Source organism: Armatimonadota bacterium (assembly GCA_022563855.1).
Lineage (GTDB): Bacteria > Armatimonadota > Fimbriimonadia > Fimbriimonadales > Fimbriimonadaceae > JADFMN01.
This window is the reverse complement of the sequence record JADFMN010000007.1, coordinates 1-56388: the sequence shown is the minus strand read 5'-3', so window position 1 is coordinate 56388 and position 56388 is coordinate 1. Positions and strand designations below refer to the sequence as shown.

Annotated in this window: 60 protein-coding genes and 1 riboswitch (1 of these 61 only partly in view); of the genes, 31 read left to right on the top strand and 29 right to left on the bottom strand. The window is 60.2% G+C overall.

From position 1 onward, the window contains the following. On the top strand, positions 1 to 86 hold the end of the coding sequence (locus tag IH944_09790; protein MCH7904843.1) for a hypothetical protein. It extends 1312 nt beyond the left edge of the window; the window shows 86 of its 1398 coding nt (coding positions 1313-1398); the start codon falls outside the window, past its left edge; it ends in the stop codon at positions 84 to 86. Here IH944_09790 and IH944_09785 read toward each other — a convergent pair. The 3 genes from IH944_09785 to IH944_09775 form a co-directional block, all read right to left on the bottom strand. Beyond that, a complete protein-coding gene (locus tag IH944_09785) occupies positions 83 to 553 on the bottom strand; it encodes a hypothetical protein (GenBank protein ID MCH7904842.1) in 471 nt (156 codons plus the stop codon). The genes IH944_09790 and IH944_09785 overlap by 4 nt on opposite strands. A gap of 229 nt (positions 554 to 782) precedes the next feature. Further along, positions 783 to 1940, bottom strand: coding sequence for a homogentisate 1,2-dioxygenase (locus IH944_09780; GenBank protein MCH7904841.1), 1158 nt, complete (start codon positions 1938 to 1940; stop codon positions 783 to 785). A gap of 254 nt (positions 1941 to 2194) precedes the next feature. Further along, positions 2195 to 4546 (bottom strand): N-6 DNA methylase, encoded by a 2352-nt coding sequence (locus IH944_09775; GenBank protein ID MCH7904840.1) that lies wholly within the window; start codon positions 4544 to 4546, stop codon positions 2195 to 2197. Positions 4547 to 4796: 250 nt separating this feature from the next. Here IH944_09775 and IH944_09770 point away from each other — a divergent pair, with 250 nt between their 5' ends. From IH944_09770 to IH944_09760, 3 genes are all read left to right on the top strand, one after another. Beyond that, positions 4797 to 6794: a S9 family peptidase gene (locus tag IH944_09770; protein MCH7904839.1), complete on the top strand. Its 1998-nt coding sequence runs from the start codon at positions 4797 to 4799 to the stop codon at positions 6792 to 6794. Positions 6795 to 6867: 73 nt separating this feature from the next. Then, a complete protein-coding gene (locus tag IH944_09765) occupies positions 6868 to 7698 on the top strand; it encodes a HEAT repeat domain-containing protein (GenBank protein MCH7904838.1) in 831 nt (276 codons plus the stop codon). A 47-nt stretch (positions 7699 to 7745) separates the two neighbouring features. After that, positions 7746 to 7826: riboswitch (cyclic di-GMP riboswitch) on the top strand. A gap of 30 nt (positions 7827 to 7856) precedes the next feature. Beyond that, positions 7857 to 8123, top strand: coding sequence for a flagellar biosynthesis anti-sigma factor FlgM (locus IH944_09760; protein MCH7904837.1), 267 nt, complete (start codon positions 7857 to 7859; stop codon positions 8121 to 8123). Here the strand turns inward: IH944_09760 and IH944_09755 are convergent. From IH944_09755 to motA, 3 genes are all read right to left on the bottom strand, one after another. Beyond that, entirely contained in the window at positions 8120 to 8470 is a 351-nt protein-coding gene (locus IH944_09755) for a hypothetical protein (protein ID MCH7904836.1), read from the bottom strand. The genes IH944_09760 and IH944_09755 overlap by 4 nt on opposite strands. A gap of 95 nt (positions 8471 to 8565) precedes the next feature. Further along, on the bottom strand, positions 8566 to 9435 hold the full coding sequence (locus IH944_09750; GenBank protein MCH7904835.1) for an OmpA family protein: 870 nt from the start codon (positions 9433 to 9435) through the stop codon (positions 8566 to 8568). Positions 9436 to 9449: 14 nt separating this feature from the next. Beyond that, positions 9450 to 10307, bottom strand: coding sequence for a flagellar motor stator protein MotA (gene motA / locus IH944_09745; protein MCH7904834.1), 858 nt, complete (start codon positions 10305 to 10307; stop codon positions 9450 to 9452). A 90-nt stretch (positions 10308 to 10397) separates the two neighbouring features. Here motA and mutL point away from each other — a divergent pair, with 90 nt between their 5' ends. Next, positions 10398 to 12167, top strand: a complete 1770-nt coding sequence (mutL, locus tag IH944_09740) for a DNA mismatch repair endonuclease MutL (protein MCH7904833.1) — start codon at positions 10398 to 10400, stop codon at positions 12165 to 12167. Then, positions 12164 to 12649, top strand: a complete 486-nt coding sequence (gene ruvC, locus IH944_09735) for a crossover junction endodeoxyribonuclease RuvC (GenBank protein ID MCH7904832.1) — start codon at positions 12164 to 12166, stop codon at positions 12647 to 12649. The genes mutL and ruvC overlap by 4 nt, the downstream gene beginning before the upstream one ends. Here the strand turns inward: ruvC and IH944_09730 are convergent. Further along, positions 12617 to 13552 carry a DNA-processing protein DprA gene (locus IH944_09730; GenBank protein MCH7904831.1) on the bottom strand — a complete coding sequence of 312 codons (936 nt, stop codon included), beginning with the start codon at positions 13550 to 13552 and terminating at the stop codon, positions 12617 to 12619. The two genes, ruvC and IH944_09730, sit on opposite strands and share 33 nt — an antisense overlap. A 194-nt stretch (positions 13553 to 13746) precedes the next feature. Between IH944_09730 and IH944_09725 the strand changes: the two genes are divergently transcribed. Continuing rightward, on the top strand, positions 13747 to 14055 hold the full coding sequence (locus IH944_09725) for a hypothetical protein (GenBank protein ID MCH7904830.1): 309 nt from the start codon (positions 13747 to 13749) through the stop codon (positions 14053 to 14055). 102 nt (positions 14056 to 14157) lie between these two features. Here IH944_09725 and IH944_09720 read toward each other — a convergent pair whose 3' ends face one another. After that, positions 14158 to 15285 carry a hypothetical protein gene (locus IH944_09720; GenBank protein MCH7904829.1) on the bottom strand — a complete coding sequence of 376 codons (1128 nt, stop codon included), beginning with the start codon at positions 15283 to 15285 and terminating at the stop codon, positions 14158 to 14160. A gap of 113 nt (positions 15286 to 15398) precedes the next feature. On the opposite strand from IH944_09720, the gene tdh reads away from it, so the two are divergent. Then, positions 15399 to 16430, top strand: coding sequence for an L-threonine 3-dehydrogenase (tdh, locus tag IH944_09715; GenBank protein MCH7904828.1), 1032 nt, complete (start codon positions 15399 to 15401; stop codon positions 16428 to 16430). 160 nt (positions 16431 to 16590) lie between these two features. Here the strand turns inward: tdh and IH944_09710 are convergent, their stop codons facing one another. Beyond that, positions 16591 to 17064: a transposase gene (locus IH944_09710; protein ID MCH7904827.1), complete on the bottom strand. Its 474-nt coding sequence runs from the start codon at positions 17062 to 17064 to the stop codon at positions 16591 to 16593. Between the two features lie 210 nt (positions 17065 to 17274). On the opposite strand from IH944_09710, the gene IH944_09705 reads away from it, so the two are divergent. The 7 genes from IH944_09705 to IH944_09675 all read left to right on the top strand — a co-directional run bounded on the left by IH944_09705 (position 17275) and on the right by IH944_09675 (position 25474). Beyond that, positions 17275 to 19107, top strand: a complete 1833-nt coding sequence (locus tag IH944_09705) for a tetratricopeptide repeat protein (GenBank protein MCH7904826.1) — start codon at positions 17275 to 17277, stop codon at positions 19105 to 19107. Between the two features lie 150 nt (positions 19108 to 19257). Further along, positions 19258 to 20463 (top strand): type II secretion system F family protein, encoded by a 1206-nt coding sequence (locus tag IH944_09700; GenBank protein MCH7904825.1) that lies wholly within the window; start codon positions 19258 to 19260, stop codon positions 20461 to 20463. 118 nt (positions 20464 to 20581) lie between these two features. Then, positions 20582 to 21871, top strand: a complete 1290-nt coding sequence (locus IH944_09695; GenBank protein ID MCH7904824.1) for a sigma-70 family RNA polymerase sigma factor — start codon at positions 20582 to 20584, stop codon at positions 21869 to 21871. A gap of 56 nt (positions 21872 to 21927) precedes the next feature. Further along, a complete protein-coding gene (locus tag IH944_09690) occupies positions 21928 to 23199 on the top strand; it encodes a dihydrofolate reductase family protein (protein MCH7904823.1) in 1272 nt (423 codons plus the stop codon). A gap of 46 nt (positions 23200 to 23245) precedes the next feature. After that, a complete protein-coding gene (locus IH944_09685; GenBank protein ID MCH7904822.1) occupies positions 23246 to 24376 on the top strand; it encodes an ABC transporter permease in 1131 nt (376 codons plus the stop codon). Beyond that, complete coding sequence (locus tag IH944_09680) at positions 24373 to 25020, top strand: ABC transporter ATP-binding protein (GenBank protein MCH7904821.1); 648 nt, start codon at positions 24373 to 24375, stop codon at positions 25018 to 25020. The genes IH944_09685 and IH944_09680 overlap by 4 nt, the downstream gene beginning before the upstream one ends. 106 nt (positions 25021 to 25126) lie before the next feature. After that, on the top strand, positions 25127 to 25474 hold the full coding sequence (locus tag IH944_09675; GenBank protein ID MCH7904820.1) for a hypothetical protein: 348 nt from the start codon (positions 25127 to 25129) through the stop codon (positions 25472 to 25474). Here IH944_09675 and IH944_09670 read toward each other — a convergent pair. The 7 genes from IH944_09670 to IH944_09640 form a co-directional block, all read right to left on the bottom strand. After that, entirely contained in the window at positions 25471 to 26562 is a 1092-nt protein-coding gene (locus IH944_09670) for a SurA N-terminal domain-containing protein (GenBank protein ID MCH7904819.1), read from the bottom strand. The genes IH944_09675 and IH944_09670 overlap by 4 nt on opposite strands. A 114-nt stretch (positions 26563 to 26676) precedes the next feature. Continuing rightward, entirely contained in the window at positions 26677 to 26922 is a 246-nt protein-coding gene (locus IH944_09665; GenBank protein ID MCH7904818.1) for a hypothetical protein, read from the bottom strand. A gap of 9 nt (positions 26923 to 26931) precedes the next feature. Further along, positions 26932 to 27714, bottom strand: a complete 783-nt coding sequence (locus IH944_09660) for a FliA/WhiG family RNA polymerase sigma factor (GenBank protein ID MCH7904817.1) — start codon at positions 27712 to 27714, stop codon at positions 26932 to 26934. 12 nt (positions 27715 to 27726) lie between these two features. Beyond that, a complete protein-coding gene (locus IH944_09655) occupies positions 27727 to 27996 on the bottom strand; it encodes a hypothetical protein (GenBank protein ID MCH7904816.1) in 270 nt (89 codons plus the stop codon). Positions 27997 to 28114: 118 nt separating this feature from the next. After that, entirely contained in the window at positions 28115 to 28828 is a 714-nt protein-coding gene (locus tag IH944_09650; protein ID MCH7904815.1) for an MBL fold metallo-hydrolase, read from the bottom strand. Between the two features lie 47 nt (positions 28829 to 28875). Then, on the bottom strand, positions 28876 to 29484 hold the full coding sequence (locus IH944_09645) for a hypothetical protein (protein ID MCH7904814.1): 609 nt from the start codon (positions 29482 to 29484) through the stop codon (positions 28876 to 28878). A 44-nt stretch (positions 29485 to 29528) separates the two neighbouring features. Beyond that, positions 29529 to 31301, bottom strand: coding sequence for an Rne/Rng family ribonuclease (locus IH944_09640; protein ID MCH7904813.1), 1773 nt, complete (start codon positions 31299 to 31301; stop codon positions 29529 to 29531). Positions 31302 to 31636: 335 nt separating this feature from the next. Here IH944_09640 and IH944_09635 point away from each other — a divergent pair, with 335 nt between their 5' ends. From IH944_09635 to IH944_09625, 3 genes are all read left to right on the top strand, one after another. Further along, entirely contained in the window at positions 31637 to 33331 is a 1695-nt protein-coding gene (locus tag IH944_09635) for a DUF4382 domain-containing protein (protein MCH7904812.1), read from the top strand. 92 nt (positions 33332 to 33423) lie between these two features. Then, the gene (locus tag IH944_09630; GenBank protein MCH7904811.1) at positions 33424 to 33729 is read left to right on the top strand and encodes a zinc ribbon domain-containing protein; all 306 of its coding nucleotides are present in this window, start codon (positions 33424 to 33426) and stop codon (positions 33727 to 33729) included. After that, positions 33726 to 34325, top strand: coding sequence for a thymidine kinase (locus IH944_09625; GenBank protein ID MCH7904810.1), 600 nt, complete (start codon positions 33726 to 33728; stop codon positions 34323 to 34325). The genes IH944_09630 and IH944_09625 overlap by 4 nt, the downstream gene beginning before the upstream one ends. A 3-nt stretch (positions 34326 to 34328) precedes the next feature. Here IH944_09625 and IH944_09620 read toward each other — a convergent pair whose 3' ends face one another. Next, a complete protein-coding gene (locus IH944_09620) occupies positions 34329 to 35033 on the bottom strand; it encodes a hypothetical protein (protein MCH7904809.1) in 705 nt (234 codons plus the stop codon). 160 nt (positions 35034 to 35193) lie between these two features. On the opposite strand from IH944_09620, the gene IH944_09615 reads away from it, so the two are divergent. The 5 genes from IH944_09615 (at position 35194) to IH944_09595 (ending at position 39611) form a co-directional block, all read left to right on the top strand. Then, the gene (locus IH944_09615; GenBank protein MCH7904808.1) at positions 35194 to 35898 is read left to right on the top strand and encodes an HAD-IA family hydrolase; all 705 of its coding nucleotides are present in this window, start codon (positions 35194 to 35196) and stop codon (positions 35896 to 35898) included. After that, complete coding sequence (gene queA, locus IH944_09610) at positions 35895 to 36902, top strand: tRNA preQ1(34) S-adenosylmethionine ribosyltransferase-isomerase QueA (protein MCH7904807.1); 1008 nt, start codon at positions 35895 to 35897, stop codon at positions 36900 to 36902. The genes IH944_09615 and queA overlap by 4 nt, the downstream gene beginning before the upstream one ends. Positions 36903 to 37183: 281 nt before the next feature. Continuing rightward, positions 37184 to 37483 (top strand): helix-turn-helix domain-containing protein, encoded by a 300-nt coding sequence (locus IH944_09605; protein MCH7904806.1) that lies wholly within the window; start codon positions 37184 to 37186, stop codon positions 37481 to 37483. Between the two features lie 3 nt (positions 37484 to 37486). Continuing rightward, a complete protein-coding gene (locus IH944_09600; GenBank protein MCH7904805.1) occupies positions 37487 to 38671 on the top strand; it encodes a glycosyltransferase in 1185 nt (394 codons plus the stop codon). Continuing rightward, the gene (locus IH944_09595; GenBank protein MCH7904804.1) at positions 38661 to 39611 is read left to right on the top strand and encodes a hypothetical protein; all 951 of its coding nucleotides are present in this window, start codon (positions 38661 to 38663) and stop codon (positions 39609 to 39611) included. The genes IH944_09600 and IH944_09595 overlap by 11 nt, the downstream gene beginning before the upstream one ends. Here the strand turns inward: IH944_09595 and IH944_09590 are convergent. The 6 genes from IH944_09590 to IH944_09565 all read right to left on the bottom strand — a co-directional run bounded on the left by IH944_09590 (position 39529) and on the right by IH944_09565 (position 44621). Continuing rightward, a complete protein-coding gene (locus IH944_09590) occupies positions 39529 to 40422 on the bottom strand; it encodes a hydroxymethylglutaryl-CoA lyase (GenBank protein ID MCH7904803.1) in 894 nt (297 codons plus the stop codon). The two genes, IH944_09595 and IH944_09590, sit on opposite strands and share 83 nt — an antisense overlap. Before the next feature lie 90 nt (positions 40423 to 40512). Continuing rightward, entirely contained in the window at positions 40513 to 41112 is a 600-nt protein-coding gene (locus IH944_09585; protein MCH7904802.1) for a PEP-CTERM sorting domain-containing protein, read from the bottom strand. 379 nt (positions 41113 to 41491) lie between these two features. After that, positions 41492 to 42091 carry a PEP-CTERM sorting domain-containing protein gene (locus IH944_09580; protein MCH7904801.1) on the bottom strand — a complete coding sequence of 200 codons (600 nt, stop codon included), beginning with the start codon at positions 42089 to 42091 and terminating at the stop codon, positions 41492 to 41494. Between the two features lie 228 nt (positions 42092 to 42319). Continuing rightward, positions 42320 to 42751: a hypothetical protein gene (locus tag IH944_09575; GenBank protein ID MCH7904800.1), complete on the bottom strand. Its 432-nt coding sequence runs from the start codon at positions 42749 to 42751 to the stop codon at positions 42320 to 42322. Next, entirely contained in the window at positions 42748 to 43458 is a 711-nt protein-coding gene (locus IH944_09570) for a gamma-glutamyl-gamma-aminobutyrate hydrolase family protein (GenBank protein ID MCH7904799.1), read from the bottom strand. The genes IH944_09575 and IH944_09570 overlap by 4 nt, the downstream gene beginning before the upstream one ends. A 2-nt stretch (positions 43459 to 43460) precedes the next feature. Beyond that, entirely contained in the window at positions 43461 to 44621 is a 1161-nt protein-coding gene (locus tag IH944_09565; GenBank protein ID MCH7904798.1) for a 2-oxo acid dehydrogenase subunit E2, read from the bottom strand. Positions 44622 to 44829: 208 nt separating this feature from the next. Between IH944_09565 and rplK the strand changes: the two genes are divergently transcribed. The 3 genes from rplK (at position 44830) to IH944_09550 (ending at position 46656) form a co-directional block, all read left to right on the top strand. Beyond that, positions 44830 to 45258, top strand: coding sequence for a 50S ribosomal protein L11 (gene rplK / locus IH944_09560; protein MCH7904797.1), 429 nt, complete (start codon positions 44830 to 44832; stop codon positions 45256 to 45258). A 101-nt stretch (positions 45259 to 45359) separates the two neighbouring features. After that, on the top strand, positions 45360 to 45956 hold the full coding sequence (locus tag IH944_09555; GenBank protein ID MCH7904796.1) for a 5'-nucleotidase C-terminal domain-containing protein: 597 nt from the start codon (positions 45360 to 45362) through the stop codon (positions 45954 to 45956). A gap of 10 nt (positions 45957 to 45966) precedes the next feature. Beyond that, entirely contained in the window at positions 45967 to 46656 is a 690-nt protein-coding gene (locus IH944_09550; protein MCH7904795.1) for a hypothetical protein, read from the top strand. A 355-nt stretch (positions 46657 to 47011) separates the two neighbouring features. Here IH944_09550 and galT read toward each other — a convergent pair whose 3' ends face one another. Both galT and ychF read right to left on the bottom strand, forming a co-directional pair. After that, positions 47012 to 47989, bottom strand: a complete 978-nt coding sequence (gene galT, locus IH944_09545) for a galactose-1-phosphate uridylyltransferase (protein MCH7904794.1) — start codon at positions 47987 to 47989, stop codon at positions 47012 to 47014. A gap of 21 nt (positions 47990 to 48010) precedes the next feature. Continuing rightward, a complete protein-coding gene (gene ychF, locus IH944_09540; GenBank protein ID MCH7904793.1) occupies positions 48011 to 49069 on the bottom strand; it encodes a redox-regulated ATPase YchF in 1059 nt (352 codons plus the stop codon). Between the two features lie 191 nt (positions 49070 to 49260). Here ychF and IH944_09535 point away from each other — a divergent pair, with 191 nt between their 5' ends. The 4 genes from IH944_09535 to IH944_09520 all read left to right on the top strand — a co-directional run bounded on the left by IH944_09535 (position 49261) and on the right by IH944_09520 (position 52439). Beyond that, positions 49261 to 50064, top strand: coding sequence for an ABC transporter permease (locus tag IH944_09535; GenBank protein MCH7904792.1), 804 nt, complete (start codon positions 49261 to 49263; stop codon positions 50062 to 50064). 29 nt (positions 50065 to 50093) lie between these two features. Next, the gene (locus IH944_09530; GenBank protein MCH7904791.1) at positions 50094 to 51047 is read left to right on the top strand and encodes a hypothetical protein; all 954 of its coding nucleotides are present in this window, start codon (positions 50094 to 50096) and stop codon (positions 51045 to 51047) included. A 67-nt stretch (positions 51048 to 51114) separates the two neighbouring features. Continuing rightward, the gene (locus IH944_09525; GenBank protein MCH7904790.1) at positions 51115 to 52077 is read left to right on the top strand and encodes a WD40 repeat domain-containing protein; all 963 of its coding nucleotides are present in this window, start codon (positions 51115 to 51117) and stop codon (positions 52075 to 52077) included. An 86-nt stretch (positions 52078 to 52163) separates the two neighbouring features. Then, entirely contained in the window at positions 52164 to 52439 is a 276-nt protein-coding gene (locus tag IH944_09520) for a DUF4342 domain-containing protein (protein MCH7904789.1), read from the top strand. On the opposite strand, the gene IH944_09515 is transcribed toward IH944_09520, so the two are convergent. The 4 genes from IH944_09515 to IH944_09500 all read right to left on the bottom strand — a co-directional run bounded on the left by IH944_09515 (position 52436) and on the right by IH944_09500 (position 55849). Beyond that, on the bottom strand, positions 52436 to 52981 hold the full coding sequence (locus IH944_09515; protein ID MCH7904788.1) for a hypothetical protein: 546 nt from the start codon (positions 52979 to 52981) through the stop codon (positions 52436 to 52438). The genes IH944_09520 and IH944_09515 overlap by 4 nt on opposite strands. Further along, complete coding sequence (locus IH944_09510) at positions 52982 to 53326, bottom strand: winged helix-turn-helix transcriptional regulator (protein ID MCH7904787.1); 345 nt, start codon at positions 53324 to 53326, stop codon at positions 52982 to 52984. 194 nt (positions 53327 to 53520) lie between these two features. Then, positions 53521 to 53856 carry a winged helix-turn-helix transcriptional regulator gene (locus IH944_09505; GenBank protein ID MCH7904786.1) on the bottom strand — a complete coding sequence of 112 codons (336 nt, stop codon included), beginning with the start codon at positions 53854 to 53856 and terminating at the stop codon, positions 53521 to 53523. 118 nt (positions 53857 to 53974) lie between these two features. Then, on the bottom strand, positions 53975 to 55849 hold the full coding sequence (locus IH944_09500; GenBank protein ID MCH7904785.1) for a hypothetical protein: 1875 nt from the start codon (positions 55847 to 55849) through the stop codon (positions 53975 to 53977). A 72-nt stretch (positions 55850 to 55921) separates the two neighbouring features. On the opposite strand from IH944_09500, the gene IH944_09495 reads away from it, so the two are divergent. Continuing rightward, positions 55922 to 56388, top strand: a 467-nt coding sequence (locus IH944_09495; protein ID MCH7904784.1) for a 30S ribosomal protein S12 methylthiotransferase RimO, incomplete at its 3' end; no start/stop codon positions are given.

Genomic DNA, 56388 nt, shown 5'->3' with positions numbered 1-56388 from the left:
CTATGTCCGCGCTCAGCCAGCCCGCACGGCTCGACATCACGCTCAGTCGCGGGGACAACCCACGCGACAGGCGGGGCGGCGGCTAACCGCCCATCGAGCGCTTGTGCCACAGCTCCAGAGCCGGCTGGATCTCCTCGTCGAAGAGCGTAAAGCTGGGATCATGCTGCAGTTCGAGTAGGAACTTCGCGACAACGCCCGCCTGTTCGGGCGTAAACAGCAAGCATGTGGTCTTATAGAACGTGTCGAAGCTGGCCAGCGGACATAGCGCGTACATCGAGTACGTCGCGCACTCACCGTCCGGTTGGCGGAGTGCGGCGCACATGAACGCCGGCAGGAAGTAGGTGAACGCCGGGACCGTCATCGAGGCGATGTTCTTGGCGTTCCGCTCCAGCGCGTCGCTCGGCACCATGCTCCACGGCTTCTCCGACAGGACGCCGTTCATCGCTTCTGAATCCGGGTTCACCTCGCGTCCGAGATCGCTGACGATTTCAGCGGGCGGATCGTCGAGGCGGAAAGCCATCAGCGACATGTCGCGGAACTCGTTCGCGTCCATGGGGGGATTATGCCCCTTTTGGAGGCGTCGCCTAGTGGTCGCCTCTTCGGTGCGTCGCCAAGTGGTCGTCTGCTTCGCGTCGCCTTTATGGTGCGTCGCCAAGTAGTCGCCAAGTGGTCGCCTGATCGTCACCCGGTTTGACTTTCACTCGACCGGACGACGGCAAAGCCAGACGACAGCGCAGCGGACGACAGCAAAGCGGGCGACAGCGCAGCAGGCCGACGCCCCCCTAGTGCGTCTTCCAGCTCTCCCAGTAGCTCGGGTCCTCGATCTTGAGCGACTCCTCGGTCATCCAGAGCGGCTTGAAGGTGTCGAGCATGACGACGAGCTCCTCGGTGCGGGTCTGGCCGATCGCCTTCTCGACCATGCCGGGCTGGGGGCCGTGGGGGATGCCGAGCGGGTGGACGGTGATCGAGCCCTCCTCGATGTCTTTGCGCGCCTTGTACTTGGTGTTGACGTAGTACATGACCTCGTCGCTGTCAACGTTCGAGTGGTAGTACGGCACGACGACCGCCTCGGGGTGGGTGTCGAGCGCCCGCGGGCAGAAGGAGCAGATGACGAAGTTGTGTCCGTGGAACGTCTGGTGGGTCGGCGGCGGCATATGGATCGTGCCGGTGATCGGCTGGAAGTCGTGGATGGAGAACGCCATCGGGTAGACGTAGCCGTCCCAGCCGACGATGTCGAACGGGTGGAAGGGGTGGGTGTAGAGCGTGTACCTCTGTCTTGCTTTGACCAAGACCTCGAAGTCGCCCTTCTCGTCGAAGGTCTTCAGCTCGTGCGGCGGCCGGAAGTCGCGCTCGGTGAACGGCGCGTGCTCTAGCAGTTGGCCGTACTCGTTGCGGTAGCGGCGCGGGACGGTGACCGGGCCGTGGCTCTCGATCGAGATCATCCGCACCGGGAGCTTGTCGAAGCGCAGGCGGTAGATCGTGCCGCGTGGGATGACCAGGTAGTCGCCCTCGCGGATCTCGACGTCGCCGTACATCGACTCGAGCGTGCCGCTGCCGTCGTGGATGAACAGCACCTCGTCCATCTCGGCGTTCTTGTAGTACCGCTCCATCTGCTCGGCGACGTTGACGTGGTTCCAGATCACGTCGCTGTTGCCCATGAGCGGGACTCGCCCCGTGACGGCGTCCCCGTGCGGCTCGATCCCCGAGGTCTTGAGGTGGCGGTGGCGCAGCGGCTCGGCCTTCAGGTAGTTCGGCTCGCAGGGGCCCTTGTCCTCCCACGCTTTGCACTCCGTCGGGAGGTTGATGTGGTACATCGTGCTCAGCGGGCCGTCGAAGCCTCGGGTGCTGAACATCTGCTCGGCGTAGAGCGAGCCGTCGGGCTGACGGAACTGTATGTGCTTCTTGCGCGGGAGCTTCCCGAGTCGGACGTATCGGTACATGGGTCTGTGGCTCGCCCGTATTGTACTGGGTCGCGCAGAACGGCCAGGAGAAAACGGCTTCCCCCGCGACTTCCCCAAACTGATCACCATGTCTGACGACGTGAAGGCCAAGAGGGAGCAGAGCAGGCCAAAGCTGGGGCTGGAGACAACTCCCGCCCCTCCTGCACTGGTTGTACGTGCCAGCGCAGGAGGGGGGGGGGGCGCCATGCCCAAGATTAGTGTTTTCGAGAGTTCTTGTCCCAGCCACCCGAGCGCTATCTTTGAATAACACCATAGGCTAGGTCTCGGGCATCTTTCTCCATGTCCCTTGCAGCTTCTCTTGCCTTGACGATTTTCGCTTCTAGGTTATTCATCTTCTTTATGAATTTACGCTGCTCTGGCAGCGACGGCAGCGGAATGCGTATGGTCTTCAGGATGCTCTTGTTGAGTGTCAAGCCTTTTGCGGCTGGTTGCATATATGCCCGTAGGTCAATTGAAGGGAGGATGTGATACAAATACTCGGGCAGAACCCGCTTGTCCTTCGGAATGAGACCTACAATGGCCTCATTGGTGTACAAGTCGCACCCTGAGATCGCGACTTTCCCTATCGTAAGTTTGAAGCTAAGAAGGACGGTACCGGTGGGTAACTTCTTCACGCTAGATTCCTCGATGCCTAAATCTGTTATGCGCTTTTCTGTTTTCATCACGTAGCGCGACTTCATATCTTTGATCTTTGCCCAAGGATGCTCTCCACCATAATAGGCTTTCACCTTGGTGGAAGGTGTCGCACCTAACATCAGCGTACAGAGGCCTTCCTCGCCCCCCAAAGGAACCCAGTCGGCACGATCCTCTTTTGGCCGATACGAACTGTAGGAGAGTTTGTAATTCGACTTCTTGATGGTCTCGATCGGGACCGAGAAAGACCGGTCACTATCTGGCTTCTCGCTCCATATGCTACGGAGCTCTACCAAGTGGTTTGGTCCGGGGATGGGCGGTCTTCCATTTTTGCTCGAAGTCTTTTCGTAGCCATCCTCGTCAACATCGTAGAACCATACTGACTTAGTGGACTTTCCCTTTTTGAAAATCAGAATGCTAGTCGGTTGTCCGGTGTAAGGACGAAAGACGAAGTTATGCAGGGCAATGACCGCTTCGAGTTCGCATGTCTCGGTAAGTATGCGACGTACACGGACGTATTGTGCGGTGTCAGCGAACAGTAGTCCTTCGGGCACGACGACACCGACACGCCCGCCCTTCGCGCAGGCGTCGATGACGTGTTTGAGGAATACGGGATTGCCATCCTCCGTCTTGAGGCCATACTGACCAGCAAAGTCTGTTTTTTGCGAGAACGGAAAATTCGTGAGAACCACGTTATACTCGCCCTTGACGGGATCCTCGAGGGTGTCGCATTGCACGATGTTGGTGTGCCCGTCGCCCGCTAGGATCATGTTCATTTTCGCGATACTGGCCGTTCCTGTCAGCTCTCGCCCATAAATTGTCTTCTTTTGAAGGAAGTGGCGTGTCTCCGGCGTGTGCTTGACCTTCTGGGCAATATGATGGAAGGCCTCAATGAGGAAGCCACCCGTGCCGCAACATGGATCGTACACGGTCTCCTTGTATTTGGGGTCGACAAGTTCGACGATCAAGCGGACGATGTGGCGCGGGGTGAAGTACTCGCCCAGGTCATTGCCGACGGTGATGGAGTGCTTGAGGAAATACTCGAACGCGTCGCCCTTGACGTCAGACGCGGCATCAAGCAGAGATAGCGTTGAGAGTCGCTTGACGATATTCTCTAAGGTAGTGCCGCTTGCAATCTGAAGACGATCCTGAAAGACATCGCCACTATGGTTGTACTTGCCCACCAAGCGCGGCAAGACTGTGTCATTCAAGTAATCGAGCATCTCATCGCCCGGCTTCTTCGCGAATGAAGCCCAGCAGTACTTCTTCTCTAGTCTCCGTTTCTCCCCCTTTGCTTCTCGCTCATCCTCGATCTCGCTGATGAGTTTCAAGAAGAGGAGGTTCGAGAACTCGCTAAACCTCTCGAGGCCTTCCCGCAGCCCCTCCTTGCGGAGCAGATCATTGGCCTGTGCGAAAATGCGAATGAGTTCCTGCTTCGTCTGAATGTTCTTTGGCGGAGTCGCAAGAGTCGGCCCGTCGTTCGCGAAGCGCAGGAGCAACGACTCGGGCAATAAGTCAGTTATCGGCTCCTCGTCAAGATAGAGCGAAGATCCTGAGCGGCGGTCGAACGACTCGACGATGCCGCCGTCTGCAGCGAAGATGATATTTACATCGAGCGGTTCAGCGTACTCCTCGCTCGCCTTCTTAATCGCGGCGTCAAGAGTTTCCCCTGGTCGCTTTGCTTCTATGATTGCGATCGCACGATCCGTACCGGACTCATACAGCACGTAATCGGGCTCTTTTCCCTTGAGAGCCTTCTTTTGCGCTGTCGTTTTCGGTCGCTCGGTGAAGACATTGCACGCCTTCTTGTCTTCATCACACTCCCAACCGAGATTTGAAAGAATCAAATCAATCTTCTTTCTTGTTGCGGTCTCCTTATGGGCCGTGCGTCGGCTCACCGATGAAGTTGTCGCTGCTCTCCTGACTCTTCCAGTCTTGCGACTCTTAGCCATGACTCATTCTAACCCAAGTGTACGAAGTAGCTCCAGCCTCGGCCCAAATGATTAGGTGGGAGCACGAAAAAGGTTTCGTTCCTGACTGTCGCCTGTAGGCCGTCTCGCGCTTCGCTGAGTGACCAGGAACGAGCGTCAGAAACGCGTGTCAGGCACGAGCGACAGGAACCAGAGTCAGCGAAGCCAGCGTCAGGAACAAGCGTCAGCCCCGTGCGACGTATACTCCCCTCCGACAGCCCGGAGTACACAGATGAAAACTATTATTGGATCCTTAACGGTCGTGCTGATCCTGACGGCGGGCACGGCCTTCGCCCAAGACGGCCTGCTGACGATGGACACCTACATGGAGATGGAGTCGATCCGAAGCCCGAACATCTCACCGGACGGCGAACTCATCCTTTTCACGCGAGGGTACGTGGACAAGATGGCCGACCGCTCGCGCAGCAACCTTTGGATGGTGGACGTCGACGGAGAGAGGGTGAGGGAGCTGACGCACGGCGACTGGAGAGACTCCAGCCCGGTATGGTCGCCGGACGGCGCCCAGATCGCGTTCATCTCCGACCGCGACGGCACGAGCCAGCTTCACGTGATGTGGATGGACACGCGCGAGGTCGCGCAACTGACGCACTTAGAGCGCGCGCCGAGCTCGATAAAGTGGTCGCCGGACGGCAAGCGGATCGCGTTCACGTCGTTCGTGCCGGACACGGAGTCGCCGTTGCCGGTCAAGCTGCCGAAGAGGCCCAAAGGGGCGCAGTGGGCGGCGCCGGCTATCATCGTAGACCGGCTCGCCTGGCAGCGCGACGGCAGCGGCTACCGTCGGCCCGGCTTCACGCACGTCTACACGATCGGCGCGATCCTGGGCGGCACTCCGCGCAAGATCACGAGCGGCGACTACAACCACGGCGACCCGCAGTGGTCCGCCGACGGCGAGACGATCTACATATCCGGGATCCTCAAGCCCGAGGCCGAGTACCTGCGCGGCGACAGCGAGATCTACGCGATCGACCTTGCTAGCCTGGAAGTCACCCCGCTGACCGACCGCAACGGCCCCGACCGCGGGCAGCGCATTTCTCCCGACGGTCGTTGGATCGCCTACACCGGCTACGACGACGAGAACTTCACGAGCACGCTCTCGCACCTCTACATGATGGATCGGCGCGGCAGGGGCAAGAAGACCCTCGCGGGCGACCTGCCGAACTCGCCAGGGAGCGTCACTTGGGCGGATGACAGCTCGGGCGTGTACTTCACGATGGCTGCGGCTGGCAGCACTCAAATCCACTTCGCCTCCATCTCGGGCGACGTGCGCCAAGTGACTGAGGGGGTCCACAGGCTGAGCGGGCTCTCGATCTCGAAGGGCGGGCAGGTCGCGACCGTTCGCTCGGACTTCACGACCCCCGGCCAACTCGTCACTTTCAACGTCGAAGACGACGAAATGAGAATGCTCGTGGACGTCAACTCCGACGTTCTAGAAGGCGTCACTCTCGGCCAAGCGCAGGAGCTGTGGTTCGAAGCGCCGGACGGCGTCCGCGCGCAAGGCTGGCTGATCAGGCCCGCGAACTACGAGGAGGGCAAGAAGTACCCGATGGTGCTGTGGATCCACGGCGGGCCGTGGTCGATGTACACGGTCGGGTTCAGTTGGACGTTCCAGAACTTCGCGGCGAACGGCTACGCGGTGCTGTTCACCAACCCGCGCGGCTCGACCGGATACGGCCAGGAGTTCGTGAACGGCATCCAGTTCTCGTACCCCGGCAAGGACTACGACGACCTGATGGCGGGCGTGGACGCTGCGATCGCGACGGGGGTCGTGGACGAGGACAACATGTTCGTCTGCGGCGGTAGCGGGGGCGGCGTGCTGACCGCGTGGATCGTCGGGCACACGGGCCGCTTTGCGGCGGCGGTCTCGATGCGTCCGGTGATCAACTGGGCGTCGTTCGTCGGGACGACGGACGGGGCGAGCTGGTACCGGCAGTTCGAGAGCTATCCGTGGGAGGATCCGATGGAGTACCACGCGCGCTCGCCGCTGAGCCTGGTCGGCAACGTCACGACCCCGACGATGGTGATGACCGGCGAGGCGGACCTGCGAACGCCGATGACCCAGAGCGAGGAGTACTACCGCGCGCTGAAGAAGCTGAAGAAGGAGACGCTGCTCGTGCGGATGCCGGAGGAGTACCACGGCTGGCGCCGCCCGAGCCACCGGATGCTGCAGCAGCTGTACCTGCAGGCGTGGTTTGAGAGGTATATGCGGTAGCCCGGCGCCGGTCTGCCGGGGCTTTATCGCCGGTTCTCGCTAATCGGCCCTATAATGAGCGTGAGGCTAGAACATGACGCGGGGTCTGATTATCGGTGCGGTCGTAGTCGTCGCGTTCTTTGCCGCGTTCTACGCTGCGGCGAGGAAGATGCAGTCGCTGTCCGATTGGCAATACTACGATCCGTACGCTGTATCAACTACTGTCACGTCTGCCGAGTGGGTCGAGCTGTATGAGTACGAATCACAGGGGTCTACAGGCTGGGCAGGCCTCGAACGACTGATGGCGAGCCACGATTCTGGAGTCGCAGCGTACGCATCCGAACTGCTCTGCGATCAGACGACCGGGAGCTACGAGCACTTCTTCCGAGGCATGCCGAGTATCCAGACGTCGACCAAGTCGTCGATAGGAATGGGTCACTATCCTATGCCCCTGTGGTACGAGGCGCTGAGCATCTTCAATGATGAAGACTCCGAACTGCGCGAGGGGGCGGCTTACTTCATCAGGATCGCGCGGTCGAGAAGTCCGTATGAGATCGGTGCGTGGAGCGAAAACGAGTTCGGCGATGCACTGGTGGGCTCGATTCCCAGCGCCGAAGGGGCGTATGCAGAGCACCTGGCTATGACGATCAGCATGTACCCGCCGGAAGATGACGAGGCGCTGCTCGCCTTGCTTGACTCGGACGATGCAGCGGTTCGCAAGATCGTCGTTCAGACGTTGGGAAAGATTGCTCTGGAATCGTATCTGGAGCCGCTCAGCAACTTGGCGAACGATCCTGACTCCGGTGTCAGACAGGCGGTCGTCACGGCCAAGAGCACCATTCTCAAGACCGTGATCCCGGGCACAGGGCTGCGAAGACCGGTTAACTCTACAGAGAGTTCGAAGAAAAGGCTCGGGATGCCCTAAAGATCCTCGTCCAATGTGCCGTTATGCAAGGTGAGACGATAGGTCTTGAAGAAACAGGGCACGACGGAGGCGACTCCGATCACGCAAAGCCACGGGTCTTGCCGAGCCAAGACAGCCGGGTTGCCAGATCAAGCACCGTTTCCCGCAGGAGGTCTGTCGTGAGAATATCCCGAGAGCAGTTGAAGAAGGTCGCCGAGTCCGCCAGCGACGTAACCCCCGAATCCGCACTGGTCGACGAAGCCGTCATCCGGCTGACTGACAGAGACCTCATCCAAGAGATCACCCACAAGGTCATGGACATGCCGGACCGCGAGGAGATGATCGCCGAGTTGAAGGCCCGGATCGAGTCCGGCGACTACGACGTGAGCGGCGACGACGTAGCGGACGCAATGATCCGCCGTGCGATCGCCGATCAAGTTCGCTAGATACCGTCTCCAGCCCGCCTTTCGATCTCTGAAGGCCCGCCACCCGGGCAAGGCTCGGGCAGTTCGGCGCCAAGCCCGGTCTGGAGAAGGCCGCTGTGCACCACGCCAACGTACCAGACTCCGTCGGGAAGGTCAGGCGACTGGTGCCAATCGTACAGGTATCCGTCCACCAGGTTCTTGCTAGTGACGCACGACGATAGTTGGTAGGTGGGCAGCCGAAGCTCCGTGAGCACCGGATAACAGTCGGAGGGGAGAGGTGGGCGGGCAAGCCTGTAATCGTCCGAGACGTCGATGACAACGACTCGAGCCAGGTTGTAGTCCCAGAGGTTCCCACAGATGTCTGCCATGTCAAAGACGGGGTCGCAACCGTCCAGCGTACGGGACGAAGCGGCCTTCGAGATCGTCGCGCGAGTTCGGGGACTTTCTGCACAGCCCCCGGGCGCTACCGGCCGGCCAGATCGAGCGGCAGCCTGAACATGCCCTCGGTCGACTCGCGCAGCAGCTCGCTCGGAAGACCGCTGAACACGGTCTGCTCTCTGTACTTATACGGCAGCAGAATCGAGACCCGCCGGTTGCTGAAGTGGAACGGATCGTCCACCACTCGGGGCCGGGTGTCCGCGAAGCCGCGGATCATCGACACTTGGCTTGCTTCGACTCCGCCCGACCGCAGAACTGTTCGAACGGCGTTCGCCCGGTCGAGGCTTAGGTCGAAGTTGTCGTACCCCGTGCCTGGGAACGGTCGCGCGTCCGTATGGCCATCGATGATCAGCGGCCGGCCCGAATTGGCGAGAATCGGCGCGATCTTGAGCATCACCTTCTTTGCCTGCGGACGCACAACTTCTTTGCCAAGCAGGAAGAACACTTCGCCGTTCATCTCGTTCTCGATGAACTCCAGAACGAGCCCGTCCGGAGTCACGTTGATCTCTACGGCGTGATCGGCCAGCATCCCGCGCAGCTCAGGATCGTCCTCGAACTCCTTCTCCAGCTGCTTGCGCACGTCTTCCATCGACTCCATGTCCCGATCGATCATAGACTGGCCGGAGTCTGGGCTAAAACGGCCTCCAGGCATCGTGGTACCCGGCGCAACCGTGAACGGGGTTTTGGGAGCTTGCTTGCTGAATCCGACCGGGTCCTTGAAGTACGACTGGATGGTCATTCGATCGTCGTCGTCCATGCCGATGATCCACATCACCATGAAGAACGCCATCATCGCCGTGATGAAGTCGGCGTACGCGACCTTCCACGCTCCGCCGTGGTGGGGGTGCTTGGTCGCCTTCTTCCTCTTGATGATGATGGGTACGCCTTCTGGCATGAAAAACTCCTAATCTAGGCGGGCTTCTTGCCCTTGACCGTTTGCTCCAACTCGGTGAACCCTGGCCGGACGCTCGGGTCGATGTTACGCCGCGCGAACTCGATGCACGTGATCGGAGACTCCCCCCTGGCGAAGCTGAACAGCGCGTGGCTTAGGCACTTCATGTACTGGCCGTTGAGCCGGACTCGCTGGAGCAGCGCCCTTCCCAGCGGGCCTGCAACGACGTACGCCAAGAACACGCCTAGAAACGTACCAACTAGAGCGGCCGCCACTGCGTGGCCGATCGCGGACGCAGATCCTCCGATCTTCCCCATCGTGATGATGATGCCGAGGACCGCGGCGACTATGCCAATAGCCGGCAACGCGTCCGCAACGTTCTGAACAGACTCGCCCGGCTGCACCTCCTCTTCGTTCGTCGTCTCCAGATCGACCTCCATCATCTCAGAAAGGTCGTGCGGCCCGACCGCGCCCGTGAGGATGACCTTCATCGTGTCGGTGAAAAAGCAAACGGCGTGGTGGTTGGCCAGGAACGTCGGATAGTTCTTGAATATCTCGCTTTCCTCTGGATGCTCGACGTGCGACTCGAGACCTAAGAGCCCTTCCTTGCGCGCAATCGAGAACAGCTCGTACATCATCTTCAGCACATCGAGGTAGTGCTGCTTGGTCAGCTCCGGCTTGAGCAGCCCCTTCATCTGCTGCATCGTCTGCTGCATGACCTTCATGCCGTTCGAGGAGAGGAATATGCCGAGCGTGCTGCCGAAGATGATGAGGTACTCCGCAGGCTGCACCAAAATCATCACTTCTCCGTCGGCCATAATGAAGCCGAGGATGACGCAGATCGAACCTGCGATGATCCCTATAAACGTGTACATCGCTCGTAATGTCGGGCACAACTCCACATCGTTGGGGAGTTGCGTCCTTATAGTAGAGATTGTCGGCTTCCGCACTCCAATTGCTTACCCATGCAGACTCAAGCTCAGAAGATACGGCTCTTAGACTCGCACACGGTGAATCAGATCGCCGCTGGCGAGGTGGTCGAGCGCCCGGCGTCCGTCGTCAAGGAGCTGGTTGAGAACGCGCTCGATGCAGGTGCGTCACGGGTCGCGATCAGGTTGGATCAGAGCGGCAGGCGGCTCATCGAAGTTGCTGACGACGGGGCTGGCATGGACCTGGCCGAGATTCAGCTGGCGATACAGCGTCACGCGACCTCGAAGATCCGAACCGCCGCCGATCTGGCCCAGGCCGCAACGCTGGGGTTCCGAGGAGAGGCGCTGCCGTCGATCGCCTCCGTCTCCGTGATGTCGATCTCCAGCGCGGAGGATGACGGCGTTCGGAGCGTGGTGGAGGTTGAAGCGGGCGAGGTGCGCGAACCCACCCGAGAACCGGGGTCGCGCGGCACCACCGTTCGAGTCGAGGATCTGTTCTTCAACACCCCCGCGCGGCTCAAGTTCCTGCGAACTGACGCGACCGAGCTGGCGGCGTGCGTAGAGGTCGTCTCCAAGTACGCTGTCGCACGGCCTGACGTCGCGTTCCGGCTGTCGCACGGCAGCATCGAGGTCGTCGAGACGACCGGCAGCGGCGATCCGCTCACGGCGCTGGCCGAGGTTTGGGGCAGAGACGTCGCCAAGGCGCTCGCGCCCCTGGATACGTTCAACGGCACAGCGCGGGTGCGGGGGTTCGTCAGCCCGCCGCACTTTACAAAGCCGAATCGCAATTTCCAATGGATTTTCGTCAACGGACGGCCAGTACGGTCCCGAACGATTATCGCCGCGCTCGACCAGGCTTTCCGATCGCTCACGCCCGAGAGGCGGTACCCGGTAGCGATCTTGGACATCCGCGTCGACCCGGCACAGGTGGACGTGAACGTCTCGCCGACCAAGAGCGAGGTGAGGTTCCACCAGAGCGGAGCGATCTTCGACGCCGTGCGGCGCAGCGTGCGAGAGGGGCTGCTGGCGGTCGGCATGGTGCCGAACGCGGAAGGGCTGGCAGCCGCCAACTTGGCGCTCGTCGAGTTGCGCGGTGTAAATCCAGGCGACTCGCCCTTGCAGCCTGGACAGGCGGGTGTTGCCACTCTGCCCACAGGGTTCGGCGTCGAGAGGCTCGGCGCAGCCAGGGAGCCGAGCCTGGAAATCGAGAGCCGCACGATGCCGGACATGCTCCGCGGGCTGCGAGTGCTGGCACAGATAGCGGATACGTTCATCATCGCGGAGAACGACGACGCGCTGCTCATCGTCGATCAGCACGTCGCCCACGAGCGCGTTCTTTACGAAATGCTACGGCGGGTTCGAGGCTCGGCTGCGATCGAGGTCCAGCCGCTGCTGACGCCTGAGACGCTGCAGGTCGACAAGCGCTCCGCCGAGTTGCTGGAGGAGAAGCTCGACGAGTTGAAGGCGGTTGGATTCGAGCTGGACCGCTTCGGTAGCGACACGTTTCTGGTGCGGACGGTGCCGGCCGTCGTTCGCAACAGGAACCCGATGCAGGTGCTGCGCGACCTCGTTGACGAGTTGGTCGATGGAGGCGGTCAAGGCTGCCTCGTGCCGACCAGAGACGAGGTGTACATCCTCTGCGCGTGCAAGATGGCCGTCAAGGCTGGCGACAAGCTGGGGATCCCAGAGATGGAGCGGCTGCTGCGGGATCTGGCTGAGACGGAAAACCCGTACCTGTGCCCGCACGGCAGGCCGATCACGATCGTCATGCCCAAGAGCGACATCAGGCGGAGGTTCAAGAGGTGATCGTCCTCGGCTTCGACCCGGGCCTGGAGCGCATCGGGTTCGGCGCAGTGCAGAAGTCCGGTTCGCGGCTCGTGGCTCTCGAATACGGACTGATCCAAACTCCGAGAATAGAAATCGGGGAGCGGCTGCTGATGGTTCATGAGCGAGCGCTAGAGCTGATCGACCGAATCAAGCCGGACTGCGTGGCGACCGAGCGGCTGTTCTTCGCGAAGAATCAGACGACGGCGTTCGACGTGGCAAAGGCGCTGGGCGTGCTGATGCTGGCGGCCGCAGAGAGAGGGCTGCCGTGCGTCGAGTACCCGCCGCCGGTCGTGAAGCAGAGCGTGGTCGGCAACGGCGCCGCGGACAAGCGTCAGGTGGGCTACATGGTCACCAGGATCTTGAGCCTCGACGAACCGCCGAAGCCGGACGACGTCGCAGACGCGCTGGCCGTCGCGATCACCCACGCTCTACGCGTGGAGCAGCCAGCCGGGGCTCGCTGACCGCTCGCGCACGACGCCAGCCCCGAACAGCCACGGCTGCAGCTGCGGCGGACTCGTCGCCAGGAACCCCGCCAGATCCCGAACGCGAGGCACACGGACCGCGCCCAGCGCCGTCAGCGCCTCGGAGGCCGCGTCGGCCCCGCGACCCCATACGCCGACTACGCTCAGGTCGCGACGCAGCGCGTCGGTCGCACCGTGCCAAGTCCCGCCAACGCGGTAGCGCGGGCGGATCACGACCGTGTGCGTGCCGTAAGCGTAGATCAGCGCGTTGCGCTCCATCGCCTGGCCGGTCGAGAACTCCGCGTCGGGCGCAGACGCGCTCAGCGAGCACGCGCCCTCGAGCAGCGAACACATATCGACCCCGCATGGCAGGATCTCGATGACGCGGGGCTCGGTGCCGCAGGCGATCGCCCCCGCCGCTGCGGCGCGATCCGCGCCCGAAGCGCCGCCAGAAACAAGAGTCCGACCGAGCGCCATCAGCGCAGCGCCGATCCCGGCTGCAGCGCGCAGTTCACGAGCGCTGAGTTGACGGCCGCCAGCAACGCCGACCGCGGGCGCAAGCGGGAGTGTGCCAAAGCGCCACAGAGCCGGCGGAGCCGCCGAACCGAGTGCCTGCAACCAGCGAGAGGGGTAAGTCGGCGAAACAACGGTCACCGTCCTGTCGCTCTCGACCTGTTGCAGCCCCCATTCGATCGCGCCGGGGTCGCCGAGAAGAGAAGCTTCGTCATATAAGCCAGCGATGAGCAGGCACGTGCCAAGCTGGTCCAAGGTGGGCTCCGCTGAGCAGAGCCTTGCAACGACGCGCGGCCAGGCGCGCCGTGGGGCGCGACCGCCGATCGGCGAGCCGCGCAAGTACAGCGCACAAACAGCCGATTCGATCGCCAGCGTCTCGCCCTTCCTCATCCACCTGTGATTGTACCGCCCGTTGAGTAAACTCAGCGGCGGTTCGTATTCGCATGCAAGCCGTTCGAGATCCTCACGCTGATGCTGCAGGTGTAGCCGGCGGTTAAAGCCGAGCCGTGTGGACAAGTCGCCGGACGCCCTCGTGTAGGCGGGTATTCTGCTTCCCTGACCGTCAGTCGGTCGAGGTGGTGCATATGGGCGAAAACATGGAGAAGTTCCGTCACATCGACGGCAGCGAGGCTAGGGTCAGCCGCAAATACATCGAAATCACGTTTCAGCACGGTCACCCTCAGCAAGTAGGCATCAACGGATGCCGGATCGAGGAGGTGATCGACGTGCTGGTGGACAAGCTGCTCGACTTCCAAGGCCGCGACCTCGCGTGCGAGGAGAACGCTACCACGCTGTACCATCTCGACCTGGCTCGCGAGGCTCTGCTTCTGCGCCGACGGCGGCGCGAGCAGCAAGGCGTCGTCGGATCGCCTGAGGCGCACAGCACCGACTGACCGCCTCGACCTGTTCGTCCGGCGGGGTGATCGACTACTCCAGGAACCGAAGTCGAGCACGATCTGTATAAGAATCGCTATGCAGCCTGTTCAAATACAGCGTCAGGACGAAGAGATGATCTCGACGTTCGCACGAGGGACGGTCACCTCTTCGCCGCTGTCGATGCTCGCCCTCAGGACGCGGACTCTGGCGCCGGAATCGATCGTCTGGAGCTGAGCCGGCAGATCCGTGACGGTTGCCAGCACGCCAAAGTACGGCTCGCGAATGATGCGGATCGGCGTTCCGACCGTCAATGTGTGCGACTCCTGATCCGCAGCTACAGCCTCCGCACGGCCCGCGATAGACACGATGACTTCCGGTCTGATCACGCCCGCGCGAATCTGAGTTGCGCCGTTGATGCTGGCGTTCTTGCCCTCCATCGATTTGAAGAGCTTGAACGTGCGGGCTGCCATTTGCAGTTCGCCGAACCCCTCGGTGACCATCAACGTCACGCTGATGTCCTCTTGGCCGGTAATGGCGACGCCGATATCGTAACCGAGGAATTCGATCAAATCCACGTCGCGCACGGCGCCCACGACGATGCCGACGACGCCCGCCTCAGTGGCGCGGCTCAAGGCGTCTGCCGTGACGTTGGCGCCCCCCACGAGAATCGCCCCAGCGTCACTATCTTTGATTCTGCTCGCGTCGAGCACGGCGTCCGGCGCATCGACCGCGACTCGGATCGTGCCGTTGCGCTCCCCGCCGACGCCGAAGATCCCCTGGATCATCGCACACCGCGTTTCGATCACCGCTCCCTCGCCTTCGGTGACCTCGACGACCGTACCGCGGATGTAGCCGGTGATCTCAACGGGAATGGAGGGCTGCCGTACCAGCACGTGCCCGGTGACCTCCGAGATCGATTCGACTTTGCCGGAGTATGCCGAATGCACCGACTGCTTGAACCATCCGCGGATAAAACCTTTCGTCTCGGCGATGAGCTGCCCCGCTTCGATCGTGTCCCCCAGGCTGACGACGAGGAACTCGGGAGCCTCTTGCACTCCGACCCCAAGCAGCTCCGACAGTCGAATGGTCTGCAGGTGACCTGGCAGCATCGCCCTCGCGATCACGTCGTTGGGGCCGACGGTGTCGCCCACTTTGACAATAACCTCACCTTTGATCGGCAATCGCCGCGTTCTTTGGACGACCGTGTCGCTGCTGACGGTTAGACCAGGAGTGTATGCGCTGCCCAAATTTGAACCTCTGCGACACGGTGAATGTCGCGACTGAACAGTTTAGCATGGTGTGTTTGGGCTCCGCACAATCGTCCCGCCGAGTCCAGAATCGTAGTGGTACCATTTGCGCCGTGAAGGCGATCGTCAAGGCCAGGGAAGGGGTCGGAATCGACGTTGTCGATGTCGATGAGCCCTCGATCCGCCCGGGGCACGTGAAGGTTAGCGTCGAGCGCGGCTCGGTGTGCGGCACCGATCTTCACATCTACAACTGGGACGCTTGGGCCAGCGGCAGGATCAAGCCTCCCCGCATCATCGGCCACGAGTTCTGCGGCACGATCGTCGAAGTCGGAGAGGGAGTGACTGACCGCAAGGTCGGCGACGTTGTGGCTTCAGAGTCGCACATCACTTGCGGTCGCTGCCGACTGTGCCGTCTCGATCTGCGACACCTGTGCGAGAACACCGTCATCCTCGGCGTGGACGTCGACGGCGGGTTTGCGCCGTACGCCGTCATCCCGGCCGAGAACGCCAGACAGTCCCCGCTCGACCTTCCGAGAGAAGTGGCAAGCATGCAGGACGCAATCGGGAACGCAGTGCACACCGTCATGGACGGTCCGGTGGAAGGCCAGAGCGTGCTCATCACCGGCATGGGTCCGATCGGGCTGTTTTCACTCGTCATCTGCAAGGTGTTGGGAGCCCGAAAAGTGTACGCGACGGAGGTCAGCGACTACCGCGTCGACCTGGCGCGCAGGCTCGGCGCGGACATGATCTTGAACCCGCAAAAGGAGGACGTGCACTCTATCTTGGCAGGGTTGGAGCCGGGCGGGGTCGACGTCACGATGGAGATGTCCGGCCACCCGTCGCAGCTCGACCTAGCCATCGAATCCACCCGCTCCGGCGGTCGTATCAGCCTCTTGGGGCTATACGCAGACCGGTTGAGATTTGTGGACATGAACAAGGTGATCCTCAAGGGACTGAGCTTGCGCGGAGTGACCGGACGTCATCTTTGGCGAACTTGGGAACAGATGCACGAACTGCTCAAAGACGGCAAGATGGACTTGCGCCCGATCATCACGCACGAAATGCACTTCACCGAAATCGAGCAGGCGATGCGGCTCCTCAAGCGCGGCGAGGCCGGCAAGATCGTGCTGTCGTTCGAGGATTGACCGCCGCAGCCTGCAACGTCCGTGGCCGCGTCCGGACGTATCGGGCCGTGTGCAACCCCTGTAGCCGCATCCTTTAGGTTGCGTCCGGACGCATCGGGCCGTGTGCAACCCCTGTAGCCGCATCCTTTAGGTTGCGTCCGGACGCATTAGCCCGTGCTATTCATCCGATCAGCACTTCTTTCAGGTCGTATCCGATTGATCCGATACCGTGGTACTCAAACGGTGAGTCCGCCAGACCGGCCCTGATCGGATTCTCACTAACGTAGCTTGCGATTGCGTCGAGATCCTCGCTCTTGCGAACGACGCGGTCGTGAAAGTCTTTCTGCCAGGCAAGCCCTTCTTTCCTAAGATTGAACGCAGACACCTGCTTAAACCTCTCGAATGCTTTCTTGACGTCGGATTCAGCTGTCCGGCCAGTGATTATCGCATGCAAATGGTCGGGCATGAAGCAGTAGATAAGGACGCCGCAGTTTTCTGTGGCCACAGCCTTTGCCAAGAACTCGACGTGCTGTGCTGTTCGCTTGTGGCAAACGAATGGGCGACGGTGGTCCTTGATGCATGCGGTAAAGGAAACGGTTGCATTTCCTTTGTACGCTTCGGGTTCTAATCGGTGGCGCTTCTCCCTCGGTCTCACGTCTCCGATAATTGTAGCCGCAAAACGTAGCCGCATCCTTTAGGTTGCGTCCGGGCGTATCGGTCCGTGCCTTCAAATGGAAGTCGGCGGCAGACCGCGCAAGCTGAAGCATGCGGCTACATTCCGACCGCGCGGCTGCGGCGATTCGTCGCGGGATTCTGTAACCGCATCCGTCAGATCGCGTCCGGTTCAGCCGGTACACTTGGACCGATGAACATCGCCGTGTTACCGTTCAACGCGACAGAGGGTACTGAGCCGGCGCTTGCCAGGCAGCTCTCCGCGTTCTTGGGCGACGCTGCGAGGCGCAGCACCGGTTTGAACTTCAATCCGGTGAACTATCTGGCGCGCATCGAGGTGAGCGGCATGCCGAGGTTCGCCCACGTGAATCCGTCGGAGTCGCTGAACGAACTCGACGTTATCGCGTCGCTGTTCGAACAGTCCGGAGCGGATCAGATCATCGACGGGTTGCTGGCCGAGAAAGACGGGGCGGGAACCATCACCATGCGCTGGTTTGAAAAAGGGGCAGAGCAGCCGACCAGCACAAAGGAGTACCGGTATCTCCCTGGCGGGATGACCGCTTCCCTCCGCGAAGCGTTCGAGGACATGCATGCGCAAGTGGGCAAGCAGCTTGCGGACGGCTTGAAGGAGAACGAATCCTTGTTCGGCACGAACGACGCGGGGGCTTTCAGGTCTTTCTTGATCGGCTACGACGCAGCCCAGTACGTGGAGCGATCTCAGGGGCTCGTCGTAGACGAGTTCGACCCAGGGCCTGCGTTCGAGCTGTTGTTGAGCTCCGTGAAGGCTGATCGCGACTGGGAGGGGCCGTACTTGACGCTCGTGGAGCTGTGCAAGCTCTGCACGATGTACCGCGTCGGCGATCCCACGAATATCGAAGGCGCTCTCAAGAGTGTGATCGAACTGGAGCCGGACGACGGGCGAGCCTGGTTCATGCTCGGAAACCTGCACGGCTCCATGGGGGACCACGAGGAGGCAGTCCACGCTTTTGAGACGGCGCACCAAAAGAGCCCGGAAGAGCCGACGATTCTCTCGACCCTCGCGCAGGCTCAGCTTGCCCTTGGCATGCCTGCAAACGCAGAGAGGAATCTGAAGAAGGCGATCAAGATGGAGGGCGAGGACAAGCCGAGCATGGACTGGCTGGCGAAGGTGCTGGCGCAGACGGGCCGAGAGCATGAAGTACCTGCGCTTTGGAAGGAGCTTGTCGACGAGAACGCACAGAACCCTCACTTTCGCGCGAAGTACGCGCTCTCCCTGCTCGCAGCCAAGGAGGAAGGTAAAGCGATCAAGGAGTTTGAAGAAGGCCTGAACGACTTGGAGGACGTGGCAACCCTGAAGCGGTACTACGCGCCGGTCCTGGCTCAGCGCAAAGAGCTTGACCGAGCCATGGACCTGTATGAGGATTGCATCGACGCAGCCCCGACAGACGTTCCGCTGCTAGCCGAATACGCGCAGACGCTAAAGGCAGCTGACAGGGAGTTCGAAGTCCCCGAAGTCCTCAAGAGCATCCTTGCGGCCAATCCGGATTTGAACACGAAGGCTCAAACAACCGCGTGGCTGATCGAAATTGAGCAGGGGGAGCGAGCCGAGATCGTTCGCCTCGCCGCAGAAAAAACTGAATCTGGCGACTTCGAGGGGGCGCTGAAGGACGTAAACGCGCTCAAGAGCTGGCTCGCCGATTACTGGAAGCTCTGGGCGATTCTGGCCACCATCCACAACAACCTCAACAACGCTGAAGAAGCAGAGCGGTCAGCCCGGCGACTGCTCGATCTATACCCCGCCTGTGAGCCGGGCTACGGCGAGCTGGCGACCGCGCTCGCGGCGCAGAACCGCGAGGAAGAGGCGTTTCAGCTGTTGCAGATGGCGAGGGTGAACATGCCGAACTCCTTGCTAGTCGCCGTCAACTACGCGCAGGCGGCCAAGCGGATAGGTCGCGGAGATGAGGCCAAGGCGATCGCCAAACAGCTGCGCAAGGCTACGAACAACGCTGAGAATCTACAGCAGGTTTTTGACGAGTTAGAGCGGTAGAGGCAGCTTGCCGGCGAATCAGTACAATTACGGGATTTCGGGTCTCGCCCGGTTCGGTTGGTTTTAAGCTACAGAAAGCCCCTTCCTTCATCCGATAATTCAGGTGTTGGTTGCAGGAGATCGCTCCTATGATCAGGGAAAGAAGGGCCTATGCCACACTTTGCGTACACAGCCATAGATGCAAACGGGAAGACGGTCAAATCCGTCATGGAAGCTGACAACGAGGCCTTGGTTCTCAATAAACTGCGAGAGCAGTCCATGCGGATCGTCGATGTGCGCATGACCAAGAAGAGGAAAGGGCCTGTCTCGTTCGGCAAGAAGAAGATGAAGGCGAAGGCGCTTGTCGTGTTCTCTCGCCAGTTTGCAACGATGATCGACGCCGGAATTCCGATTCTGCGGTGCCTTGAGATCCTGTCTTCTCAGACGAAAGATCAAGCGTTAAAGCCCGCTCTCGAATCCGTGACGAGCGACGTTAAGGGTGGCATGACGCTCAGCGACTCCATGGTAAAGCACCCCGGGGTGTTCAACAAGCTCTACGTCAACATGGTTCGGGCTGCAGAGCTCGGCGGCCTACTGGACGTCATTCTCGATCGGCTGTCCGGCTTCCTTGAGTACGAGGCAGATGTGCGGGCCAAGATCAAGGGCGCGATGATGTACCCCGTGCTCGTCATCATTTTCTCGGCCATCATGCTGATGGTTCTGTTCAGCTTCGTTCTGCCGAAGTTCAAGGCGATCTTCGACGGAATGAAAGTGGAGATGCCGGCGGTAACGGCTGCGCTGTTCTCGTTCGGCGACTTCATGGCGAAGTTCTGGTGGGTCATCCTCCTCGCCGCAGGAGGCATCGTGATAGGAACCAAGGTGTACGGAAAAACGGCTCGCGGTCGGTACCAGATCGATTACTTCAAGCTGAAAATGCCGATCGTCGGTGAGCTGACGCTCAAGATGAGCATTGCCCGGTTCTGTCGAACCTTTGGAACTTTGCTCAACTCGGGAGTACCGATGATGCGCGGACTGGAGATCACTGGCGAGACCCTCGGCAACCTCGTCTTGCATGAGGCGATCGAGCAGACGCGCGACGCGATCCGAGAGGGCCAGAAGCTGTCCGACCCGCTCGCCGCGACTGGTCTGTTCCCGGTGATGGTGACGCACATGATCGACGTCGGAGAAGAGACCGGCCGATTGGCGGAGATGCTGGTCAAGGTCGGCGATTTCTACGACTCCGAGGTTGATGCGACGGTCAAGGGCCTGACCTCGATGATCGAGCCGATGCTCATCATCTTCCTGGGCGGCGTCGTCGGATTCATCGCGATCTCGGTTATGACTCCGATCTTCAAGCTCGTCAACAGCGTGAACTAGAGCGATAGCTCAACGTGCAGGAGCGGCGCGACGATGGGGAGGATGCGTTGCCGCCAGGCAGGCGCCGCTGAACGAAGGCGTCTGCGGCGATACGTTTTGAACGGTAGTAAACAGTAGCATGTCTGAAGGAATACCGCGACAAAAAGACGACGGAGAACAGCTTGTGGTGCAGTTCCTGGACAATCCCAGGGACGACCTCAAGGACTTGATCATCGTTCAATACTCACCGATGGTCGAGCGGATCGCAAGGCGATTCAAGGGACTAGAGCACGAAGACGATCTCGTCCAGGTCGGCTATATCGGGCTCCTGAACGCCTTGAGCAAGTTCGATCCTTCGGCTGGGGTGCGCTTCAACACGTACGCGACGCACCTGGTAGCCGGAGAGATCAAGCACTACCTGCGCGACCGGTCGCAGACGATCCGTCAGCCTGCCTGGCTGCAAGAGCTTCGCCACAAGGTCCACAAGGCCGCAACGATGCTCCACGCGGTCAGCGGAGAGCCGCCCAGCGAGCGGGAGATTGCGGAGACCATCGGCGTCAGCGAGTCTGCCGTCCGAGAAGTGATCGCAACGCAAGAGCTGCTGCGCGTCGGATCTCTCGACATGTCGATGGGCGACGACGAAGACGGTGAGAGCGACGTCGACAAGCTCGACGCTGCCGTGTTCGAGCCGGATCAGCTTTCGGTCGAAGAACGCGTGGTCTTGGACACGGCGATGCAGCAGTTGCGGGACCTCGAGCGCCAAGTGCTCGTCCTTTTCCACTTCGATGCACTGTCACAAACTGAGATCGCAAATCTGTTGGGGATTTCTTGCAATTACGTTTCCCACATATTGAGGCAGTCGCTCGCGAAGCTGCGCAGAATACTCACATCGGAGGACGAACTGGACCGGATCCTCCAACGGGGCGAAGTGCAGCTCAGCGGCGACGTGCTGGACCTGGACAGCGGCGTTTACAACGAAAGGTATTTCTTGGGTCGTCTGACAGAGGAGATTCACCGAATCGCGGGATCGAATGAGACGCTGTCAGTCGTGATAGTCAAATTTGATGGGCTTGAATCGCTAGCCTCGTTCTACGGCGACCAGTCGGTTCGAGACTTTCTGACCGATGCGGCGAACCTGCTCAAGGACGTGGTCCGGAATATGGACATCGTTTGCCGTGTCGGGGACGTGGGATTTGGCGTCATCCTGCCAGCTACCGGAGCGAGCGTCGAGATCGTCAGCGAACGACTGGGGCGAAAGTTTGGCCAGTGGCTCGCTGGAAGGGTCGCGCCGAATCGAGCGATTATCGCTTCGATCGGGTACGCAACCGTGCCTGATGACGGCTCGTCGGTCGCGGACCTTCTAGCGAAAGCGGCGGGGCGGTCCTCCGGCGAAAAGCCAGGCCCTGAACAACCAGGACGCGCCGCCTAGCGCCACAGGCCCACCAGCGATTACGCGATTTCTCCGTTCTGCGGCACAATCAACCCATGAGCCTCGTGGTGCCGGTCGCGCACGATTTCACATGCCCATGGTGCTGGATAGGCCAGCAGCAGGCACGTCGCCTGGTCTGCGACTTCGGCGTCGCCATCGAGTGGAGGGCGTACGACCTTTGGCCTCCGTCGCTCACCCCTCCTCCAATGCGCCATATCGAGCGCGACCCTCGGAGACCGTCGATCCCGACTCGGCTTGAGCTTGCCTATACCGTAGACGGACTCCCTCCGCCGTCGATCGAACGACCGAAGCCGACATCAACGCACAACGCGCATGAAGCCGTTGAATTTGCGAAGCTGCACGGAGTACAGGACGATCTCGTCGAGCGGATTTACGAGGCGCATTGGGAGCTGGGCCTGAGTATCGAATCGCCCGACGTCCTTGCCAAGCTTGCCGCCGATCTCGTGCCTGACGTGCAGGCCATGAAGAGGTCGATCGAGCGGCGCGAGTTCGCAGAGAGAATCATCGAGTTCGATCAGCCAGCGTACGAGTCGGGCGTGTACTACGTTCCGACGTTCTTCGTCGGCGACGAGCGACTCGCCGAACAGCCTTATGCCTGCATCGAGCAGGCGATTCGGCGGGAGCTGTCGCTGGATTCGCAGGTCGGGGTTTACGCGTGTCTACAGTGGGGCGCGCCGCCTGAAGGGCGACCTTACGTCGTCATGAACATGGTCTCCACGCTGGACGGCAAGTCCGTCACCGGAGAGCGCGACGAGCCGGTCGCGGACCTCGGCTCCGAAACCGATCACGCGACCATGCGGCAAATTGAGGGCGCTGTCGATGCAGTCCTCATCGGCGCCGGCTCGCTGAGAGCGACGCCGGGACTGTGGTACGCCGAGCATCTGTGGCGTATCGTCGTAACGGGCAGCGGACAAATTCCCGTGGACGGCAGGTTCTTCACCGACGCGCCAGATCGCGCGATCGTCGCAACGACCGCTTCAGGAGCGGCTCGCCTAGGTCAGAGCGCCAGGACGGAGCAGTTTCCAGGTGATCAAGTCGACATCGCTGACCTGCTGAAGTTCTTGAGAGTCGAGCTTGGCATCGTGACGCTGCTCGTCGAGGGCGGAAGCGAGCTGAACGCCCAGCTGTTCTCATGTGACTGTGTCGATGAGCTATTCTTGACCGTGGCTCCGAAAGTGAAGCTCGGCAGGCGAGTGCCAACGATTGCAGACGGAACTCCGCTGTCGGCTGGCGACATGCTGCGGTTCCGGCTGGTGACGAGCAAAACGGTTGGAGACGAGACGTTTTTGAGGTACCGGAGGAATTAAGCGAACTCCTCCCCCCGGACAGCTGCGACGGCCGTTCTCGCGGCCCATGTCGCCGTTGACGTATCTGCTCCGCAATCCGGGCAAGACACTCCCGCTCTTGGGCGTAATCACGCTCGCCGTCATGCTGATTGCCGGCATGGTGGCCGTCATGAACTCAATTCCGCTCTCCGTTTCGACTGTTTACAGCTACTCGAAGCATTATCTGGGCGTTACACCGCGCGGCGATCAGTCCCAGGTCGGCGCAATTCGCGATCGGATTACGGCAGGGTCGCCGGTGGAGATAGATCGGATCATGACGTGCCGCCTCGCCTCCTCGTCGATCAACAGCATCGTCGGGGGATGGCCGTTCGTGGTCCTCGGCTTAGAGCAGGACGACTTGGAGTTCTACGGGCAGAGGCTTGGGGGCGCGACGCTGTCAGGTCGCTACCCGATGGCTGGCGAAGCTGAGGCGACCATCAGCCGCCCCGTGGCAAAGAACCTGGGCCTGGAGCTAGGGGACGCGCTGATGGGGCCGGCTCAACCGGATTCGTACTCGCCGAACGAAGTCGAAGTCGTTGGGATCATCGACACCGAGGACTGGATAATGGTGACGTCCGTGGAGTACCTGCGAGACCACCACTTTCCGCCAGTCGATGCGCTGCTCGTCTTTGCGAAGGATCCTCACCGCCAGAGCGAGCTGGATCAGTGGGCGCTGGACGAGTTCAAAGGCAGTTCCGCACGGATCTACTCGTTCTTGGAGCTAGAGCGAGAGACGCAAGAGTCGTTCAGCACCCTTTACCTGATCCTGAACATCGTCGTCGTGAGCCTCGTAGTCGTGATCACGACGATGATGGGCATGCTGATAAACATGTATCAAGCACAGCGCGTACAGGAGTTCGGACTGCTGCAGGCGATCGGGTTTTCCAAAGCAAGGCTGTTGCGTCGCGTCCTGGCGGAGACGACGATCGTGTTGAGCGGTAGCTGGCTGGTCGGGTTGGCGATGGCGATGGGCCTGCTGTACGGGTTGAAGGTGCAGATATTCGACCCCAAGGCGTACGCGATCGAGGTTTTCGTCGTCGGGCCGTACCTGAACACGCTACCGGTCCCGCTGATGATCTTCGTCGTCGCCGTGATCGATCTGTACGTGCGGTTTCGACGGTTTGACCCGGTCGCCGTGGTCGAGCGGAGGCTCGCGTGATTCAGCTGTCCAACGCGTCGCTCGTGTACGTCGATCAGGAGCGGGAGGTTTACGCGTGCCGCGAGCTATCCTTCGACGTCGTGCCAGGGGAGTTCTTGGGAATCCTTGGGCCATCGGGATCGGGCAAGTCGTCCATGCTTTACCTCATGAGCGGCTTAAAGGTACCGACCTCCGGGTCAGTCTTGTACGAAGGGAAGTCGATGTCGGAGCTATCGACGCGCGAGCGGGATGCGTTGCGTTTGAAGACCTTCGGCTTTGTGTTCCAGCAGCCGTATCTGATCGGTTACATGACTTCGCTGGAGAACGTGCTGCTCGCCAGTCCCGACGAGTTCGACGTAGACGAGGGTGTGCGGCTCTTGGCCCAGCTTGGGCTCGAGGACAAGATGAAGCGCCTTCCGCATGAGCTGAGCGGTGGCGAGCGGCAGCGAGTGTGCGTCGCCAGGGCGCTTCTCGGGTCGCCGAGGGTGATCTTCGCCGATGAGCCGACCGCATTCCTCGACAGCGAGACTGGCAGCCAGGTGATGGACCTCCTGGTCGATCACCGGGGGGAGGGCACGCTGATCGCCGTCACGCACGATCCTGCGATGCTCGACAGAGCTGATCGCGTCGTCAGGATAGTCGACGGGGCGATCCAGGGGTTGTAGCGGCCAGGCGAGGAGCTGGCCCGCATGGTCCTAACGGCGCGGCTAGACCGTGGTACCATTCCGCCTGGTTTCGACCTGTGGGTTGCATGGGTGCACGAGAGGAACAATGAAGTTTCGAAAGTTGTATTGGGTTACGGAGCAGATTGACGGACAGGGGCGATCAGAGGTTGTAGGCGTATATACGTCGATTCCCGACTTGGTGGAGATCGGCCTGCGCTGGGACGACGGACTGTCCAAGCGAGTTGGCTACCGCCTATCCTTGGTCAAGCTAGACTCGAAGAAAAAGCCGCTCGGCGCGTGGCAGTCGCCCGACTTTGCCAGTCTTGCAGACGACCTCGAAGAGTTCATCAATACAAAGGAGTTTTCGCGCTCTGAATGTGAGCGGCTCGTCCAGGAGCTGTCAGGGCTCATCCAAGCTAACGGCAAGAGCGACGCAGCAGACGCTGCTGGCTAGCCGCCGTCGCTGGACTCGTCGCCATCGTCTGAGTCGCTTGACTCAGAGCTGTCTACCGAGTCCTCGGTGGGCGAAGTGCCGACGTTAATTCCGGCCGTGTCTCCAGCCTGCAACTGTTCCTGGAATCTAGCAAACGAGGACTTGATCGACTCCTCGTCTGCCGAAATCTCGACTTCTGCGTCCTTGAGCCGCTTTCCGACTTCAGCGGTGAGATCGTTCGCCAACCTTCCGCGTCCGAGCGCGATCTGCCTTCGCGCATACTCCTTGCGGTCGTCAGTCATGTCGATCGGCGCAGCGGCGGTCCGGCCTTCGATCAGGAACATCACCCAATTCTGGTCGATTTGCAACCATTCGGTTATGCCGTTGACGGGAGTGGCCTCTACTAGTTCACGGACGGCGGGACTAAGCTGATCCAGTCGCCGCTCGGGGAATCTGCCCTGGGTCCTGGCCGCGTTCGGGGCTTCGCTGAGTTTCGCCGCAACGTCCTTGAACTTTCGTGCGCTGGCGAGAGCGGCATCGACGTTCTGTTTGCCTGCTTCCGACGTCACGAGTATGTAGTACATATCGATCGTCGCCGGATCCATAAACTGCTCGGGCCGCTCCTTGATCAAGGTTTCAATCTCGTCTATTGTGACTACGATTCCCCTGGTGAGAAGTCGCTCTCGGGCAAGATCGACGGAAACTTCCCTCCTGATTTGGGACTGCGTATAGCCCCTAGATCGCAGGCTATCGACAAAGTTCGGATTGAGCCGCTTTCTGAACTCGATCTCGGCCTCGACTTCATCCTCGTCTGGCAGCAGGCCTGCGTCCTCCGCCAATTGGAGCAGGATCTGCTGCGTGATCAGATCCTGGATCGTTTGGAACGCCATTGTATCGGCAATCGGAAGCTCCACAACCTGGCCGTTGCTCAGCACGACGCGGACCATCGCCTTTGTCTTCATGTGCTGAAGGAACGCCTCTTGGCTGATAGCAGCGCCTTGTACCGTCGCGATTTTCGGTGATCCACCCCCGCATCCGACGAAAACCAAGGCCACGATGATCGAGGCGAGCGCTAAAACGGCGAGCGTTAGAAAAAATGAGCGTTTCATAGAGCGTTTCATAGGCTGTCCAGAATCGGTTTTTGTGCGACCATGCTACCAGAGGCGCGTTCGGCTAGGTTCAACTGGCGCGGTAGGCGAAGGTGCAAATTCCGTGCCGATTGGCTAGGCGGAAATGTCGAATCCCTCTTCCGCCTCAGGTTGGTCTTGATGTGAAGCGGACTCTGCCGCCTCATCCTCGGGCGCATCGTCATCGGCGTGCAATTCGACGGTGTCGTGCGGTTCATCCTTGGTTTTGCCCTCCTCCTTTCGCCGCTTCTCTCGGTCAGTCCGAGAAACAGATTTGTGCTTGTCCGGGCGAACGTCTGGTCCCTTCCGGAAGATCCTGCCAACTCCGTCGAATTCGGCCATGCCTCATCCTCACCTGACGTTCGCGGATCCTTGCTCCTGCATGAAGCTCCTCAGCCTCCCCATCGCCTGGGTGTGCAGTTGGTAGACGCGACTCTCGCTGACTCCGAGCACCTTGCCGATCTCTTTGAAGGTCAGTCCCTCGAAGTAGTACAGGCCGACGACCAATCGCTCGCGGTCGGGTAGGCGATCGACTCCGGCAGCCAGGATTCGCCGCAGCTCGCGGCCTTCGGACTGCTCCTCAGTGTCGGCAGCCGAATCGACGATCATGTCGACGAACCGAATGCTCTCGTCGCCTCCTCCGGTGCCTCCCACCACGTCGTCCAGGCTGTACACGTTGGTGCGCCCCATGCGCACCAAGATGTTGCTGACGTCGTGCTCGACCATACCGATCTCCTCAGAGATCTCTCTTGCGGTAGGTTCGCGACCCAACCCAGGCTCGAGCTTTCGCTGGGCCTTGGTCACAGCCTTCATCTTTTCGCGAATTGATCGTGGAACCCAGTCCTGGTCTCGCAGCATTTCGAGGATGGCGCCGCGAATGAGCGCGATTGCGTAAGTCTCGAACTTCACGTCGCGAGTCGGATCGTACTGGTCCACGCTCTTGATAAGTCCGATGACGCCGTTGCCGATCAAGTCTTCCCGGTCGAGCCCGCCGGGGAAGGTCGTTACGAGCCTGCCAGCCGTGATCTTGACGAGGTAGGAGTAGTGGTTGATCAGTGAGACGCGGGCCTGAGGGTCTTTGTAGACCTTGAACTCAACCCACGATCTCTGAAGCTGATCTTGTGTCAGTGGCATTTCTCGCTCCGGTTAAGCCGCGTCAGCCAGGGAATCTTCATCCTCGGCGTCGTCAGACTCTACCTCGTCATCCTCGTCATCTGCGAAATCGTCATCTGAATCCTCGTCAGTTTCATCGCTTGCGCGCGGCGGTGCAACGACGAACGTCCAGATCGTTGCGAGCACCATGCCCGTCACGTACGCTCCCGCTCCCCGCACCAGCGTCGTTACGGCGTCTGTTTGCGTTAGAATGCTCGCTGCCAGAGCCGTGAGAGCCAGGAGACCTGCGACGAGTTGCGGCATCTTTATCAACCTAGCGGACGGGCTTGCGGATAAGCCCTCCAATAGACATTCTGGTAAAAACCACGGAGTTCTTGAGGCCAAACCTGAAGAGTTTTCTCAGATTCCTCTCCTTGAAAACCTAGAGCAGTATCTTAAGACCGTCGTACGCGAGTTCGACGCCGTTCGGAAGCTGCCCGTTCACCTCGTCGTGATCGTAGTCGTCGCTGAGGTGTGTGAAGTAGGTTTTGGCGGCCCCAATCTCCTCGGCGACCTCGATCGCCCGGTCGTAGTGGAAGTGATTCGGGTGCGGCCGGTACCTTACGGCGTCCAGAATCAGGCACTCAAGATTCGAGAGCTTTGACATCGATTCGTCAGGGATATGGCTGACGTCGGTGACGTACGCGAAGTCGTTCACGCGGATGCCGAGAACTGGCAAGTCGCCGTGCTCGACCCAGACCGACCGAATCGTCAAGTCGACGACTTCGAGGCAGTCGGGCACATCGTGGAGCGTGAACCGTGGCAGGTCGATCTCCGGTTCGGGTATTTGGAAAGCGTATCCGAAGACTCGCCGGATGTCCTGTTGGTACCTCGGGGCGGCGTAGATCGGGATCGGGCGACCGCTGATAATGCCGAACGGTCGGAGGTCGTCCATCCCCATGATGTGGTCTGCGTGGGAATGGGTGATCAGGCAAGCATCGAGGGACCGAATCCCCTCTCGCAAGACCTGCATCCTAAAATCGGGGCCACAGTCAACGAGAACGTTGCCACTGTCCGTTCGCAGGGCGATCGATGGTCGCGTCCGATGGTTCTTGGGGTTGGCAAGAAACGCCTCCGGGTACGTTTTGCCAGGCATTGGGACGCCATTGCTGGTGCCTGAGCCGAGCACGACGACGTACGGCGTCACTGTTCGAAGGCCTTTTCGAGCACCCTCATGGCTACCAGCGTGCTCGGCAGGTCGCTGTATTGGGACACGCGCTCGATGCACCGGGCGAAGCTTCGTTCTTCCAATTCGTCCGCGACCGGCGTTTCGATCAGCGCGTCCGCGAGGATTTCTACGGCATCGAGGAAATACCGCGCCCGAGTTTGTGGCAGAGTGCGGTTCGACATCTCGTTGAACCTCTTGCCCAACAGTTCGTACAGGCCGTCCCAACTTTTCCTTGCAACCGCCTCGGCGGTGACTCTTTTGTGCGTCGATGCCTGTAGCTTCTCTCGCTCGACGTCGCCGCGCTTTTCGTTCTCCCAGTCTTCTTGGCCAACACCGCTGATGACCCTCAGGGTCACCTTGGCCTTCAGCTCGCGCCCGACGACGGTCTCGATCACCTGTCGGGTGCGAGGCAGGCGCAGGTGGCCTATAAGGTCGCTGTCGTCGTGACCCAGCCCTAGCACCAGTGTTCCGTCCTCCAGCACTATTGGCTTGCAACCGTTTAGCGCAGTCCAGACGCCAACGCCTGTGACACCATCACGAATCTCGGGCAAGACCTCGTTCCAGAGTTCGACAACGTTCGCCATCAGAGATTATTATGAAGTCATTGGCCGCAGATTCGCTAGAACGATTATCTCGACCTCGCGATCCCGGGCACGATGACGTCGCCGACGGCAAACGCGCGCTTGGTGTCTTGCAGCACGACTTTCATTCTTTGGCCGATGTGTTCTGATGCGGAGTCCAACTCGACGTAATAGCCGTCATCAGTCCAGCCGATCGCTTTGTCGAGGCTCTCGTCTGCGGAGCCGCGGATGTTGCACTCGACGACTTGGGCACGCCGGAACCCCATGTGCTCGCGATCCATATCCTCGATATTGCCTGACTCTATCTCAAATTCCTCATAGCCAAAATCGAAGCTGGCACGAATGTATAGCCCACGGCGCAGCTCGTGCTCCAGATGCTCGATGCTCTCGCCGTCAGCTCCGATGAGGCACTCAACGACGTCCGGGTGACATTCGATGAAGAACGCGCTGCCCGTTTCGTGGAGCATGCGTCTCATCTCCCGTTCGATCCAGAGCGTGACCGTGTCGCCGCTCGGAATCCGGCCTCTCCCTTCACACATCGGGCATAGGCTGGTAATCGCCTCGGTCACGCTTTCGCCAGTTCTCTTGCGCGTGATCTCGATCAGTCCGAGCGAAGAGATCCGGCCAACCCTCGTGCGCGCTCGATCCCTGGCCAAGATGGCCGAAAAGTGATCTTGCAGCTGCTTCCTGTGGGCCGCGTCCTCCATGTCTATGAAGTCGATCACGATGATGCCGCCCATGTCCCGCAGCCGCAGCTGTCTGCAGACCTCTACGGCGGCCTCCATGTTCGTTTTCAGGATGGTATCGCTCAGCGACTTCGTGCCGACCTGCTTTCCGGTGTTGATGTCGATCGCGGTCAGCGCCTCAGTTTCGTCAATTACCAGCGAGCCGCCGTTCTTCAGGAAAACCTTGTGCTCCAAGAGCTGGTCAAGCTCCTGTTCGATCTTGTAGTGGTCGTATATCGGCTCATCCTTGTCGTAGAGATGAATCTTTTCCCTCAGCTTGGGCGCCACCATCGAAGCGACGAGGCTCACCTTTTCGTACTCCTCCGGGTCGTCGATCACCAAGCGGGTGATCTGATCGCTGAACACGTCGCGGATCGTCCGGTACAGCAGCGTCTGGTCCCTGTGGACGACGGCTGGCGCCCGCTGGTGCTTTGCCGCCTCCATGACCTGCCCCCAGAGCTGCTTGAGGAACTGAATATCTGCCTTGAGCTCGGTTTGGGTCTTCCCCTCGCACTCGGTTCTCAAGACGAGCCCAAAACCCTCAGGAATCAGCTTCTCACCGATCGCTCGAAGCCGTTCGCGCTCCTTCCGATCCTCCAGCTTGCGGCTAACGCCGAGGTGGTTGCCCTCTGGCATGATGACGACGTACCGCCCGGGCAGCGAGATTCTCGTCGTCACGCGAGCGCCTTTCGTCCCACGCGGACCTTTGGTGACTTGAACCATGAGCTCCTGGCCGGGCCGGATGAGCTCTTTGATCTTTCGTCGTCTCAGTTCGCTGCGCCTGACGCTTGCTGGGCTGGAGTCGCCTGAGTCGTCCGGAATGATGTCGGCTACGTACAGGAACGCGTTCCGCTCAAGCCCGATATCGACGAACGCCGCATCCATGCCTGGCAGCACGTTCTGGACGATTCCCTTGAAAATACTGCCCACTACGCGCTCCTCACGCTCGACTCGGTACTCCATCAGCTGCTTGTCTTCTAATACAGCGATGCGAGTCTCCCGACTGGAACAGTTGACGATGATCTCTATGCTTTTCGGGACGCTGACGACTTTTTTCCTTGATCTAGTCGTCCGCGCGGTACTTTTCTTTTTCAAACCGTGAAACCGCCTATCAGGTCGGAAAAGTGGGCGGGGAACGTAAGGTCAGGCTCTCAATCCGCCCTCTGACCTGGAACAACGACGAGTTTACCGGTTTTGCCGGCACTGGCACGGGCGTGTTCATTGGCCGGTGCCGGTAGAGAATCCCTGTGAGCACACCGAGATCAACGTTAGAAGGCAATCGCGCTCACAGATTGAAGACGTGGGCTCCGAAAGGGAGAATGTCTGCTGCTCCCCTCACTATGACAAACGTCATACTGGTAGCACGAACCAATTCACATACTGATAGCTACGGTTAACAGCAACCCAAGTGGATCAGTCAGGAAACACCGATGCAACGCTTAAGTCGCTTCCGAATCTTCGCCGCTTTGACGGCGATCTTGTCCATCGTCTTCGTTCTCGCAGGGTGTGGCGGGGGTGGTGGATCGCTCGGCGCTGCCGGGCTGAACGTATTCTTAACCGACGATTTCAGCGACGACTTTGATCAAGTTTGGGTGACCGTTTACCAAGTTGAGATAACCGACGGAGCCGGTGGGAACACCTCCGTTTTCACCAGCGCTGACGGAGTAGTGGTCGATCTTGCCAACCTGAGCGACGGCGCAGCTCGCTTCCTCTACGTAGGCACCGGCCCGCTCGCAGCGGATGAGTACATCGCAATGCGGGTCACGCTCGGCAGGGACCTCACGCTCGTACCGACAGGTTTGACGTCCGGAGAGGCGTGCACTTTCGATCCGGCGTTCGATTTTGGTGCGGATCAAACGCGCATCTCGTTCATGTTCGGTGGGCCGTTTGCCTTTCCGGTCGACGAGACTATCGTGATCGACTTCGACCTGTCTCAGTGGACGAAGAACCTCACCGTCGTCACGCCCGTCTTGACCGAGGGATCGACAACTGGCCTCGACGACCAGTCGCGTCACGAGGAGGACGACTACCACGGCACGGTCGTCGGCCTGAGCGGCACGGCGTCGAGCCTGACGTTTACGCTGAACCGACCCGAGGGCGGATCCTTCAGCGTCGTGACCGATACCGACACCGTCGTGTACAACGAGGACGGATCGGCCAGCCCGACTCTGGCGAACGGCCAGCGGGTTGAAGTGACCGGCACGTTCAGCCCGGTCAACGAGCGGATTCTCGCGATTTCGATCAAGATCGAGGACGGCGATCTGGGCGACGACGACGACTTTGAAGTCGAGGGCACGACACAGGACTTCGTCGAGGCGAACCTCGCGTTCGACGTGCTGATCCGAGAAGCAGAAGGGTTTGTCCCGACAGAAGGGATCGTGCACGTGGAGATCAGCCAGTCCACTCGCTTCTCCACCAAGTCAGGCATCTCGATGACGCTTGGCGAGATGGTCGCGCTGCTCAACGGTGGGCCGCTCGAAGTCGAGGTCGAGGGCACCTATGACGAGCCATCCAACACGATAACGGCCACGAAGATGAAGCTGCACTTCCAGGGCGGCGGCGAGCACGAGGCAGAGGCCCGAGGCACGGCGAGCAACATCGACACCGACCTGGGCACGTTCGTGCTGGCGCTCCAGGAGTGGTCCGGCTTCTCCAGCTCTCAGGGATCGGGGATCAACGTGACGACCGACGGGTTCACCACTTTCGAGGGACCGGACGGCGAAGATTGGACCTCCACGCAGTTCTTCGCCGAGGTCGAAAACGGCGGAATTGTGAAAGTGCACGGCGAGTTCTTAGACGGGACGATCATGGCCGACCGCGTCAAGCTCAGGTCAGCCGATGGCAGCGGAGACAACCACGATGATGCCGAGGGGTACGCAACCGCGTGGAACGAAGCGCTCGGAACCGTCACGATCGACCTCACTGAGTGGTTCGGCTTCGAAGGCACGTTCGGCGCAGAAGTTGTCATCCAGGCGACGGGGAGCACCGTCTACCGAGCGCTGAACGGCGATACGATCACGAAGGCAGCGTTTTTCGCGGCGTTGACGACCGGAGCGGTGGTCGATGCCGAGGGAACGTACCTCGAGGGAGTTCTCACTGCCGACAAGATCAGACTAGAAGATTAGTACGGTCGCGTAACCGCACTTGCGAGGGCCGCCCGTCCGGGCGGCCCTCGCTGTTAGAAATATCCGGGTTGCGACGGTATGCTCTGAACGCGATGCCGCTGTACGAATACCGTTGCAAGTCGTGCGGGCAGAAGTTCTCGGAGCTGTCGGGAGTCGTCGCAGATTCGCAACCCCCGGCGTGCACCGCTTGCGGGTCTCTTGATCTGGAGAAGCTCGTCAGCGGCTTTCGTACCGGCAAGGACGAGACTCAGCGCGTGGAGAGCGCAGCCGACGCCCTGGAGCGGACTGACCCTGACGACGGCCAAGCCGTCGGAGATGCCGTGGCGGAGGTCGGGCGAGCGATGGACGATGACATATCGAGCGAGATGAGCGAGATGTTCGAGCGGGATAACGAATGAAACAGCCAGGTTCGATCGTGGTCGTGTGCGGCAGCATGTACGCCGGGAAGTCGGAGGAGCTGATCCGCCGCGCCCGCCGCGCGCTGTACGCACAAAAGAAGGTGCAGGTGTTCAAGCCTCAGATAGACAGCCGGTACGACGAAGAAATGGTCGTGACCCACATGGGCGTCAATCACGAGGCGCAGCCGGTGGCAACGGTACAGCAGTTGCGCGATGCGATCAAGCAAGACACCGACGTCATCTGTGTAGAGGAGGCGCAGTTCTTCGACGATTCGCTCGCCGATCTCGTGTGCGAGCTCGCAGACAGCGGTCGCGAAGTCATTCTAGCTGGGCTTGACCAAGACTTCCGCCGACGGCCGTTCGGACCGATGCCGACGCTCCTCGCGATCGCAGACGAGGTCGTGAAGCTGCGGGCGATCTGCATGAAGTGCGGCGCGACCGCCAGCCACACCTACCGCACGATCGACGGCAAGCCCGCCCACAAGGACGATCCGGTGATCCTCATTGGCGCGACCGAGGCGTATGAGGCGAGGTGCCGAAACTGCTTCCAGCTTCGCGGAGTTCGCAAGCGGCGGTTCAAGGCGTCAGAAGCCTGAGCGTCACTCCTCGGTCAGCGAAAACTCGACTTTCGCATCGACCAACAAGTAGCCGATTGGCGCGTTCTTAAGCGTCGAGACCGCCTTGACGATTTGAAACGTGCTGGTGTCGATCCACGCTGTGCCGTCGCTGCTGGCTGGGTCATCGCCGGTTAGCTCTTTGCCTTTGACCGTGACGACGAGCACCTCTCTGTCGCCGATCTTCTCGATGCCTGTCACCCTGTACCGAATTTCGGCGCTAACGGCCCCCGTCTCCTTGTTTGCTTCGACCTCGATCGCCCACCCGGAGCCGACGCTCACCGGTTTCGGCGGCGCGATGATCGCGTTGATGATCGCAAGCCGGAGCGTACTTGGTGTCGCTGACTCACCTGCCACGTTGATCGGCAGACCTGAACGCGTGAATATCGTCAGTACGGGCGGCTCGTCCTGAACTCCAGTCTGCTCCACCCCACCGACGAACAGGTGCTGATCAGTTTGGCTCGACGCGATCACGTACGATCCGTCCTCCTTGATGTCTGTAACCTGCTCGTGCAGCTTCGCGTTGAAAGTGATTGGTTGCCCGAGGTCCTCTGCGGAGATCGATACCTTCAAGTCGTAGACCGATACTTCCAGCAACGTTAGAGTTCGAATAAGGGTGAACGTTCGTTGCGGGGCTGCTGAAGCCAGGACCGCGAGAACAACCAGGACCACCGTTGCGTACCTTCTCATGATCAATAGTGTATCGCCTCAGAGCTTATGCTGTTACTGCGATCTGGATATTGCGGGACCCTTGAGCGCTGCGTTCGGCTCAGACTCGGCGGGAGCGCAGTAAGATACCGAGTTAGGGACGGATCGGGATGCGGAAGCTAGTTTTGGATGCGGCGCTACGATGACGGCGCCCAAGGTCGTCACGTTCGACTGTGCCCAGACCCTGATGAAAGTGGACTGGCAGCCAACACGATTGGCCGTCCGCAGTGCAGAGCTGGCGGGCCTCGAGTTCGACCGCCAGGTCGCCGGCGAGATATACGATCGCAAGCTGGGTTCGCGCTGGCCGGAGTTCAAGGAGCTGAATCTAAAGCGCGACGAGGCGGTTCTTGCCGGGTTTTGGCGCGAGCTGACCGCCGACTGGCTGCTCGAAGCGGGCATGCCCGCGGACCGCGCGGACGACGTTATCACCGAGGCGAACAACCTTTTGTTCGGCGATTCTTCCGAAGTCTTCTCCGTTTACGACGACGTCGTCCCGTGTCTTGATCGACTAACGGAGAGCGGTTTCAGGCTGGCTGTTATCAGCAACTGGGACAATTCGCTGCACCGGGCGCTGCGCTCGTTCGGCCTGTCCGACTACTTCGAGGTAGTGATCGCATCGCTCGAGGAGGGGGTGGAAAAGCCCGATCCCGCCCTGTTCCACATAGCGCTCGAAAAGCTCGGCGTCGACCCCGGTGATGCGGCGCACGTTGGAGATAACCCGATCGACGATTTGCAGGCCGCACGGAACGTAGGGATGCGCGGATTTCTCATCGATCGCGAGAGAGACGAGCGATCTGATTCCGTCATCACAAGCTTGTCCCAGCTCCAGGAGGTGCTCGGTAGTTGAAGCTGAGCGACTTCGACTACGACCTCCCCGAAGAGCTGATCGCCCAGACCCCGTTGGACGATCGGGCCGCATCGCGGATGCTCGTGCTCGACAAAACCTCCGGCGCTGTTCAGCACCGTCACTTCCGGGACATCGTCGATCTGCTGGAGCCGGGTGATCTGCTGGTCGTGAACGACACCAGAGTTTCAGCGGTGCGACTGCTGGGTCGTCGGCCGACGGGGGGCAGCGTAGAAGCGCTCATTCTCTCTAGTCGCGGCGACGGTCGGTACGTTGCGCTCATGCGACCGGGCAAGAAACTGAAGCCCGGCGCCGAGGTTCCGTTCGACGGCGGACTGGTTGGACGAATCGTCGAAGACCTCGGGGGCGGGAAGAAGCTCTTGCACATCGATGGGCCGCGAGCCGAACAGAGGATGCGCGAGGTCGGACTGATGCCGCTGCCGCCGTACGTCCACACCGCGCTCCAAGACCCCGAGCGGTACCAGACGGTTTACGGCGTGCATGATGGGAGCGCCGCCGCTCCGACTGCCGGTCTGCACTTCACGAACGAACTGCTGAGCGCGCTGCGTGAAAAAGGAGTTGCGACCGCGACAGTCACGCTCGACGTTAGCGTCGACACGTTTCGCCCGGTGACCGCTGAGAAAGTCGCGGATCACCAAATGCACGGTGAACGGTGTTCGGTCTCTGAGCGGACTGCACGCGCAGTATCGGAGTGCGCAGGAAGAGTGGTCGCGGTAGGCACGACGACGACGAGAACGTTGGAGGCTTTTGCGACGGCGCCCAAGACGATTGCGCCGGGGGAGACCGTGACCAAGATCTTCATTTCGCCGGGATACAACTTCCTGATCGTCGATGCGATGCTGACCAACTTTCACATGCCCCGGACATCCATGCTCATGATGATCTCCGCGATTGCCGGCAGGAAAGAGGTTATGTCGTCGTACGAGCAAGCGGTCGTCGGGAAATACCGGTTCTTGAGCTTCGGCGACTGCATGCTGATCAAATAAATCGGACTTGCGGTGTGTTTCTTGCGTTGCAAGTGTTATGATTGTCGTGGCGGAGACTCATGGCGAAGACAAAAAGCGTTGACCCATTGGACTATATTGAGGGCTCGTTCTTAGACAGATCGTCGACTAAGGATGTAAAGAACGGTAAAGTCGCCCGCAGCAAGGGTGAAAAGCCCAAAGGGCGGTTCCGCCGGACGAAGCTCAGTGCGCCGAGGCCTCGGATGCAGAGCGCGAAACAGGGGAATCAGGTCGCCGCGATCGATCCGGAACTGGCGGAAATGATGGCCAACCTGCCGAAAAACCTGGAGTTTCTCGCCAAGTTCTTCGACGACGAGGTCACGTCTCACTACTACAGCAGAGAGTTCGGGGAAACCAGGCAGGAGCTGATCCGAAAGCTGGTCGATCCAGAGTTATCGCTGGAGCAAGTGAGCCGGCTGCTCGGCGTGTGCCCTGCCACCGTCAGGCGGTACACGAATCGCGGTTGGCTGGAGCATCATCGGACGAAAGGCGGGCAGCGCCGCTTCCGCCTTTCATCGGTCGCCAAACACGTCCAGGAGCACGGCAGATTGCCGGAGAGCTAGCTGTTGTCAGGCCGACCGCTCAGCATAGCGCTGTTCTCTGACAGCGCGCTTCCGATCCTCAACGGAGTGTCCGTCAGCATCGATGCGCTCGTCGGCCAGCTGCGCGGGCGCGGACACTCGGTCCACGTTTTTACCGCGAGGTATCCCGGCCACGTCGACATCGACCCGAACACCCACAGGTTTATTTCGATCCGCACGCCGTGGAGCAAGGATTATCCGCTCGCCGTACCGCCGTTCTATCCGTGGCTGCGCGACTTCCGCCGTGAAAACTTCGACGTGATCCACTGTCACACGCCGTTCACGGTCGGCTTCGTCGGGCTTCGGTGGGCGGAGTCGCACGGCATCCCCGTCGTCGCGACGTACCACACGCACTACGACAAGTATGCGTACTATTTTCCGTTCGCCCCGAGGCGGTACGTGCGATACCGTATCGCGAAGCACACGAACTACTATTACAATCGAGTCCAACAGGTCATCACTCCGTCCGACGCGTCGAGGCGGTGGCTGGTGCGACACTCGGTCAAGCGACCGATCACCGTCATCGCAACCGGCATCCCGACGCCGAGGATGATCGACAGGTCTGAGGCGAGGCAGAAGCTCTCGATCCCCGCGGAGCACAGAATCGTGCTCTACGTTGGGCGGATCGCTCACGAGAAGAACTTAGGCACGCTTCTTCAGGCCATGGTGTCCTCCTTCAAGGACGACCCACGCCTACAGTTTTGGCTGGTGGGAGACGGCCCCGCGAGGCAGGAGTTCAGTCGGATGGCCCGGGAGCTTGGGATCGGAGACCGAGTCAAGTTCGTGGGATTCGTAGCTCGGCACGAAGTTGACACGTACTACGCGGCGTCTGACGTCTTTGCGTTCGCGTCGATGACGGAGACGCAGGGTCTGGTCATTGCAGAGGCGATGACCTACGGACTGCCGGCGTTGGTCGTTCGCGGTGGCGGGGCGGGCTCGGCGGTCGAGTCAGGCGTCAACGGGTATCTGCTCCGAAACGAGTCGGGCGCGATTGCGGCAAAGCTGGCGGAACTGCTGTCGAACGACGGTCTTTACATGCGGTTGAGCGAGGGGGCCCGCCGCATCAGCCGACAGTTCGGGATGCCGGCGATGGCGGATCGCGTGTTGGAAGTGTATTCGACCGCGCTTGGTACGCATCCAGTGCACCAGGACGAAGCGTATGTCCGCTAACCGTTCAGGGCTCGCTCACTTTTTTGCAGTTGTCGCTGTTCTTTTCCTGCTTCGTATTGCGCTTGCGTATATCGCAGTGCCAGTCGGCGTCGCGCCCGCGCTTTCCCTTCTGAACACCGTTCTGTTCTTGGGGCTTGCCATCTACGGGCTGTATCGCGCAGCGTCGCACGAGTGGAAGCCGGGGCTGGCGATCGGGCTCCTCTTGGTGGGGGCGCTGGCACACGCAGGAGGCGAGATCACCGTGAGTTCGCTTCCCGATTCGGGGCTTGCGATCGTCGCCGTCTCTGCCATCGCTCAGGCTGGAATACTGGTCTGGTGCCTGGGCCTAGGCGCACTGCTCTCGCTCGGGATCAAGGACAAGAACATGATGGTGCCTGTCGCTATTTTTCTAGCCGGCTTCGACATCTACCTGGTGTTCAATCCGTCGGCGCCGATGTTCAGCTTCCTCCGCGAGAATCCAGAGCTCGTGCGCCGGCTCCTCATGGCCGTGCCCAGCGCGAACGTCGATGGGGCCGCTACCGGTACGGTTCAGAACCTTGCATACATCGGGCCAGCCGATCTGCTTTTCTCGGCGACGTTCTTCGCCTTGATGTTCCGATACGGAATGCGCGCGAAGAGGACGGTGCAATGGCTGATTCCCGTTCTGCTGGCTTACTTGCTGATCGTCATCTATCTGGGGCCAGAGACGGCCATCGGGCCATTTTCTCTCAGTATGCTTCCGGCATTGGTGCCGATCGGTCTGGTCGTGCTCTTGGTCAATCGGAAGGAGTTCAAGATGGAGAGGCAGGAGGTCTTGGCCTCTATCGGCGTGGCGGTACTCGCGGTATCTCTCGCTTCGTACGGCGTCTACCGCGCAGCTACTCAACCGGCGGGGCCAGCGCCGCCAACTGAGCCTTCGCAGATGCAGGGCGGCCAAGAGCCTCCAGGATATCAAGGCTAGCGCGCGCGAGTTTGTTCATGTCAACGCCGGTGTTCACTCCGGTGCGCTCAAGCAGATAGACCAAGTCTTCCGTAGCCAAGTTGCCGCCCGCGCCGGGCGCATATGGGCAGCCCCCCAGGCCGCCTGCGCTAGAGTCGAACGCCGTGTAACCCAGGTCGAGTGCCGCGACTACGTTGGCGATCGCCGTCCCGCGCGTGTCGTGAAAGTGCCACGCCGTCTTGTCGAGCGGCACCGACCCCGCGAGGTACTTTGCCAACTGCTTGACTTCGCTCGGGCCTGCGACGCCGATCGTGTCGCCGATGCTGACTTCGTTCACTCCGATTTCGAGCAGGCTCTCGCACACTCTGGCCGTTTGGGCTGGCTCGATGCGCCCTGCATATGGGCATTCGAACGCTGTGCTCACGTATCCGCGCACCCAGCCGTCAGAAACCGATTCACGAAACTGGCTGATCACATCCGCGAAAACAGCGAGCGATTCGTCAACGCTCATGTTGATGTTCTTTTCGGTGAATGCGTCGCTTGCCGCGGTGAAAATCGCAATGCGCCGCACGCCGCATTCGACCGCCCTTTCTAGTCCGCGAGCGTTTGGGACAAGAGCAGAGTAAAGCGGCCCATCGGGAAGCTGCGGCCAGAGATCGCCCGCGTCGGCGAGTTGGGGTACCCAGCGGGGTGAAACGAAGCTCGTCGCTTCTATCTCGGCAAGCCCAGCGCTGGCGAGGGACTTGATGAACGCGAGCTTCAGCTCGGTAGAGACAGGCTGCGACTCGTTCTGCAGTCCGTCTCTGGGGCCGACCTCGATGATCCTTGGCACGTTTCGATTCTGGCAGGTCGAAAAGCAGGATTGCGGAGCCTCAGGCTTTCTTGCATGAGACTCCGCTCCTCCGATCGGACAAGGCCGATGCTACTTTTTGCGGCGGCGTAGCAGCACAACTGCTCCGAGCCCTAGCGCGAAAAGGCTCGCCGGCTCAGGAACCGCGACGACCTTTGCCGAATTCTGATCCGGTGGGACCGAGATGAAATGGATCATGCCTAGGTAAGGAACTCCAGCAGAGAAAGCATTGAAGCTATCCTCCGTCAGGCCCGTACCGGTGGCAGTCATCGCAACCGAGTCGCCCGCCAAGAAACGGTTGTTCATTGCGGTGTCGAAGTCGATCCTCAAATCGAACATCGCACCAGAATCGTTCTTGCCGTTCTCGCTGAAGCTGTAGCTCTTGAATTTCGAGCTGCCAGAGGTCACTGTGCCTGAGACGAAAGGATCGACGTTCAAGAGCAAAGTCTTGATCGACTGCCCGCCTGCCTGGCCTGGATCTGCGGTGTGGCTGAGCGTGAGCGAAACGGTGTCAACACCGCTGTCCTCGATCAGCAGAGTGGCGAATACCGGGCCCCCTTGCGGGGCTCCTGCTATTACTGTATTAAACTCAAACGTGATGGCCGCGCTGGCCGATGTAACGCCAAATATAGCGCTCACTCCAACCAGAGCGGAAAAAAGATATTTCTTCACTTCTTTCCTCGCTGTCATTGGGTGAGACCCAATGTAGATTGTCCGACCGGCTGAACTGTCTATCGCAGTCAATCGCGATCACCGGACATTGTATCACGACGGGAGCCGATGGCCCGGTCTCAGGTTCAATCTCGCAGTATTACGGGCATTTGCCAGCAGTATCGCTAGTGCCAATCGGCTAGTTATCCTATCTGATCGTCCGCCTATTCGACGATGGTTGCAAGAATCTGTTCCTCGGCCACCTGCTGACCGACTTCTACGCGCAATGAACCGACCTCGACGATCCTTGGCACGATTCGATTCTTGCAGGTCGATGTGTAGAATTGCCGAGCGTCAGGCAAAACAGCCTGACGCTCCTCCGATCGGACAGTTGTCGTCACTACTTCTTGCGGCGGCGAAGCAGCACAACTGCCCCGAGCCCTAGCGCGAAAAGGCTCGCTGGCTCAGGGACCGCGACGACCTTTCCTGAATCCTGATCCGGTGGGATCGAGATGAAATGGATCATGGCTAGGTATGGAACTTCTTCAGAAAAGGCATTGAAGCTGTTCTCCGTTAAGCCTGCGCCTGTGGCAGTCATGGCAACGGTGTCACCAGCCAAGAAACGATTGCTCAATGCAGTGTCGAAATTGATCCGCAGATCGAACATCGCACCTGAATCTGTCTTGCCGTTCTCGCTAAAGCTGTAGCCCACGAACTTCGAGCTGCCTGATGTCACTGTGCCCGCAACGAAAGGTTCGACGTTCAAGAGCAGTGTCTTGATCGACTGGCCGCCTGCCTCGTTTGGATCTGCGGTGTGGCTGAGCGTGAGCGAAACGGTGTCAACTCCGCTGTCCTCGATCAGCAGAGTCGCAAACACAGGACCCCCTTGTGGGTCTCCTGCGATTACTGTATCGAACTCAAACGTGATGGCCGCGCTGGCCGAAGTAACGCCCATCAAAGCGCTGACTCCAATTACAGCGGTAAGAGTATATTTTCTCACTTCTTTACTGCCTGTCATTCGGTGACATCCAATGTTGATTGTCCGACCGATGGAACTGTCTTTCGTAGTCAAGCGCGACCAACGCATTCTGGATCATTCTTGGGAGCAGATGAGCGGTTCTCAGGTTCAAGCCGGTAATATTACGGGTGTTCAATTTGGCAGTATTTCGTGCCTTCACCGGCGGTATCACAAGTGCCAACCGGCTAGCTGTTCTATCTGATTGTCCGCCTATTCGACGATGATCGCGAGAACCTGTTCCTCAGTCACCTGCTGACCGACTTTCACGCGCACCGATTCGACGACGCCGGTCAAGGGAGCGACGATGGGCAGCTGCGTCTTCATCGCTTCGATGACCAGAATCCGGTCGCCCATCGCCACCTCTGCGCCCGACTCTAACAGCACCTGCACGACCAGTCCGGGCATCGAAGCTCGTATCTCGCCGTCACCTGGTCCAACCGCGCGGCTCCTCGTCCGCTGCGCCTTGCCGACGACGAACTGCCTCCCGCGATACGAGATGTATGTTCGGTCGCCGGATCGAATAGCCAACGCGGTCGATGTGCCCTCCGGTGACTCGACTATCAGCCGGTCCCCTTCGCGCGACACGCGGACGTCGTCTCTGACAACGAGATCGTGCGGCGTGCCGTTGACCAAGAGTCTCATGCTCGCCTGGACGCTCCGTACTGTCGAGCCTGCCTGGCAAACTCGGAGAAAATCCGTTGCGTATCCTCGCTCTCCGGCGTGCGCTCAGGGTGCCACTGGACGCCGAGAATCCACCGCTGAAGTCCCTCGATCGCCTCCACTACTCCGTCGTCGCTCCAAGCCACGGCCCGGAGCCCGTCGCCAGGTCGGTCGTTCGACTGATGGTGGTACGTTTTGCCCTCGGCGGTCGATTTGCCGACGATATCGCACAAGCGGCTGTCGGGCTCTATCCGGTAACTCTGCACCGTTCCCGCGCTGTGCGAATCGTTGCCGGTTACGTCGGGGATGTGTTGGACGAGGTTCCCGCCGAAGAAGATGTTGACCGCCTGCGCTCCGTAGCAGATGCCCAGGATCGGCGCCTCCTCCGGCATGCTCTTGAGCAAGCTGGCTTCGAACGGGTATCGGGCCGGTTCGGCCAAGTTGACCTTCGAGTGGTTTGCCTCGCCGAAGTGCGCGGCGTCGATATCGTCGCCGCCAGGGATCAGCAGGCCGTCTATCAGCGGGATCACGTCCTCGATCGCGGCCTGATGAGGGATGATGATTGGCACCGCTCCGGCTGCGGCGATGCATTCGCAGTAAAGCCGATTGGTGAACACGCGACCGTCGCCGTCGTTGTTGGGACCCTTTTCAAGCTCGTGGGCCGCGGTGATACCGATGACGGGCTTCATCTTCAGCCGCCCAAAAGGTCTCGGATGTTCTCAACGTTGGACCGGACGTCTGTCAGCAGTTGTGCGGCGCCGACCCCGTTGATGAGGCGGTGGTCGAACGTCAATCCGATATTGGCGCATCGCTGCAGCTTCAGCTTGCTGACGGTTTGATCCAGGCCGTTGTACGCCTCGCCCAGGAACAGCGTCGCGACGCTAGGCGGGACGACTACGGCGACCGCGTCGCGCAGCCCAAAGCTCTGCATGTTCGTGATCGTGAGCGGTATGGATGCGTCCGCCTGGTCGTTGCCGGCGCGCGCGTGGTCGATCCGCTCGCGCATTCGGTCTGCAAAGTCGCGCCAGCCAAGCGTGTCCGCATCTTCGATCTTCGCGATCACCAGCTGATCGCCCTCCAGCGCCACCGCAATGCCGAGATTGGCGTGGTCGTAGGTGCGGATCGTAGAGTCGCCGACGATCGTAGACCGGAAATAAGGATGCTTGCCCATCACCTGAGCGACGGCGAACGCGAACATCGTAAACGACGACGGGGAGAACTCGTCGCCGCTCTCCTTGATCTCCGCCCGCAATTTCTCGATGTGCGACCAGTCGCTGACGATGGTTTCGGTTCCGGGGACCGCGAGCTGCGATCCGCGCACCAGCCTGGAGCTCAACAGGCGCTGAGCAGCACTCATCTGCTGCTCGGAGTACCCTTCGCCCCCTGCGCCTGCAAGAAAGGCGTCCACGTCTTCCGGCATGATCTTCTTGCCGGTTTCGGGGATTTTCGCCAGATCCTGGTCTGACAGCCCCTTCTCCTTCGCATAGGCCCGAGTGCGCGGCGGCATGTCGCGTCGCCGCGAGCCTCCGGCTGTAGCGGAAGTTGTGGTGGCGGCTACCCGAGCGGATTCTGCGGGCCGGTCAGGGTCGCTTGCCTCTTCCTGTACCTTGTCCGAAGTCTCGATGATCGCGACGTCGGCGCCGATCGCCAAGATCTCGTCGACGGAGGCGACCCACTTGACCAGGGTGCCTTCATACGGAGATTCGACGTCCATGACCGCCTTGTCCGTCTCCATCTGGTAGATCGGCTCGTCCCGCTTCACCTTGTCCCCAGGCTGCTTGAGGGTTGCGACGAGGCGCGCTTCCTGCAAGCCTTCGCCAATCTGTGGAATCTTGATAGATACTTCGGCCATAGGTTTTCCCGGCTGGTTGCCGTGGGTCATTTTGGCATACAGGCGGTCGAACGGCGAGCGACCAACCTTCGTCTTTGGGACCGACAGCCCTATGCTCGCCCGTCGCCTGTTCGCAAAGGTATAATTGCACGTCGCTTGAGCCTCAGTTCCGGCTCGGAGATCGGCCTTTTCGTTCGGTTGATTGCACAGGGCGCAGGCAGGGTTTTCGATGGCAAAAAAGGTCGCATCTGTAGTCAGGCTGAACATACCAGCAGGCAAGGGGACGCCGGCGCCCCCGGTTGGGCCGGCACTCGGTCAGGCCGGCATCAACATGATGGAGTTCCTGAAGAAGTTCAACGAGATGACCGCCAAGCAGATGGGCTACACGGTCCCGGTCTCGATCAACGTCTATGAGGACCGCTCGTACTCGTTCGTGGTCAAGGAGCCGCTGACGACGGACATGATCAAGAAGGTCCTGGGGATTGCTAAGGCGTCCAGCAATCCTGGAACGGAAATCATTGAAGTCAAGTTGACAAGGGAGAAGGCGCTGGAGATCGTCAAGATCAAAATGCCTGATTTGAACGCCAACGACGAAGAGGCGGCGCTCAAGGTGATCGCCGGCACAGCCCGCTCGATGGGCGTTGAAACGGACTTTTAGGTCTGTCGGAAGCCCCAGCGGACGCCAGAAAGTGTAGAAACATCAATATATTGTAGTAACGAACCTAGCCCGCTACCTGTCGTAGTTATTGGACCACAGATTTGCTGACACCCCGAATTTGGACTTTTGCCCTTTGCGGCGCGCTCACGCTGACTCTTGCTTCACCGCAACGGTCGGCTGATCGCTCGTACGTTGCGGCGCAGTCTGCGGCTGACATCATGCGCGACGCCGCAGGCGCGGACATAGCGTTTTGGCCAGCCGGCATCATCCGCGACGATTTCAGCGGATCTGACCTCAGCCGAATGGTGGACATCCCGGGCGATATCCTCGTCGTGTCAGAGCTCAGCGGAAAGCAGATCAAGGCCGCGCTCGACCGGTCGATTTCGCTGTACCCCTCGGCGAACGACGCGTTCCTGTACTTGTCCGGCGTCGAGGTTCGGTTCAAGCGAGAGCTGGACCCTGCAAAGCGAGTCGTTTCTATTAAGGTGGGCGGATCTCCGCTGGACCTAAGCCGGAAGTATAAGGTCGCGTTGCCGATGAGCCTGGCGAGAGGAGGCTACGGCTACTTCACCGTTTGGGACAAGAAGGCGATCGTCCACGAGTTGGAAGGGGTCGCGGTCGAGTCTCTGTTGAAGGGGAAGACTTCCGTCAAGCAGACGGATCGCTGGACTCTCATCGACGACGAGTCTGGAGTATAACAGCAGGCGTATGCTGACGCCGTACGATTGGCAAGAGGGCATCGGGCATCGCGCCGAGTACGTGGAATCGCGTCTATCGACCGGTATTCCAGTTGTTGCGATCTCGCTCGATGTGGGGGTTCTCGCCGTCACGTACTGTCGCCAGTCGCGCAAGATCTTCGAGGTGTACGACCGGCTGATGTTCGCCGCGCTGGGCCAGCAGTCAGACATCGAGTCGATCCGCGTCGCGGCGATCGACTTCACTCACCAGCAGGGTTTCCAGCGCAGTGAAGACGACGTGACGATCCAGCGCGTCGTGACCGCTGTGAGCGAGCCGGTCAAGAGGGCGTTCGCAGACTTCTCCAGTCCGCCGGTGATAGCGCTTTCCATGTTCATGCAGGTCGGTCCCTCGCCCGCCGACGACCGATACCACGCCATTAACTACGACGGCGACTTCGACAAGAAGCGCGAGAGCTGTTACTTGGCAGGGTCTTCAGCAGCCGGCAAGTACTTGCAGGAGAAGATAGGTTCCGAGACCTGGACAGGCGTCTCAGTCGATGACGCGATCTCGAAGTGCGAGGCACTGATAGAAGGAGCTGTGGAGGCAACCGGCGCAGACGCCGGTGAGACGCTCAGCGATGTGAAGCTCGAGGCCGGCATGATGACTCGCGGCGACGAAGGCCACCGCGTTTTCCAGCTGTTGCGCGGCGATTGGGATTAGTCACCAGTCAAGTGACTCGAACGGTCGAACGCCTGAGCGTTCTGTAGTCGCATCCTTTAGGTTTCGTCCGGACGTATTGGCGAGTGTTTGCAGCTGGAAGTCAGTGGCGTAGCGCGCAAGCTGAAGCATGCGGCTACATTTCGGACCAGGCCTCCCGCATCCGTGGCTGCATTCGAACCAATCCGGATCAAATCGAGCGCGCGTCAAGCCGCGCGAACGCAAAGCGCGGTCTCCTGAGCCTGACGAAGGACCGCGCACTCCCATACAACTCCGAACCAACCCGAACCAACCCGAACTAACCCGAACAAGCCCGAACAAGCCCGAACAAGCCCGAACTAACCCGAACAAGCCCGAACTAACCCGAACCAACCCGAACGTCCCGCAACAGCGCTGCCGACTCTTCCGGCAGCGTGTCGTTGATGAACGCCCCGGCCCCGGCCTCGCTCCCAGCCAGATACTTCAGCTTCTCGGCGGTGCGATAAGGCGGATAGAACTCGACGTGGAACCAGTTGAACTCGTACCCCCGAACTGCGGGCTCTTGGTGCATCGCCATGATGTACGGCATTGAGAACCCGAACAGGGCGTCGAACCGCCTCGTCACTTCTTGCAGGATCGAAGCGAGATCGTCCAGCGTATCGTTGTCCATCTCCGCGAGGCTCCGGACGTGCTCGTTAGTCGTCACGTACGTTTCGAACGGATACCGCGCGAAAAACGGCACGACGCACACGAACCGCTCGTTCTCACAGACGATCCGCAGCCCGTCCTCCCTCTCCTGCGCGAGCCAGTCCTGCATCAGCGGCCGCCCTTTCTCATGGTAGTGCAGCTTCTCTCGCTCAAGCTCGATCCTGATGACCGGCGGGATGAACGGGTACGCGTAAATCTGCCCATGCGGGTGGCTCAGGGTGACGCCGATCTCGGTCCCCTTGTTCTCGAAGATGAACACGTACTGGACTTCGTCCCGCTCGCACAGCTCTTCGTACCGGTGTTTCCAGACGCGCGTTAGCTTCCTGATCTGTCCGGGCGGGAGCGTGGCGAACGTCGCGTCGTGGCGTGAGGAGTAGCACACCACTTCGCACGCCCCGCCGCCGGGAATGACGGGCGTGAGGATCGTCCCCTCGATCGCAGGCGCGTCAGGCTCGGGCTTCAGCGACGGGAACTTGTTCTCGAACACCGCAATGTCGTAGTCCTCTTGAGGAATCTCAGTGGGGAAGCCGCCAGGTTCGGTAGGGCAGAGCGGGCAGTAGTCGTCCGGCGGGTTGTACGTGCGGTCCTGCCGGTGGGTCGCCGTGATGACCCACTGATCGAGGAACGGGTGGTACCGCAGTTCCGACATCGCCCAGGTTATACCGAACAGCTACGTCTTATTCCGAATGCGCAGCAGGTCGCCGTCCTGAACGACGTACTCCTTCCCTTCGAGCTTCATCCTGCCGGACTTGTTCGCGGCGTCCACCGAACCCGCCTCGACGTACTGATCGAAGTGGACGACCTCGGCCCGAATGAAGCCTCTGGCGATGTCCGAATGGATGGTGTGTGCGGCCTTTACTGCGCTCGACCCTTCGTGCAGCGGCCACGCCCTGGTCTCGTGGTCGCCGATCGTAAAGAACGTAATCAGCCCGAGCGCGTCGTAGATCGCGCGGACGACTTTGGCGCTGGCGGGTTCGCTCAAGCCCAGGCTCTCAAGAAACTCTGGCTGATCCTCTGGCGCAAGCTGTGCGATCTCCTCTTCGATCGTCGCACAGACCTGGAACGCCTGCGTGCCTTTCTCTCGCAGTTCGACAACCCTGTCGTTCAGATCGGCGCGACCGTCTACGGTGCTGTCCTCATCGATATTGAACGCGACCACGATCTCTTTGGCGCTCAGAAACTGGTAGTTGCGGCAAGTCTTGGCCTCTTCTTCGCTCAGCTCTTGGTCGCGGAGCGGCGTGCCGTTCTCCAGCGCGGGCTTCAATCGGCTGAACAGTGCCTGCTCGGTGTACTCGGGCGATCCCGGCTGCCTGCTTTGCTGCATCTTGTTCAGCCGCTCCAGCCGCGTTTCCATGATAGCCAGGTCGCTCAGCACGAGCTCCACGTCGACCGTTTCCATGTCGCGTATGGGGTCTACGCTGTCGTGGTACGGCGCAACGAGAGAATCGAACGCGCGGACGACGTGCAGCAGCACGTCGACGTTGCGCGCCTGATCCAGAAACCTCTGCGAAAGCATTTTGCGGGAGCCTGCTTCGATCGCCGGTACGTCGTCGTGCAAGATGATCGAGGCCGGGGTCGCCTTCTTCGGTTGCACCTGTGCGACGATCTGATCAAAGCGAGGATCGGGAACCGGCACCGCCGTGACGTCGCCCTTCGCCTGACCGCGGGCCGCAGCCCGGTACAGGGTCGATTTGCCTGATAGAGAGAACCCGATAACCCCGACTTTCATTCGTCTGTTCCGCCCTGATCAAAGCGCACGTCCACTGGTCTATCGCCGAGCTGATGCGGCAGTATCCAGAACAGGTACACAGTCACCAAAAGCAGTATGAGGGGCCACCAAGGGAACTGTGTTCGTCGGTCACGAACGGCGCGTGGCACGTCAAGGAAGTATAGCGCGGAGCGGCTGGTAATATCGGCCTGATGGCGTCGCCGCAGCCAGCTCAGCCAAGGTTGCCCAACCCGTTCGACTGGGTCGCTAGCTCGGTGATGGAGTCCTTGACGTTCGTCGGCGAGACCTCCATCCTTTTCGTCGAAACGTGCCGCCGACTGTTCAGCCGTCCGTTCGAGTGGCGCGAGATGTTGAACCAGATGGCTTTCATCGGCGTGTCTTCCGTTCCGATCGTTGCGTTGACGACATTCTCATCGGGTGCGGTCCTGGCGCTCTACAGCGCAGACTTCTTGGTCGGGTTCGGCGCGTCTGAGCTGGCCGGTGCGACGATCGGTCTGGCGCTGACGCGGGAGATCGCCCCGGTTCTTGTCGGGATCATGGTTGCTGCGCGGTGCGGCTCGGCTATGGCGGCTCAGATCGGATCGATGGCCGTGACGGAGCAGATCGACGCGCTCAGATCGCTCAACGTGCCGCCGGTCAGCTACCTTGTCCTGCCGCGAGTTCTGGCGGCCGTCACGATGCTGCCGATCCTGTGCATGGTCGGCATCTACACGGGGGTTTACGGCGGGTATCTGGTCTCCGTGAAGCTCAGCGGCGTAGCATCGGGTACGTTCGTGCAGTCCCTACGCCAGTGGGTCGAACCCGCCGATTTCGTGAACGGCATGTGGAAGACGGTAATATTTGGGCTCATCGTTGCGTTGGTAGCGTGCCAGCAAGGCCTGAGGACCTCGAAGGGCGCCGTCGGCGTCGGCGAGGCCACAACTCGCACCGTCGTGATTACAATGGTGCTGATTTACGTCGTAAACTACATCATGACCGCGCTGCTGTTCCGGTAGCGGCAGCGCCAATTACAGGAAACTGACCAATGAATCTTCGGCTGAACCCGTCTACAGAAAGGATGAAAACGAGCTTGTTGCTTGCCCTGGTCGCCTCTATCGCCCTGTTGGGCGCGAGTTGCAACCGCGAACCCGACCCGCCGCCGTTTACGGCAAGCACAAGCGGCGAAGGGGCGGTTCTTGGCGAAAGGCCGGGTCGACCGAACCCTGCTATGGCTGGTGCAGGTCTCGCTCAGGACGGAGGGCCAAGTGAGGTTGCGCCCAAGAATGGCTCCTTAGACTTAAGCGACGAGACCGGCTGGCAGGACGACGAAATTTCACCGAGCGAGCTGGGCGCCAAGATCGACGAGGCGATGAGAAACTTGACCATGGCTTGGGGGGAGGCCGCTACGGACATCGCCGACAAACGTCCAGGTGGAGGCACGTTGAACGGCACGTCGGACGTCAAGATCCAAGACTCCCAAACGTTCAGCATCCACTACCACATGCCGAGGATGACAGCTCGGAACTGGATCGTCAGTAACGGGACGACCCGCGCTCGACTTGAGGACGGAGTGTGGTCGGATCTGCCGACGTTCCGTTCGTCGAACAGGTCACCGCGCCTATCCGAGTCCGAAGTCCTGTCTTGGCCCGAGCAGTTTCCTCGGCGGATGTTTCAGCACTTTTCAGACAACAAGGATCACTGGGCCCCGTTGCTGAAGGCATGGGAGAACAAGGTCGCTGGCTACGAGGTCGTCGTTACCAAGGCATTATTAGAGCAGAACGGCCGGGAAGTGCCGTTCTTCCGCATCGAGGCGACGCGCTCTGGGGAGCCGCTGACGGAGATCGAAGTGATCATACACGGCGAAACGTTTCTGCCGCTGACCATCCATGTGAGCGTGGGGCCGGAAGATACGGGGCTGACGATGCGCTGGAGGGCAAAGTGGAATTTCGGCGGTACTTTCACCGACAAGGACTTCACGATTCCGCCATTTCAGAAGTAATTGGCTGAAAACTTGAAAACGTCAGCCCGTTTCATACGTCCGGGCACACAGGAGCCAAACGAGTAGGATGCTCACCACAGCGATCGTATTAGCAGCAATCGTCAACCCTTCCGCGCCGACCGCCATCACCGTCACGCGCGTCAAGACCTTCGCCCACATTCGAACCACGGCGATAGCCGCGAGCCCTAAAGGCGCCGTGTTCGCCGTCGCTTCCGAAGACAATCGAGTTCGGATCATGGACGCCGTCAAGCTGACGTCGATCCACACCTTGGACGGGCATCCGCGGACTCCGTACGCGCTCGCGTTCAGCCGCGATGGCAAGTTCCTCTTGACTGGCGACGAGTCCGCCCGAATCTGGCTGTGGGACGTGAAGACCGGCAAGAAAATCCGCGAGTTTTCGCGTGATCGCGGTCATACGCGCGGGATTCAAGCGTTCGCTTTCGCGCCAAACGGAAAGACCTTCGCCAGCGTGGGCAAGGACGACGTTATCAAGATCTGGAACACGTCGGGCGGCCATCCGACCAACACGATCAAGGGAGTTGGAGCCAACTTCTTCGGGATCGCGTATCTCCCGTCCGGCGGGCTCGTGACTGGCACGCTGCTCGAAGGAATGCGCCTGTACGCGCCGAAAGGGTTCACCCTGGCGGCGACCCTGCGGGTCGGGGGCGGGGAAGGCGCAAACGAGATCGCAATTAACAAGGCTGGCACTCTCTGCTTTACAGCTTGCCGTGATGGCCGCGTCGTCGTGTGGGACATCAAGAAGCGAGCAAAAATAGGCGCTATCAAGGCGCACAGCGACTGGGTTTTGAACGTCGCGATCGCGCCGAACGGCAAGATCGGCGCAAGCAGCGCGAGCGACGGTCACGTCGTTCTGTGGGACGTCAAGACACTGCAGCCTCTGGCCACCATTTCAGGCCAGGCGTACGTCGACTCGCTAGTTGCCTTCACCAGCGACGGCCGCCACATCCTAACGACTGACGCTTCCAACGCGCTTCAGATTCACAGCCTCAATCCGCGTCAGAATCGGTAGATTCGCCTTGCTGAGCGCCTAACGCGGCCTAGGCTATTGCTCTAGCGCTCAACCTGGCCTGCGTCAACGGCGTAGTAGCGATTACAATGGCCGACGCCAAGAAGACGACATCCAAGAAGAAGGTCAAGACCGAGGAGTTCAAGGTGTCCTCGGACAACCTGGTCGACGAGCTGAAGAAACTCGTGCGCGAGGGCAACGTCCGGCGGATCATCGTACGCGCGAAGGACGGCCGGGAGCTGCTTAACTTTTCGTTGACGGTCGGTCTGATCGGGCTAGCACTGGCACCGTTCTTCATCGCCATAGCGGCGATCGTGGGGCTAGCCAAGGAGTTCACGATCGTCGTCGAGCGCCATGTGGACTAGCGTCTGCGCAGTCGGGTCACCAAGCTCTTGAGATCTTCGATCAGGTCGCTCGCGCCTTCTGCATCGCACCATCGCTCGATCCGCTGCCAGTCGAGCCTGTCTCCAATTCCAAGAGCGACTTTCGCGGCGATTTCTAAGCTTGCCAACTCGTTCCAGTGCACGTACGCTACGAACCTGTCGAGAACGGAATCAGTCGGCTTGATGATGTGCAGGATGCGGTTGTCTTCGTCGAGGGTGTCCCATTCGGTCACTACGTCCGATCCAATTGTGAGTGGTCCCGGAGGGAAATCGAGGGTGAACGGCGAATTTGGGTGTATGTACGTTGAGCCGTCTAGCGTGAATCCAAGTTCGGTCAACGGCTCCGCAGGTCTCGTGCCGCCAAAGGAAAGCACGAAATCCAGATCGCGAGATCTATAAGCCTCCGCTGAGTAAACGGTTGCAGCGCCACCTCCAGTCAGGACGGCCGTGGCGCCCGCTCGATCAAGTGCCGTGCATACGATGAACGCTAGTTCGCGCAGAGACGTCGTTGGGCAAATGCCCATCTAGACCTCCTTGCCTCGTCTCCTGGGCCGCCTCCTGACCGAGTTGACGGCGTTCATGATTTCGGGCTCTGCCAGCGACAGCCGTTGGATGAGGACCTTCAGCTCCTTGAATGCCACGAACCTCGGATTGAGCGAGACGCGCCTCTCTTTGCCGATGTACCGACTCACCGTGATGCCTTGCGCCTCGAGCTTGTCGAGGTGTCTTGACACCGTGCTGATGTTGGCCTCCGCCAGTCGCGTTAGCTCCCGAGGATACGACTCCCCTAAGAGCCCGATGATCATTAGAATCGCCGTCTGGATCCGAGTTCCAAACAAGCTCTGCCTGTTTCTAGGGATCTGCTCCATATTGATTGGTATTATGCCACATACGATGCAATAACACAATCATATGCTTGTAAATAGCAAGCAAAGTGGGTTGAAATCCCTTGTGCCGACTCTGGCGGCGGAACCGCCGCAGAGTACGGCTTCGATGCCGACGGCTGCGAGGGCCGAGCAGGCCTTGCACGCCACGTCCGTCAGGGTGTCTTTGCTCGTCACACTTAGTCCGTCGTCCACAGTTTCTTACCCTTGCGTCGCGGTCTGCGGCGCGCGCGCGATGCGGCCTCGAGAATCTCCGGGCTTCGCATGCCTAACTTCTTGAGCAGAGCGACTAGCTCTGCGCGCGCCTTGTACCGCGGGTTGATCGAAACCAGCCTGTTGCGCCCCTGGGTCACCGCAACGATGACTCCGTCCTCCTCGAGCCGGTCGAGCAGGCTGGAGACTGCCGTGGGCGACACGCCCGTCAGGCGCGACAGTTCGCTCCGGTAGCTGCTTTCGAGCAACCCGAGCATGACCAGCACCTTCGTCTGCGATCCTGTCCCGAATAAACGTTCCATATGACTATATTATAGGTGATAAACGTTAGATAATAGCTTGTTCTGGGTCAAGTGACGCTCTCTGCCATAATTTGAACCTGCCGATGCCTTCAGACAAGCCCGGAAAGCGTCCGCGCAGTCACGCCCGGTAGCGAAGATAGCGGCGTCGGACCAACAGAACGGCCGCGCCGACGGCGAGCACGCCGAGCGCTGCGAGAATCGCCGTGACCGGCTGTTCAGCGCCGTCGCCAGAGTTAGCCACGGATTCCAATGCAGTCGGTTCGCTGGCATTGAGCGCGATCTTCTCGGTGCCCGCGAGTGACATAGTTGCGGTCTTGGGAGGGTTAGGGACGGCCACGCCGAGCTCGACGAGCGCAGCTCTTGCGGCATCTCGTATCCAAGGCTCCCTGTCATCGAGCATGGCTGTCAGCTCCGGGATAAAGCCAGTGTCTTTGCAGTACCCAATCCACTTGATGGCGCGCCGTCTGTCAAGGGCTTTGCCTTCTCTTGTGAGTTGGCGCAGCTCGATCAGTGCGTCGTCGTCCCCCATCGCAGCGAGGCCGCCCAAGGCAGGAATCTTGATCAGCGGTTCTTCGATCGAGGAGGCTTTCGTGAGCGCTTCCGCAGCCCCTGGTGGCTGACTCTCAGCGAGGGCCTTAGAAATCAGTTCTACGTCAAAGAGGCCGAAGGGGAGGCCACTGCGCCCCTCTCTGTCCCCTGTTAAAGCACTCATCCATTCGACGAGTCTAGCCTGGTGTTTTGAATCACCGTGCTTGGCCAGTTCGATGACAGCGAGCTCGTACCAGTTATGGCTCTCTGCTTCAGCGATCTCACTGAGAACATCGACTAAGTCCGGCGGGTCCAGATTGATGATCCCGCGAAGAGCCCAGATCGAGACAGACGTATCCTCGTCGTCGAGGGCTTGCATCAGGTGATCGTAGTCTCGCGAGTCCCCGAACACAGGCAGTAGCTTGACAGCACGGAATCTAACATCTTCGTCGACATGGGAAAGCCATTCCGGATGGGTTCGGAGCGCGGCGTTGCCTCCGTTTTCGAGAATCGCCTTGATGGCCTGAATTCTGTTGCCGCTACCCTCATCCTCAGCGACTTCCAGGACTGATCGGCTATCACCGGCCGCTCCGATCTCTTCCAAGAGGTCGATCCACGTCGACTGTGCTCGGCTGTTGGCGTTCGCGATTTTCACCTCGAAGACCGGAGCTGCGTCTGCGCCTAGGATGACCGACAGTGCGCTGCCTGCGGAACGCTGCATATCGAACGCCATAACTGGCTGGCCCGGTTCACGCTCCTTGCCGAAGTCGGCCGGATCGTACATCAGTTCCTTGAGCCTTGGCACAGACTCCCGGTCCTTCAGCCGTGCGATCTGTTCTATTCCCTTCTGAATCGACTCTAGCGAGTCGCTGGCGAGGAGTCTGCGGGCTTCGGGCAGAACCCCATTCTGAATGGCCCCTCTCAACGCTACGGTCATGACGTCCTGAGCGCCGGACTGCAGATCGAACGAGACGATCGTCCCGCGAACGGTTATGAGCTGGAACTTGCGCTGAGCGTCGTCAAAGAAAAACGTTCCCCCCATCGACCACCACAAACTGCTGACGGTATGAGGGGCGTATAAAATCTCCTCTTGATCAAGAAAGTCCTTGATCTCGTACGTTTCCAGGACCTTGCCGGCCGGCCCGATGAAGACGAGCGACTTACCGTAGCCGACGCCGTGCCAGACGTCGCGAAGGACAACGTACCGCCCATTTTCAGTTATGTATGCGACAACAGGTGCCTGTTTCTGCGGGTACTTGATGCTCCACTTCACGGCAAAGCCGTTGCCTGTGTCCTGCTTAAGCGTGAGGGTCTTGGCGCCGTTGTTGACCTTTAGGACGTACAACCGGCTTTCTGACCGGTGCTCTTTCGTGGGCGACCGCCACTCATCGGCAACTGCGATACCCGCCAACAGCAAGGTTGAAGCTATGTAGCCGGCTCTGAACGCGATGCCTCTAGGTTTCATGCCTATAAGTGTACCAACCGCCTCTGATGGTTCAAGGAGCGTTGTGCGATCACTGCCATAATTCATGCAGCCATGCCCGCCGACAAGCCCAAGAACGTCCGGATCGTCACGCTTGGCTGCGCCAAGAACGAGGTCGACAGCGAAGAGATCGCGGGCGTCTTGCGCGAGAAGGGGTACTCCGTGGATGGATCGGCTGAGGCCGAGATCACGGTGATCAACACCTGCGGGTTCCTGGAATCGGCCAAGCGCGAGTCGATCGAGGCGATTAGGAAGGCGGTCGCGGAGAAGGGCGACGGCAAGGTGATCGTCGCGGGGTGCCTCTCCCAGCGGCTCGGCGCTGAGCTTCAGCGTCTCGCGCCGGGGGCGGACTCGTACGTCGGGGTCGGGCAGATGGCGCGGTTCGCGGAGATTGCGTCTGCGGTGTTCGGGCATGACGGCCCGGTGTTGGACGTCCAGCCGCCGCAGCACCGGTGGGCCGACGTCACGACCCGCGCGCGCACCGGGCGTCCTTGGAGCGCGTACCTGAAGGTCAGCGAGGG

Coding starts and splice junctions, on each gene's coding strand:
- IH944_09785 (MCH7904842.1), bottom strand. CDS start 553: ATGGACGCGAACGAGTTCCGCGACATGTCGCTGATGGCTTTCCGCCTC.
- IH944_09780 (MCH7904841.1), bottom strand. CDS start 1,940: ATGTACCGATACGTCCGACTCGGGAAGCTCCCGCGCAAGAAGCACATA.
- IH944_09775 (MCH7904840.1), bottom strand. CDS start 4,546: ATGGCTAAGAGTCGCAAGACTGGAAGAGTCAGGAGAGCAGCGACAACT.
- IH944_09770 (MCH7904839.1), top strand. CDS start 4,797: ATGAAAACTATTATTGGATCCTTAACGGTCGTGCTGATCCTGACGGCG.
- IH944_09765 (MCH7904838.1), top strand. CDS start 6,868: ATGACGCGGGGTCTGATTATCGGTGCGGTCGTAGTCGTCGCGTTCTTT.
- IH944_09755 (MCH7904836.1), bottom strand. CDS start 8,470: ATGGCAGACATCTGTGGGAACCTCTGGGACTACAACCTGGCTCGAGTC.
- IH944_09750 (MCH7904835.1), bottom strand. CDS start 9,435: ATGCCAGAAGGCGTACCCATCATCATCAAGAGGAAGAAGGCGACCAAG.
- motA (MCH7904834.1), bottom strand. CDS start 10,307: ATGTACACGTTTATAGGGATCATCGCAGGTTCGATCTGCGTCATCCTC.
- mutL (MCH7904833.1), top strand. CDS start 10,398: ATGCAGACTCAAGCTCAGAAGATACGGCTCTTAGACTCGCACACGGTG.
- IH944_09730 (MCH7904831.1), bottom strand. CDS start 13,552: ATGAGGAAGGGCGAGACGCTGGCGATCGAATCGGCTGTTTGTGCGCTG.
- IH944_09725 (MCH7904830.1), top strand. CDS start 13,747: ATGGGCGAAAACATGGAGAAGTTCCGTCACATCGACGGCAGCGAGGCT.
- IH944_09705 (MCH7904826.1), top strand. CDS start 17,275: ATGAACATCGCCGTGTTACCGTTCAACGCGACAGAGGGTACTGAGCCG.
- IH944_09700 (MCH7904825.1), top strand. CDS start 19,258: ATGCCACACTTTGCGTACACAGCCATAGATGCAAACGGGAAGACGGTC.
- IH944_09695 (MCH7904824.1), top strand. CDS start 20,582: ATGTCTGAAGGAATACCGCGACAAAAAGACGACGGAGAACAGCTTGTG.
- IH944_09690 (MCH7904823.1), top strand. CDS start 21,928: ATGAGCCTCGTGGTGCCGGTCGCGCACGATTTCACATGCCCATGGTGC.
- IH944_09685 (MCH7904822.1), top strand. CDS start 23,246: ATGTCGCCGTTGACGTATCTGCTCCGCAATCCGGGCAAGACACTCCCG.
- IH944_09675 (MCH7904820.1), top strand. CDS start 25,127: ATGAAGTTTCGAAAGTTGTATTGGGTTACGGAGCAGATTGACGGACAG.
- IH944_09670 (MCH7904819.1), bottom strand. CDS start 26,562: ATGAAACGCTCATTTTTTCTAACGCTCGCCGTTTTAGCGCTCGCCTCG.
- IH944_09665 (MCH7904818.1), bottom strand. CDS start 26,922: ATGGCCGAATTCGACGGAGTTGGCAGGATCTTCCGGAAGGGACCAGAC.
- IH944_09660 (MCH7904817.1), bottom strand. CDS start 27,714: ATGCCACTGACACAAGATCAGCTTCAGAGATCGTGGGTTGAGTTCAAG.
- IH944_09655 (MCH7904816.1), bottom strand. CDS start 27,996: ATGCCGCAACTCGTCGCAGGTCTCCTGGCTCTCACGGCTCTGGCAGCG.
- IH944_09650 (MCH7904815.1), bottom strand. CDS start 28,828: ATGCCTGGCAAAACGTACCCGGAGGCGTTTCTTGCCAACCCCAAGAAC.
- IH944_09645 (MCH7904814.1), bottom strand. CDS start 29,484: ATGGCGAACGTTGTCGAACTCTGGAACGAGGTCTTGCCCGAGATTCGT.
- IH944_09635 (MCH7904812.1), top strand. CDS start 31,637: ATGCAACGCTTAAGTCGCTTCCGAATCTTCGCCGCTTTGACGGCGATC.
- IH944_09630 (MCH7904811.1), top strand. CDS start 33,424: ATGCCGCTGTACGAATACCGTTGCAAGTCGTGCGGGCAGAAGTTCTCG.
- IH944_09625 (MCH7904810.1), top strand. CDS start 33,726: ATGAAACAGCCAGGTTCGATCGTGGTCGTGTGCGGCAGCATGTACGCC.
- IH944_09620 (MCH7904809.1), bottom strand. CDS start 35,033: ATGAGAAGGTACGCAACGGTGGTCCTGGTTGTTCTCGCGGTCCTGGCT.
- IH944_09615 (MCH7904808.1), top strand. CDS start 35,194: ATGACGGCGCCCAAGGTCGTCACGTTCGACTGTGCCCAGACCCTGATG.
- IH944_09605 (MCH7904806.1), top strand. CDS start 37,184: ATGGCCAACCTGCCGAAAAACCTGGAGTTTCTCGCCAAGTTCTTCGAC.
- IH944_09595 (MCH7904804.1), top strand. CDS start 38,661: ATGTCCGCTAACCGTTCAGGGCTCGCTCACTTTTTTGCAGTTGTCGCT.
- IH944_09575 (MCH7904800.1), bottom strand. CDS start 42,751: ATGAGACTCTTGGTCAACGGCACGCCGCACGATCTCGTTGTCAGAGAC.
- IH944_09570 (MCH7904799.1), bottom strand. CDS start 43,458: ATGAAGCCCGTCATCGGTATCACCGCGGCCCACGAGCTTGAAAAGGGT.
- IH944_09565 (MCH7904798.1), bottom strand. CDS start 44,621: ATGGCCGAAGTATCTATCAAGATTCCACAGATTGGCGAAGGCTTGCAG.
- rplK (MCH7904797.1), top strand. CDS start 44,830: ATGGCAAAAAAGGTCGCATCTGTAGTCAGGCTGAACATACCAGCAGGC.
- IH944_09550 (MCH7904795.1), top strand. CDS start 45,967: ATGCTGACGCCGTACGATTGGCAAGAGGGCATCGGGCATCGCGCCGAG.
- galT (MCH7904794.1), bottom strand. CDS start 47,989: ATGTCGGAACTGCGGTACCACCCGTTCCTCGATCAGTGGGTCATCACG.
- ychF (MCH7904793.1), bottom strand. CDS start 49,069: ATGAAAGTCGGGGTTATCGGGTTCTCTCTATCAGGCAAATCGACCCTG.
- IH944_09535 (MCH7904792.1), top strand. CDS start 49,261: ATGGCGTCGCCGCAGCCAGCTCAGCCAAGGTTGCCCAACCCGTTCGAC.
- IH944_09530 (MCH7904791.1), top strand. CDS start 50,094: ATGAATCTTCGGCTGAACCCGTCTACAGAAAGGATGAAAACGAGCTTG.
- IH944_09525 (MCH7904790.1), top strand. CDS start 51,115: ATGCTCACCACAGCGATCGTATTAGCAGCAATCGTCAACCCTTCCGCG.
- IH944_09520 (MCH7904789.1), top strand. CDS start 52,164: ATGGCCGACGCCAAGAAGACGACATCCAAGAAGAAGGTCAAGACCGAG.
- IH944_09515 (MCH7904788.1), bottom strand. CDS start 52,981: ATGGGCATTTGCCCAACGACGTCTCTGCGCGAACTAGCGTTCATCGTA.
- IH944_09510 (MCH7904787.1), bottom strand. CDS start 53,326: ATGGAGCAGATCCCTAGAAACAGGCAGAGCTTGTTTGGAACTCGGATC.
- IH944_09505 (MCH7904786.1), bottom strand. CDS start 53,856: ATGGAACGTTTATTCGGGACAGGATCGCAGACGAAGGTGCTGGTCATG.
- IH944_09500 (MCH7904785.1), bottom strand. CDS start 55,849: ATGAAACCTAGAGGCATCGCGTTCAGAGCCGGCTACATAGCTTCAACC.